A 43,656-nucleotide genomic window follows, 5' to 3' on the forward strand; every position below is an offset into this window, starting at 1 on the left:
TGCACTGCGTGCAGCTTCCCCAGGGAGGAGGCGGCGACGCAGTCGCCCCTCCAGGGGCGCGGGGAACTGCGCGAGAAGCCCCACCGGCCCGCAGACGAACACGCACGGTCGTGCCCCGATAGGGGCGCGGGGAACTGCGCAACCTGTGCTGCAAGCGGCCTCCGCCGGAGAACTCCCTACCCCGCGCCGGTCACATGTGGCTGCCGCCGTCGATACGAACCTCCGTACCGGTGATGAAGTAACCGTCGTGCGAAGCGAGCATGGCGACGACGGCGGCGACGGCGTCAGGACCGGCGAAGTTGAAGTCGCCCTGCCCGACCTGAAGCATCGGCGCGGTCTTCTGGAAGAGGGACATGTCGGCGTCGGCGGGCAGCCCGGGCCCCACGGACTGCTTGGCCTGGCCGGAGCCGTCGGTCATGCCGGAGGAGATGGAGCCGGGCTGCACGGCGGTGAACCGGATGCCGCGCTTGCTGAACTCCATGGCGAGGGCGTGGGTCATCGACTGGATGCCGCCCTTGGAGGCCGCGTAGGCCGCCATGTAGGGGTGGGCGAAGTTCTGGGCGGTGGAGGAGAAGTTGACCACGGCCGGCTCGTGGCCTTCGAGGAGCGCCGGGATCGACTCGCGGATCATCAGGAACGTGCCGGTGAGGTTGATCTGGATGACCTGGTTGAAGTCGGCCAGGGAGAACTCTTCGCTGTGGCCGGAGCGCAGGATGCCCGCCGCGTTGACGAGGACGTCGAGCCCGCCGAGCGTCTTGACGGCCTCGGCGACGCCCGCCTTGACGGAGTCCTCGTCGCCGATGTTGACGACGAGCGTGGTCAGCCGGTCGGCGGCGGCGCCCGCCTTGGTGACGGTGTCCTTGAGGCCGGCCTCGCTGACGTCGGCGGCGACGACGGTGCCGCCCTCTTCCAGCAGGCGCAGGACCGTGGCCTGGCCGATGCCGGAGCCCGCGCCGGTGATGAGTGCGCGGCGTCCTTCGTAGCGGTTCATGTCGTCTCCCTGAGTTGCTAGGTGCGGCGTTGCGGCTTCACCGTACGCCTGGATGGCACGTTTTGCCATAACGGCGTTACGTGCCAGTTTCTTCCCGCGCGGGCTACGCTTCCCCCGTGACCGAGCCCAGGACCACCCCCGCCGCCCCCACCGCCGCCGCCCCGCTGTCGCTGACCGAGCGCCGCAAGGCCGCGACGCAGCTGGACATCGCGCGCGCGGCGGTCGCGCTGTTCACCGAGAAGGGGCCCGACGCCACGACGGCCGAGGAGATCGCCGGCAGCGCGGGGGTGGCGCTGCGCACCTTCTACCGCTACTTCCGCAGCAAGCAGGACGCGGTCGGCCCGCTCCTCGCGGCGGGCGGCGACCGCTGGCGCGAGCTGCTGGCGGCGGCCGACCCGGCGACCGGCCTGGCCGCCGCCCTGGAGTCGGCGGCCGTCGAGGCGCTGACCCCGCGCGACGAGGAGGCCGAGCAGGGCCTGCGGCTCACCCGGGGCCTGCTGTGCGCGGCGCGGGAGGACGCGGCGCTGCGGGCCGTCTGGTACCGGGTCAACCAGGAGTCCGAGGAGAAGCTGCTGCCCGTGATCGCGCGGCTCGCCGGGCCCGGCGCGGACGAACTGGAACTCCGGCTGACCGCCGCCGCGGCCACCGACGCGATCCGCGTGGCGCTGGAGGTGTGGGCCGCCACGGACGCGCCCGCGACCGGCGCCGGCTCCCCCGCCGCGCTCGTGACCCGCGCGCTGCGTCACCTCCCTGCCACAGCCGGCGCCTGACCCTCCGCACCCTCGGGGGCGTGCGCCCCGGGGCGCATCGCCATGGCCCCGCGTGCCCCCGTGCCGCCCCGACGCGCGTCTGTGTTCGCCCGCCCCGCGCCCTACCCTCGATCCGGACCGCACGTAGAGGTATCCCGGGCAGCAGCAGGGGGCATCACGCCCCCAGCCGTCATCCGTCCAACCGCCGGAGGCACTGTGCACGCGGACGTCGTGATCGTCGGGGCCGGGGTCGCGGGACTCTCGGTCGCCCAGCACCTGACCAGGGCGGGCCTCAACTGCCTGGTCCTGGAAGCCGCTTCGGACATCGGCGGCCGCATGTCCACCGAGAAGGTCGACGGGTTCCGCCTCGACCGGACGGGCCGGCCGCTGTCCACCGCCTACCCCGAACTGCGCCGCACACCCGGGCTCGAAGGTCTCGTGCTGCGCCGGTTCGCCCCGGGCGTGCTCGTGCACAGCGAGGGCCGCCATCACCGCGCCGGGGAGCCCGCCCGTCCCCGGCGCACGAGGGGCGCACTCACCACCGCGCGCGCCCTGGCGAGCGCCCCGCGTCCGCAGCGCGGGGTACGGCCGCCGCTGGGCGGGCCCGTGGACCACGCCCGGCTCGGCGTGGCGCTCGCCCGGCTGGCCGCGACACCGCCGCGCAAGCTGCTCGCGCGGCCCGAACTCCCTCTGGACCGCGCCCTGTTGGCGCACGGCCTGCCGCCCAGGACGCTGCATGGTTTCGTACGTCCCCTGCTGTCGGCGCTGCTGTGCGACCCGGGCCTCGTCTCGTCCAGCCGGTGCGCGGATCTGGCGTTGCACGCGTACGCGGCCGGGCGGCTCGCGCTGCCGGAGGGCGGGGCGGAGACGGTGCCTCGGCTCCTCGCGGCGGGGCTGCCGGCCGGGACCGTACGGACCGGGGTGCGGGTCACCGGGGTCGCCGCGGACGCGGTCGGCACCGTCGGGCTCGGACGCGTCACGTGCCGGGGGGTCGTGCTGGCGACGGACGCGGTGGCGGCGGCGGAGTTGCTGCCGGGGCTGCGGGTGCCGGCGTTCCATCCGGTGACGGTGGTGCATCACGCGGTGGCCCGGCCGCCGCTCGCGGAACCGGCGTTGCTGCTCGATGCCGACCGGCTCGGGCCCGTCGCGCACACGGCCGTCGTCAGCCAGGTCGATCCCACGCGGGCGCCTGCGGGGCGGGCGCTCGTCTCGTCCACGGTGCTCGGGGCGCCGCCCGGGGAGCGGGAGTTGCGGGCGCAGCTCGCCGCGCTCTACGGCACGTCCACCGGGGACTGGGAGACCCTCTCCGTACGGCATGACGCTCACGCGGTGCCCGCGATGCCGGCGCCGCATGATCCTCGGCGGGCGGTTCGGGTGCTGCACGGGCTGTATGTGTGCGGGGGGCACCGGGAGGGCGGGTCCTTGCAGGGGGCGTTGCACTCTGCTCGGCGGGCGGCTCGGGAAGTTCTGGCGGATCTGGGGGTGCGGGGGGCTGCCGCGGTGGTGCCGGCGCCTTCGCCTCCGGCGCGCTTGCACTCCGCGGCGTGAACGGTCCCCTATTGACCGCGCCCGCTCCCGAGGACAGATCCGGGGGCGGGCGCCACCACCTCCGGTGCCCTGCACGCCTTCATCTGGGCCGGGGCAAAACCCCCTTCGCACAGTTCCCCGCGCCCCTGCGGTGAGTGGGCGGCACCGCCCGGCACAGATCCTCAACTCTCGCCGTGGCCACTCGCACAGTTCCCCGCGCCCCTAGGTAGGTGGGTGGCTCCGGCAGATGGGTTACCTCGACATCCGTCGTGGCTGATCGCGCAGTTCCTCGCGCCCCTGGGTGCGTGGGTGGCCCCGGCCGGTGGGGATCCTCGACTCTCGTCGTGGTTGCTCGCGCAGTTCCCCGCGCCCCTGGGTGCGTGGGTGGCTCCGGCCGGTGGGGATCCTCGACTTTCGTCGTGGTTGCTCGCGCAGTTCCCCGCGCCCCTGAGGGAGCGGGGCTTCGCCCCAGCTCCCCAGGGGAGGAGGTGGCGACGCAGTCGCCCCTCCAGGGGCGCGGGGAACTGCGCGACCAGCCACCACCCGCCGAAAGACGAACAACCACATCCAGGGGCAGCGCCCCGTCAGGGGCGCGGGGAACTGCGCGAGACGCCCCACCGGCCGGTAGACGACGAACCACGGGCAAGGCCACCCACCCAGGGGCGCGGGGAACTGCGCGGGCGGTGATTGCAGGCGGCCCGCGCCTATGGGCTCGCCGGCCCTCTACGTGAGCGCCGCGATCTTGTCGCGGTACGTACGAACCGGCCCCGCATCGCGATACGGCTCGAGCCGCCGCTCGAACTCCCGCACATACTCATGCGCCCGCACCGACCTCATATCCGCCGCGGCGACAGCCGCCTCCGCCCCCAGCGCACACGCCGAGTCCAACTCCCCCAGCGCCAGCCGCGCGGACGCCAGCACCACCCGGCAGAACAGCCGGCTCCGCGCGAACCCGGGCGCCCGCAGCCGCAACGACCGCTCCGCGTGCTGCGCGGCGGCCCGGTACTGCTGAAGATCCCGGTGGCAGTGCCCGAACTCGTCCGCGAGCTGCGCCTCGTCGAAGAACCGCGCCCAGGCCGGCACCTCGTCCCCCGCCCGCGCGCTCTCCAGCGCCCGTTCGGCCCGTACGAGCGACGCGGTGCAGGACCGTACCTCCCCGAGCACCCCGTGCCCGCGCGCCTCCACCGCGTGGAGCAGCGCCTGCACCGCCGGCGGCCCCGCCGCGCCCACCCCCTGCTGGGCGACGCGCGCGAGCTGGACGGCCTCGCGCCCGTGCCCGAGGTAGACGGCCTGGCGGCTCATGGTGACGAGGACGTAGGACCCGTACATGCGGTCCCCGGCGGCCTGCGACAGCCGCAGCGCCTGGACGAAGTAGCGCTGCGCGAGCCCGTGCGCGGCGATGTCGTACGAGGTCCAGCCGGCGAGCCGGGTGAGGTCGGCGACGGCGGCGAAGAGGCGGCGCCCGGCCTGCTCGCCGTAACTGCCGCGCAGCATGGGCTCGGCCTCGTGCTCCAGGTAGCGCACGAGGGCCTGGCGGGCGTGGCCGCCGCCGTAGGCGTGGTCGAGGGAGCGGAACAGTTCGCCGACCGAGCGCAGCGCGGCGATGTCCCCGCCGGACACCCGCAGCCCCGGCCCGCGCTCGCTCTGGGCGCGCTGGCGGGGCAGCCCGGCCCGGCTCTGGACGGGGATGCGGACCGGGATCTCGCCGCGGGCGACGCGCTCGTCGGGCCGCCCGATGAGCCAGTCGCGGCTGGGCACGACGAGCCCGGCCGGGGTGAAGGCGATCTTGCGGAGTTCCGCGTGGCTGCCGGAGTCCTTGCGCCACAGGCCACTGACGATGTCGATGGCCTCGTCGGGCGACGCGGCGAACTCCAGTCCCGCGTACACGGGCGCGCAGGCGTCGAGCCCGAGGTCCTGGGCGGAGAGCCGCCGGCCGAGGCGCCGCGTGAAGACCTCCGCGATGAGCGCGGGCGTGGTGCCGCGCGGCTGCTGGCCGCGCAGCCAGCGGGTCACGGAGGTCTTGTCGTAGCGCAGGTCGAGACCGTGCTCGACCCCCAGCTGGGCGACGCGGCGCGCCAGCCCGGCGTTGGAGAATCCCGCCTCCGCGATGAGCGCGGCGAGCTGGCGGTTCGGTGTGCGCTGCGGAGGTCGGTCCGTCATCAGCTCTGCGGTCTCCTGCCTTCCGGGCCGGGGTGCAGCCCTCATGGAACGGCGTGAATGTAGCGGCGCCGCCCGGGCAGGTCGCGGCCTTCGCCCCGCCTTCATCCGATCGTGTGACGAACGCCGGGCGCGGCTGGACATCACCCCCGGCCGGGGACTCAGGCGCGGCCCCGGAGGGGCCCCGGTCCGGAGGCTGCCTCCGGACCGGCCTACGATGCTTGTGCGCTACATCCGGAAGGTTCCTCACGTGCCGCACATCGCTCTCGACTACACCGACCGTCTCGCCGGCACCGTCGACGTACCCGCCCTCGTGGCCGAACTCCACCCGCTCGTCGTGGAGCGGGTCGCCTCGGTCGGCGTCGGCAAGACCTTCGCGCGCCCCTCGGTGACGTACGTGGACGGGCTGGCCGCGCCCTTCGTCCATGTGGAGGTCGCCCTGCTGCCGGGCCGCCCGCAGGAGGTGAAGGACGCGCTCGCCGAGGACGTCCTCGCCCTGCTCGACAAGCACGTCTCGGCGGTCCCGGGCGTGACCTGCTCGGTCGAGGTCCGCGACCTGGACCGCTCCTACCGCCTCTTCCCCACGCACGGCGGCCACTGAGCCGGCCCGTCCGGTACGGCCACTGAGCCGGCCCGTCCGGTACGGCCACTGAGCCGGCCCGTCCGGTACGGCCACTGAGCCGGCCCGTCCGGTACGGGGGCGCCGCTCGCCCCCTCGTCGGGGCCGGGCGGGGGCGCCGTACAGTGGGCGGGGCGCGACAGGTGAACGGAGCAGGGTGAGGGAGGCTTGCCGTGAGTGAGTTCCGGTTCGTCCGGATGGGGTTCGGCGCGGACATGGTGGAGTACCAGGCCGCCTGGGACGAGCAGCGCCGCGTGCACGCCGCCCGGTTCGCCGACGAGATCCCCGACACCTGTCTGCTCCTGGAGCACCCCCCGGTCTACACCGCAGGACGCCGTACGGCCCCGGAGGAGCGTCCGCTGGACGGCACCCCCGTGATCGACGTGGACCGCGGCGGCAAGATCACCTGGCACGGCCCGGGCCAGCTCGTCGGCTACCCGATCCAGAAGCTGCCGCGCCCCGTCGACGTCGTCGCCCACCTGCGGCGCCTGGAGGACGCCATGATCGCGGTCTGCGCCGACTTCGGCATCGAGGCCGCGCGCGTGGAGGGCCGGGCCGGGGTGTGGGTGCTGGGCGACCCGATCGAGCGCCGGGCGGACCTCGGGGGCCTGTCCCTCGACTTCGACCCGCGGCTGAGCAGCACGGACGAGGAGTTCGACCACCGTCTGGTGGGCCCGCAGTACGCGCCGTCCAACGCCGGGCAGCGGCACGAGGACCGCAAGATCTGCGCCATGGGCATCCGCGTCGCCAAGGGCGTCACGATGCACGGCTTCGCGCTGAACGTGAACCCGGACACCTCGAACTTCGACAAGATCATCCCGTGCGGCATCCGGGACGCGGGCGTCACCTCGCTCTCGTACGAGCTGGGGCGCGAGGTCACCATCGACGAGGTGCTGCCGGTCGCGGAGAAGCACCTGCGCGAGGTCCTGGGCAACGCGGAGCTGCGCCCGCGCGTCATCGAGAAGACCCCCGGGGCATCCGGGGCACCCGGCGCCGCGCCTGTGTCCGGGGAGCCGGCCGGGGCCGCGTCCGGAGAACCCGTCGGGTCCGCGTCCGCCTGACCGCCCCGCCGCGCGGACCGGCACCGGGAGCCGTCCGCCGGCCTTCCCCGCCGCCGGCCGCCGGAATAGCGCCCTCGGGCCAGAGGTTGGCCACGCGTGAGGGCCATGCATGTCACGGGCGTACCCTGAGGTACGCCGAGGAATCAAAGCTTTAGGGAGCCGGTCGTGTCCGCAGTCGCACCCGACGGACGCAAGATGCTGCGCCTGGAGGTCCGCAACGCTCAGACCCCCATCGAGCGCAAGCCCGAGTGGATCAAGACCCGGGCGAAAATGGGCCCCGAGTACACGAAGATGCAGAACCTCGTGAAGTCCGAGGGCCTGCACACGGTCTGCCAGGAGGCGGGCTGCCCCAACATCTACGAGTGCTGGGAGGACCGCGAGGCCACGTTCCTCATCGGCGGTGACCAGTGCACGCGCCGCTGCGACTTCTGCCAGATCGACACCGGCAAGCCCGAGGCGCTCGACCGCGACGAGCCGCGCCGCGTCGGCGAGTCCGTCGTCACGATGGACCTGAACTACGCCACGATCACCGGCGTCGCCCGCGACGACCTGGAGGACGGCGGCGCCTGGCTGTACGCGGAGACCGTCCGCCAGATCCACGCGCAGACCGCCGACCGCGCCGAGGGCCGCACCAAGGTCGAACTCCTCGCCCCCGACTTCAACGCGGTGCCCGAGCAGCTCGCCGAGGTCTTCTCCTCGCGCCCCGAGGTCTTCGCGCACAACGTCGAGACGGTTCCGCGCATCTTCAAGCGCATCCGCCCCGGCTTCCGCTACGAGCGCTCCCTCAAGGTCATCACCGAGGCGCGCGAGGTCGGCCTGGTCACCAAGTCGAACCTCATCCTCGGCATGGGCGAGACCCGCGAGGAGGTCTCCGAGGCGCTGCGCCAGCTGCACGACGCGGGCTGCGAGCTGATCACCATCACGCAGTACCTGCGCCCGTCCGTGCGGCACCACCCCGTCGAGCGCTGGGTCAAGCCGGACGAGTTCGTGGAGCTGAAGGACGAGGCCGAGCAGATCGGCTTCTCCGGCGTCATGTCGGGCCCGCTGGTCCGCTCCTCGTACCGGGCCGGTCGCCTGTACCAGATGGCGGTCGAGAAGCGCGGCTCGTACGTGGCTTCGCAGGCGGTCTGAGCGCGGGGCTCACCGCCCGCGCCGGCGGCCCGCTGCCGAGGGGCTCTCCTTGGGCGGCGGTTGTGTGCGGGCTGTGAACGTGTGAATTCACGCACAAGGAATTACCGGTCAGTAATGGCCGAAGGGGTGCGGCCCCGGACGTCCTCGCAGCTAGGCGGGGCGGCCGGGGCCGCGTCGTCGTCCGGCGGGGGCCGGGGGCCGCGCACCGAGGCTTCATGGGCGTTTGACCGTCCGGACACGGGCTGGTAACACCAATCAGTGACCCTGAAATCACGCCTCGTGCACACCGATCCACTTTCCTTGCCCGAGTCCGACGCCGTGTTCCGCTCCCGAGGGGGGACCTCCACGATGCAGGCCGCGCCCGTTCGCGCCACCGCCATACCGACGTTCACCGACGCGCTGCGCGCCGTCGAGTCGCTGCTCATGAGCGGCGGCCAGCGCACCGCCCGGCGCAACGCGTGGACCTCCGTCCTGGAGGACCGCCGCCGCGCCAAGGACCGCGTGGAGGCCGAGCGCGTCCTGGAGTCCGTCGCGTCCGAGGGCTGACCGCGCCCGCAGCCCGCGCCGCACCTCTGTCCCGCCCGCGCGCCCTCGTGTCGTACGACGGTGCTGCTGTACAGGCGACGCGCCCGGCCACGTAGACTCATGGGCATGGCGAGGAAGGAACCTGCAGCGGACGCTGCGAACTCCGGGCGACTCAAGCAGATCGCTCTGACCTACAAGATGACCCGCAAGGCCGATCCGAAGATCGGTCTTGTACTCGCGGCTGTGGGAATCGTCACCCTTGGTGTCTTCCTTGCGATCGGTTTTCTGCTCGGGCACCCCATCTATCTCGGCATCCTCGGCCTCCTGCTCGCCTTCCTGGCGATGGCGATCGTCTTCGGACGCCGGGCCGAGCGGGCCGCCTTCGGGCAGATGGAGGGCCAGCCGGGTGCGGCGGCGGCCGTCCTCGACAACGTCGGGCGCGGCTGGACCACGACCCCGGCGGTGGCGATGAACCGCAGCCAGGACGTCGTGCACCGCGCCGTCGGCAAGGCGGGCATCGTGCTCGTCGCCGAGGGCAACCCGAACCGGGTGAAGTCGCTGCTCGCGGCCGAGAAGAAGAAGATGGCGCGGATCGTGTCGGACGTGCCGGTGCACGACATCCTCGTGGGCAACGGTGAGGGGCAGACGCCGCTCAAGAAGCTCCGCACGACGATGTTGAAGCTGCCGCGCGTGCTCACGGGGCCGCAGGTGACCGCGACGAACGACCGGCTTCGGGCCATGGGGGACCTGATGTCGAACATGCCGTTGCCCAAGGGGCCCATGCCGAAGGGGATGCGGATGCCCAAGGGTGGCGGGGGGCGCATGCGCTGACGTTCCTCTGTACGGCCACCAAAAGGCGCCCTGGGCCTCGAGCCCCGGGGCGCCTTTTCCCGTTCGCGCGGGGGGGCGCCGGTTCCTCGTCCTCGACTCCGTCGTGGCTGCTCGCGCAGTTCCCCGCGCCCCTGGAGGGGCGACTACGTCGCCACCTCCCCCCTGGGGAAGCTGGGGCGAAGCCCCGCTTCTCAGGGGCGCGGGGAACTGCGCGAGAAGCCCCACGCACCCGCAGATGAGCACGCACGGTAGTGCCCCGATAGGGGCGCGGGGAACTGCGCGACCTCAGCTACAAGCAGCCTCCGCCGGAGAACTCCCCAGGGGCGCGGGGACTGCGCGAGGCGGCTCTCAGCGCCCGCGCGCAAGACGCCCGCCCCCACGGCGTCAGCCGTCAGAGCCGGACTTCCACCGACCGCGCAAGCCGATCGTGCAGCCCCCGCCCGTCCCGGTCCCAGACAAGCGCCGGCACCGCCAGACAGAGCAGCACCGTCCGCAGGAGGACCCGCCCGAACCCGAGCCTCCCGCCCCCTTCGGCAACCACCCGCAACCCGAACAGCCGCTTGCCCGGAGTGCACCCGATCGTCCCCACGGTGAGCACCCCGAGCACGAAGAAGATGAGCAGCGCCCAGTTGCTCGTAGCCTGGTTGTAGCCGTGCGTGACAAGCCCGTATGCGATCAGCAGACACAGCGCCCAGTCGACGGCGATCGCCAGCAGCCGGCGCCCCGGACGGGCGATGGAGCCGGGCCCCTGCTCGGGCAGCCCCAGCCGCTCACCGCGGTATCCGAAGTCCGCACCGGACTGCTCCAGCGCCTCGCGGGGCCCGGACAGCCACGACCCCATTGCTTCCCTGTTGTCCACGCATCCACGGTACTGCGCGCCCCGCGAACCGCCCCCGCGCCCCCCGCTCCGGTTAACTTCGGCGAAACAAATGGGTCATGCTGGAGAAATCCCGTCTGCCTATGGTCGGGTCCGAGCGTGTGCCACCGCACTGGCCGCACGACCGAGCTGCAAACCCCGCCCCTCCCCGGGTGGGAGGAGGAGGAGTTGGATGTTCCAGAACGCCGATGACGCCAAGAAGTTCATGGCGGACGAGGACGTCAAGTTCGTCGACGTACGGTTCTGCGACCTCCCGGGCGTGATGCAGCACTTCACGATCCCGGCGGCGGCGTTCGACCCGGACGAGGAGCTGGCCTTCGACGGCTCGTCCATCCGCGGCTTCCAGGCGATCCACGAGTCGGACATGTCGCTGCGCGCGGACCTGTCGACGGCCCGCGTCGACCCGTTCCGCCGGGACAAGACCGTCAACATCAACTTCTTCATCCACGACCCGATCACGGGCGAGCAGTACAGCCGTGACCCGCGCAACGTGGCGAAGAAGGCCGAGGCGTACCTCGCCTCCACCGGCATCGCCGACACCGCCTTCTTCGGCCCGGAGGCGGAGTTCTACGTCTTCGACTCGGTCCGCTTCGAGACCTCCGCGAACCGTTCGCTGTACGAGATCGACTCCGAGGCCGGCGCGTGGAACACGGGCGCCGTCGAGAACAACCGCGGCTACAAGGTCCGCTACAAGGGCGGCTACTTCCCGGCCCCGCCGGTCGACCACTTCGCCGACCTGCGCGCCGAGATCTCCCTGGAGCTGGACCGCCAGGGCCTCCAGGTCGAGCGCCAGCACCACGAGGTGGGCACCGCGGGCCAGGCCGAGATCAACTACAAGTTCAACACGCTGCTGGCCGCGGCCGACGACCTGATGCTCTTCAAGTACATCGTGAAGAACGTCGCCTGGCGCAACGGCAAGACCGCGACCTTCATGCCGAAGCCGATCTTCGGTGACAACGGCTCGGGCATGCACGTCCACCAGTCGCTGTGGTCGGGCGGCGAGCCCCTCTTCTACGACGAGCAGGGCTACGCGGGCCTCTCGGACACCGCCCGCTACTACATCGGCGGCATCCTCAAGCACGCCCCGTCGCTGCTGGCCTTCACGAACCCGACGGTGAACTCCTACCACCGCCTGGTCCCGGGCTTCGAGGCGCCGGTCAACCTCGTGTACTCGCAGCGCAACCGCTCCGCCGCGATGCGCATCCCGATCACGGGCTCGAACCCGAAGGCCAAGCGCGTCGAGTTCCGCGCCCCTGACCCGTCCTCGAACCCGTACCTGGCGTTCTCGGCGCTGCTCCTCGCGGGCCTCGACGGCGTCAAGAACAAGATCGAGCCGGCCGAGCCGATCGACAAGGACCTGTACGAGCTGGCTCCCGAGGAGCACGCGAACGTCGCCCAGGTCCCGACCTCCCTCCCGGCGGTCCTCGACGCCCTCGAGGCGGACAACGAGTACCTCCAGGCCGGCGGCGTCTTCACGTCCGACCTGATCGAGACGTGGATCGACTACAAGCGCACGAACGAGATCGCCCCCATCCAGCTCCGCCCCCACCCCCACGAGTTCGAGCTCTACTTCGACCTCTAAAGCGCGGGGTCGGGTGAGCTGGGGCTGATCCTCGGATACCCGCTGTGACCTGCTGAAATGCTGCTCAGCAGTCCTCACTGGTCCCAGCTGTTTTCCAGGGTGTTGTGCACCAGGTGTGCACCGGCCACTGCGATACGTGACCCGTCGTCAGGTTTACACGTGAGGCCGCCATCTCCAAAGAAGAGATGGCGGCCTCACGTGTACCTGGGGTCATTCGGAGAGCTTCTTGGTCTCCGAATAATGGGCCAGGTTGGTGACCTGCAGGGATGTTGCCCGCAGGGCGCTGACCTGGCCTTTGGGTGATTGGTGGCGATGGAGTGCGACAATCTCTAGCGGGTGTCTTGCGGACTGTGTGCGGACTGCTCAGCTGTCCTCGTGATCAGCTACTAGGAATCGCCATCGTCGGCGCGTACCGCCATGAGTACCCGCTGCAGTGTGATGACACGTCGATCCCCGTCGAGTCCGGCCTTCTGGGCAAGGTCCAGCAGCGCTTCGAGCTCATCCTGCGCAGCTCGCGGCTGCCCGGCTTCCCATAGCAATTGGGCCCGTCGGTAGCGCAGATCCCAGACTGAGTCGTGGTCCGCTCCGCGTGTATGTGCCCAGCCGTCTGCCACTTCCTTAAAATGCTCGGCGCTTTCCACTGGTTGGTTCACACGGCTTAGGCTCTCACCCAAGTTCTTGCGTGCCATTAGCGTATCTGCATGATCAGATCCCAGTATGCGCGCTCGCCGATTTACCACATCACGGAACCGTGTGATGGCCTCACTGATATTGCCCTTGTTTCCCAGCACCATCGCTAGATTGTGGTTCATCGTGAGGGTTTCCGGGTGGTCGTCTCCGAAGGTTGCGAGACATCCGTCCAGTGCATTGCGATATTCCTCCTCCGCTTCGCCAAACCGTTCTTGGCCAGCCAAGAGGAAGGCAAGGTTTCCCCATATGGACAATGTCTGAGGGTGATTGCAGCCCATAGCGCGAGTGCAACTCGACAGCAGGTCACGGTAAGCGACCTCAGCTTCTGCAGCGGCTCCTCTGTCATCCAGAATGCGAGCCAGTGAGAGCCGCGTGGCAAACGACTGCGGATGTTCGAGTCCAACCCTTCTTTCCTGAATCGCCAGGATCGCGGACTGCTCCTTCTCTGCTTCTTCGAGATTCCCCTGGATGCGCAGCACTACAGCGAGGTTGTGGCGTACCGTCAGCATCAGAGGCTCATCGCCCGAGTGTTTACTTGCTGCGCCTCTGAGGGCCTCGCGGTAGACCTCTTCCGCTTCTTCGAGTTTCCCGCAGTCCTTGAGGGCAACCCCGAGAGTATTGCGGGCAGAAACCGCGTCTGTATGGGCGGGACCAGAGCGACGGAGCTCTTCCCTCACGATCTCCCGCAGCTGATCGATAGCCTCCGGCGCCCTTCCGCGTGCGTGTAGCACAGCCAATAGATCGTGCTGGATGTCAAGGCGCTGTCCGTCGTTCTGCGGCAGCATGCTTAGTGCATGCTGTAGTTGTTTCTCGGCTTCGGAGAGGCTTCCCTGCTGCAGAAGGAGAGCGCCGAGAGAAGCACGGATACTGGCGACGTTCCGGTGCGACTCGCCGAGCACATGCTGCTGAAGATTGAGGACTTCACGCATCTCAGACACTGCGTCGTTCGTCCGACCGATGCGCCCCAGAGCCATAGCCCAGGCGAGGCGCGCATTGAGTGTGACTGGATGGCGAGTGCCGTGGCGTGCAGTAGCTGCCTCAAGAATCGATCTGTACTCCGATTCTGACTGGGTCAGCTCGCCCATGGATCGCAGTGCTGCGGCATGACTGTCACGGCCGATCAGCACATTGGGGTGGTCATCGATGAGTTGTCTTCTTTGTGCATCGGTGAGTTCAGCAAAGATTGCCGCAGCGCTCTTTGCATCGAGTTCCCCGTGTCGCATTTGAAGCACAGCCAGGATGTGGCGCGCATCGAGTGTTTCGGGGTGGTCCGGCCCCAAGATGCGGGTGCGCGCGTCCAGCACCGTCCGGATCTCGGCTTCCGCCTCGGCGAACTTCTGGCGCAGAACAAGAGCCGATGCCAGGTTCGCGCGGGTTATCAACGTGGATGGATGCTCGGCCCCGAGAGCCTCTTCTTCCAGCTGGAGCACTTGGCGAAAGACTTCCTCGGCACGCTTGACATCTCCTTGGTCACGCAGCGAGATCGCGAACTCGTGCTGAGCCTCAAGGACATCAGGGTGTTTCTCTCCTAGCTCTGCACGCAGCCCCTTCAGCACCACTCTTCCCTCGGCGGCTGCATCGTCAAGGCGACCCATACTCCGGATGCAAATTGCACGGGCATGTCGCGAGCGCAATGTCTTGTCAGCTTCCGCACCGAACAGTCGAGTTTCCTGACGGATCACCTCGTCGTACTCGTGCTCAGCCTCGGCTAGCTTCCCTCTCTGTGAAGCCACTCGCGCGCGTTCGTAACGTATGGAGAGAGTAGTCGGGTCAGCTTCCCCAAATCGCTTAATGCACTCCTTGGCGATGCGGTCCAACTCAAACTCGGCGGTTTTTAGATCGCCCATTTCTTTGACTGCGATCGCCCGATGCCGTTGAAGGTTCACTCCGATCCAGGGGTGGGCCGCTGCGAAAATGGAACGCTCCAACGCTTCGTCAGCGAATTTGCAGGCCGTTCCATATTCGCCTCGAAAATGTAGATAAGAAACGGCAACCCCGGCGCAGAGCAACACATCGGTGAGGCGATCGTCAGCGGGAGCATTTGATCGTGGCAAGCGGCTCAGCAGAACCAGCCAGTGCGGCACGAGATCCTGCCAGGCAGGCCACGACCTCGGATCGCGTGGATTCTCCGCATGTGGAGTAGCTGCCACCAGGAGGTCGGCGGCAGAGTCCCACACCTCTTGATAGCCCCGGGGTTCCGAAAGGAGGGGGGCTACCGACACCTCAGCGACCAGCCGATGGATCTGGTACGCGGGTTCCGCCGAGAGCGTGTCGACCCCGATGAGCCCGAACCTGCGTAAGCCGCCGAGAGTCTTCCTGATTGTCCGCGGCGCCAGTTCCTCTGGCCACATCCCTAGGCCAGCAACCGTAGACGGGTTGAGTAAGGAGTTGGGCAGGGGAACAGCTGAGGCGAAGCAAGACAGCAACTGGAGCAGGCCACGGGAGAGACCAGTGCCCTGCCGTTCGAGGAGAGCGAGGGATAGATCCCACGTACCAGCGATGGTTCGACGCGCCTGCTCCTCATCACTGCGTAGATCCCCGTACACACCCTCCGTCGCGTCGTCGAGGAACAGTGGGGAGTCGTCGAGGACACGGACATACTCGGTGAACGTCTGGGCTTCGGCCAACGGATCGCCGTGAGCCATCGCTAGGTAAGTGCCGGCCAGGTGCAGTGCGAGCGGTAGGGAGCCCAGCCGGTCAGCCAGAGACCAAGCGGAATCTGTACCCCCCGCTTGAGGGGCGAGTTCCTGGAGGACCTGGCCTGCGAATTTGGTCTCCAGGACATCAAGTTGGTGGAACCGGGCAATCTTGTCGCCCCACGACCGCTTGTCACCGTCACGCGTGGTAACCAGAACACCGTGTGACATGCCGAGCGGGGGTTTAACCCAGCCAGTACCGTCGCCCAAGGCGGCACCCGGGCAGGACAGAACGTCGAGATCATCGGCATCATCAAAGACCAGCAGCCACGGGCGGTCCATGTTCGCCAAGTGGCGCCACACCAGGTCTGCCGCTGGCCGTCCACCCTTTTCCCAGGCGTGAGCTACATGCTCGGCTGAGGCGCCCGCGAGGAGGGCCGCGTGCCGCATCCCGTCGGCAACAGCAGCTGAGGATCCGGCCTGGATCCAGAAGATCTCGGCGCCAGCTTGTTTGGCCCGCTCGGCCGCACTTAGGGCGACCGTAGTCTTTCCTACTCCGCCCATCCCGGAAAGTACTTGAATACGAGGATCTTCCATAGGCCGTGTGAGGGCTGTGAGCATACTGTCACGGCCCAGCACTGCCTCCGGGAGCCTGCCGAACGGAGCCTCTACCGAGCCAAGAGCGAGCATCTCTTGGGCAGAAGTGGGCTGTTTTTCTTTCTGAGACCCATCGTTGACGAAGATATTCCACACACCGCCGTGGAGGTTCCCATTTACAAAGGTTCCCTGACCTTCGTTGCGCTGTTCACGCGGTTGCCCCTCAGACACCGCTCATCACAACCTTCCCCGAGGGTTGGATTTCAGAGTTTCTACTGCGTCGAGGAGCCTCGGCAGTACCTTTTCGAGCTTGTTTGCTGCAGTCGAAAGTAACTGCGCGGAGTCCGGGAGGGTAATTCGTTCGAGGGTTGCTACTGCGCTCGCAAGTAGTTCCGCAGAGTCGGCGATGTTAAATCTATTCGCGGTGATAGCGATCGCCTCGGCAGCCTGCGAGTTCGACACGCTGTGGATCGCAGTGTCGGCAAGTAGTCGGGCCAGCGCGGGCGAAGTCTTGGCGATGACCTTCAGATGTTCCTTGGTCTCTTCGTTTAGCTGCTCGTAGTGGTTGTGAACTCCACCGTGGAGGTCATGCCCCACGAACGTCCCTGGCCCGGTGTTGTGCTGCGAGCGAGGATCGAACCCTGAAATTCCAGTTGTCGCGGTCACTGAGAGCCGCCGCCGTAGGTGTTGTGAATGCCCCCGATAACCGTTCCGTTGACGAACGTTCCTGACCCAGAGTTGTGCTGACTTCTGGTATTGGAAGTGGCTCCGACCTCGGCGATGGAATCAAGATCAGGGCGTGCTGCCTGGTATCTGTCTACATACTCGGCTAGACGCTGAGCCCACTCCCGCGTGAGCTGCCCTTGGGCACGTGCCAGATCGGCTACTGCCGAGGGGTCGGAGGCGGCCGCGCGAACCCACTCTGCAAGCGTCCGAGCATCGTTGTCGTGGGCATTGAGGGCCAGGGCCTGTTCGTCCTGTGTGCCCCTACGGAAGAGCTGCACGATCCTTGGGCGGATAGCTATCGCTCCACCTGTGAGCATGGACGCAACGATCGTTCCCGCTGCGCCGGTTGCCACCGAGACAAGTTCGGGATCGAGCATGTCTTTGATTCCCCCTGGCTGGATGGTTGTCGTGATCCTGGAGGCAACTTACCGTTGATAAAGGGGGCATGCGCTGTTTATGGACAGTCCACACCAGCTGTACGGAGGGTGGATGACGACTAGCCCCAACCATCGAGAGTGACTTGCTGTCCACCAACGAGGTAGCGGTGGAGTGCGCTCGCGGTGGTTTCCACGAACTCTTCGGGGATGACGTCGGCACCGATCCAGCGGACCTGGGCGTGCTTCCGCGGCTCCCGATTCTCCGGTTCGCCTGACCACTTGTGCGCCGCAAAGACGACGGTGAGGAAGCCATTCGGAGCCTCGACCCCCGAGGCCCCGTGGATGATGTGGGCGACGTTCAGGGCCTCTGGCTTCACGACCAGGCCAGTCTCCTCGTACAGCTCGCGCACCGCGGTCTGTGTGATCGGCTCTCCCGGTTCGCTCTTGCCGACAGGGAGATCCCACATGCCCTGCGCGAACTTGGCGTTCTCGCTGCGCTGCAGCAGCACTACGCGATTGGTGGCCTTGTCATGGACGATGACGGCCGCAACCAGCAGGGTCATCGAGTCAAGTGCGGGCTTGAGGGTTTGGGGGCGGGCGTCGGTCGTCGGCTCAGCCACGGAGTTCCCTTCGTCGGCCTGGTTGTTGGGCATGTTAGGCGAGCGCCTCACGGGCTCGGCGGGCAAGTTCGACGGTGCCGGGCACCTTTCGGCGCTGGTAGATCGCTAGGGGCGAACGTAGGGACGAGATGGCCTTGCGGGTGCGGTCGGACGTCATCCCCTCCATCAGGGTCAGGGATTGGGACCACGCGGCGATTGCCTCGTCGGCGCGGGCCTGGGCCGCGAGGCTGTCGCCCAAGTCGGCGCAGGTGAGGGCGTGGACCCGCTTGTACTGGACCGGGTCCCAGCGGGTGAGTGCGGATCGGTGCTGCACCTCCGTGCCGGGGTGGTCGGCGAGGTCGGTGAGGGTGCGGGCGGTGTGGCTGGCCACGGTGCCGGCAGCCGGGCCGCTGACGCGGGAGTAGCTGGGCTGCGGGCCGTCCTCGCGGAGCAGTGCGTCCTCGGCGGCGAGGAGAGCACGGGCGGCGGCGGGCTTCTCTCCTGTGGCGGCGTACGCGCGGGCGTGGGTGATGTGCCGTACGCCCAGTACGAGTCCCGCGTCCGTAACTACATCATCAAGTCGCTGGGCTCGCTCAAGCTGCGCCAGATCAAGGCGTCCACCGTGCAGACCTGGATCAAGCGTCGTCTCCAGGTGCTCGACGAGACGACTGTCGGCCTGGTGTTCACACACCTCGCATCGATCCTGGCCATGGCTGTGGACGACGACCTGATCGCCAAGAACCCCTGCGAGACCGGCTCAGTGAAGCGGGTGAAGCCCCGGCGATCAAAGAAGGCGGCGAAGGACGTACCACTCTCGTGGGAGCAGACAGACGCCCTGCGCCCCCACCTGCCCGAGCGCTACCAGGCCACGGTCGACTGCGGCCGGGGACTGGGCATGCGGCAGGGCGAGATCTTCGGGTTCAGCCCCGAAGACGTCAACTGGCTGCAGAAGGACAAGGTCGTCCACATCCGCCGCCAGATCACCCACGACCGCGGCACCCTGGTCTTCGCCCCACCGAAGGGTGGCACAGAGGACGACCCCAAGGACCGCTTCGTACCGGTCGGCGATGCACTGACCGCGCTGCTCACCGAGCACATGCGCAAGCACCCGCCGGTTGAGGTCACTTTGCCGTGGATGACCAAGGACGGTGAGCCGGTGTCCGTGCGCCTGGTGTTCACCACGCGCGAGCGCAAGCCGCTGAACAAGAACTACTTCAACTACCTCTGGAAGGCCGCCCTGGAGGCGATCGGCGCGATAACAGCCTTGAACGACAAACCTGTTGGCAAGGGCCGCAAGGGGGAGGAGTGCCGCGACAAGATGATGCACGCCCTACGGCACCTCTTTGCCTCCGAGGCGATCAACGAGGGCGTCGACGTCTACACCCTCGCCGATCTCCTCGGCCACGAGGATCCTGCGTTCACGCTCCGCCGGTACGTCCACAGGGTGACCGGAGCGGTCGAAAAGGCCCGCAAGGCGATCGGCCGACGATATCGAGTCGCTGCGTAGTCCAATCTGCGTCTCATTCACCTTCCCTCAGCGAGGTTCGGCGAAGACAGCCCCCAGCGCCCGCTCATCCCCGACCATGGTTAAGGCCGCCAAGACCCGGAGCACAGTAACAGGGGGATCACATGCGCGTTGAGGTTCGCGTCGAGCCGTCGAACGACGAACTCCGTTCACTGCTCGCCTGGCTTCGTCAGGATCCTGACATCCGTCGGACCGCGACCCTGGAGATGCGCGAGCAGCCACCGCGCAAGGGCGAGATGGGGGCAGTCGCCGACGTTCTGCAGTTGATCACCGAGAACGGGTGGAACGCCGCGAACTTCACTCTGGCGCTTGCTGCTTGGAAGCAGACACGGCCACGAGCCTCTCGCGTCACGGTCCGGCATAACGATCTCATCGACGCCTTGACGGACTGCAGCGATGAACAGATCGAGCGGATCACCCGGCTACTTCGGGAGGACCGGGGAGACGATCAGAGGGGCTCGGCAAGTTGAGCGTGTTTCCGGACGCCGGCGCTACAAAGGCGGTCCTGGTCGGGACGAGCACATACACCTTCCTCGAAGACCTGCCGGCCGTCTCCAACAACCTCAACTCCTTGGCCGAGGTACTCACTGGGCCCACGTCCTGGAATCTCAGCCGAGACGACTGCCACGTGCTCTCCGAACCGACGAATGCGATTGCCGTGATGGACACCCTGCGTGACGCCGGAGATGCAGCTAGGGACACGCTGCTTGTGTACTACGCGGGGCATGGGCTGGTCACACCAGAGGGCGAGCTCTATCTGGGGCTACCCCAATCCAGGCAGCAGCGGGTGGAGACGGGGCTTCAATACAGCTGGTTGCGGGGCGCGTTGTTGGAGGGAAGAGCGGAGCGGACTGTCGTCATACTCGACTGCTGCTACGCGGGCCTGGCCCTGGGAACAATGGGGCCCTCGGATCTGGCCGCCCAAGCCGATGTCGAGGGGACCTACCTTCTCGCCGCAGCCTCGGAGACCCGTCAGGCACTCGCCCCGCCCGGGGAGCCCCACACCGCATTCACTGGCGAGCTTCTCACGATCCTCACTACTGGTATTGCCGGAGGCCCCGAACAGCTCGACCTCGACAGCGTCTTCTTGCAGCTGAGGAAATCCCTCTCTGCGAAGGGGCATCCCGTCCCTCAAGGACGAGAACGTAACAGCAACGGCCAGCTCGCATTGGGCTGGAACCCTGCCTTCAGCCGAGCACCAGTGTCCACCAGCCACCGAGCGGGCTCCGTCGACCTCCGCGCGTGGCCAGATCCGGCAGCCATCCGCAGCGTTGAAGGGTTCATCAACGCATTGGGGCAAGTACGCGTCACCAGTGGCCTCACCCACTCAGCAATCAGCCACCGTTCCGGCGGCCAGATCTCGACCGGAACGGTCAGCACCCTCCTCAACCGCAAGGATCTGCCCAGAACATGGCGGACAACCAGTGTCTATCTGACCGCCTGCGGGCTGCCGGACGAGCAGCTAAACGACTGGCAACTGCGCTGGGAGCAGCTGCGATCGACTCTCGCCACTACAACAGCCCCTGATGCCGAGGAGAAGCAGGCACGGAGAGAGGACACCCGCACTCCGACTACTTGGGGACGAGCTCTCCGACAGCTAACGCGACGGCGACTCCGTGACTGACTGGACCGTCCTCTGAGGTTCCGGCTTCGCCTTGTCACCATCGTCGCCGAAGAGAGAATTCCAAGCAGCGATCAACAAAAGCACACCCACCACAACGACCCAGAATGCCGGCTTCTTAGCCCTTCTGGAGACCGTCGTCGGCTTCACGTAGTGCGCTGCCCGGTAGTAGCCCTTCCTTGTCTGCGCCATGGCGTGCATACCCCCGATTCGTTGCCCAGTACATCAGCTGTGGAGTGTGGCAGAGGTGCTGTTCCGGCAACCATCAGACCGGACACGACGGCCAGATCTAGTCGGCACCTGGCGCTCGTCCGCCCCTTGCCAGCATCCCAACGACCTGAAAGCCGCTGGCATCCCCGTACATCTCGTACGTACGCGCGAAAGGCCGAAGGGTCAACCGCCGCGCTATGCCTTCTTCACTGCTCAGTCGAGGCGTCACCGAGAGGGGCTGGCACTGCATGACCGCTCACCGAGTGCACCAGTGTGCATCTCACGCCCCAGATTCAAGGTATCTGCGCAGGTCAGGACGTATCCCATGCTCTATTCGACATTGAGGGACGCCGCAGGGCAGGGCGGATTTCCGCTCCCCTGGGCCGACGGCCGTGTTCCTTTCACTCTCGCAAGGTACAGCCCACGGCCCTTTCTGCAGGGGCTGTTCAGGCTGCCACCGGAGCCGCACCCTCACCTCGATGGCCCCCCCCGAGGCCGTGTCGAACGCGGCGTCGATGGCCTTGCGCGTGCGGTCCTAACTGTTAGGTATCTGGTGCGTGTCCGTGCGGAGCATGAAGCAGGGGTTCGAGTGCCCGAGGTATATTCGGCAGGGGCCTTGGTGTTCTCGTCGGCGTCCGAGAGCACGCAGCGGCTCACGCGAGGCTGCGTACAGCCGGGTTCGCCAGTCGAATCGTGCAAGGTGCACGAGCCTGGCACGTTCCTCGAATCATCACCACACGAGGCATGGAGCAACGCGAGCCTGCCCCCTGGAAGGTACAGGTCGGGCCAGAAGCCGGTGTGGCAGGCAAGGAGTTTCGAAAAGAGGGTCGCCTGTCGGCTCTTGAGTGGTTCTATTGATGCACGATGGCGTGGACGGAGACGGGCCCACTGTTCAGCTACGCGCCATGGACCTGCTGGGCCCCGTCCGATCCACTTCAGCGAGGCAGGGTCGCCTCATATCGAAGGTGACCCACGATTCTTCGGGGAAGCAGAGCGGGAACTATGGCATCAGTAGAACAGCAAGTGAAGAACGCCGACGCCGTAATCTGCCAGAATCTTGCCAACCCAGTAGGCGACCGAGGCTTCCTCTCGCAGAATGTATTGGGGCAACTTCGGAATCTTGTCGAAGGGCTCGCTGTCTGGGCGCACCTTAACGATGGCTCGTCCGAGTTTCACTACAATCAAGTCGGGCCAGCTCTCGACGCCGTTAAGGCACTCTCCAAGTTCCGCCTTCTGAGTAGATTCCATGGCCTACTCCAGGCCAGCGTCTCGCACTACACCCTGGATCGTGACCCCTCCGAGCGGCTCATGCTGAAGTACTACGAGTACCTACTCCGCACCCGCGACCTCGCAAAGAATCAGCTCGGAATATCTATCCTGCCCAACATCGAAAAGTTCCCGATCGATCTCGATCCCTCATTGCGGGATTACTACGAGAAGATTGCTGGCTGCATCGAACAGGGAAAATCGAAGCTGTCCTCTAGCCCACGTCGCGAGAGGTACTACATTCGCAGCTCGCGACCATTTTTCGTTGCCGGCCGCATCTACTACGAAGTTACGTTTCACCTCGCCCACAACCGGACGAGCAAATTTGATCGAATTATTGGGTTCACCGACATCGACGTCACCGACAAATATGCGGCTAGTCTGGAGCTGTCGAGCGACACGATCGAGGTACTTGGCAAGGAAATGCCGATCACGCTGATCCGCTCTTGGGAGGTGTCAATCCGGCCGTGTGAATTCGACAACTTCGCACGCCTCTTCGACACCTCGCACGGAAAAGTAAGCAGGTCGCATTCCGAGTACCGCAACCTGATGCGGTACCTCACATCAACTCGATCAAGTCTCCTCGATCTTATGGATATGACCGACGCTGCATACGGATCGCTTCGCTCCTGGGCGCTAGTCGGCACTCAGCGAGATGCGGCAATCTTTGCTGTTCTTGACCGCGCTCGGTCACTCATCCGCAACAATCGGCCTGGTTCCCGTCTGCTGCGGTATCTCATGCTGCGGATGAACAACATTGTCATCAAGGCACAGTTCCATGCCGAACAGTGTTCTGCACTCTCCGGGCTGCGCGTATCTTGGGGCTGCAAGCCGTTCGACACGATGCCCTTCTGCACATCACCACGCGGACACAACCCACGCTTTGGGGACCTTGCTGAAAGTCTGGACGCTAGGAATCGGGCTCACGAACTGCTTGCCAGGCGAGTCAGGAGCAATGTCGAGCAGCTCGGTGTGATCTATACGCCGGCAGCTGAGCTGGAAGATCTCGGCGACCTTGACGAGCTGATCGCACGCCACAATCGCATGCTTCCACCCACTGAACGACACGCGCGACGGAAGCTGGCTCAAGCAAATGGACACGTATTCATCGTTGGGTACGAGGACGATACTGTCTCGATCATCAAAAAACTCCAGGAAATCTCTGCTATTGGCGTCCCCCAACACGGCAGTGACGTGCAGACATGGATTGATGCTAACCCCGGCCTCATCGATGACCCTTTGAAGGTTGAGGCCTTGACGAAGTTGTTCGAGCACTCGAAGGTCGCTCTCGTCTACGGTGCGGCAGGTACGGGAAAATCGACAATGGTGAATCACATTGCGAACTACTTCGAAGACGCGAGAAAGCTCTTTCTAGCGCATACCAACCCGGCCGTCGACAATCTAAAGAGACGAGTACAGGCACCGAACACTGAGTTCAGTACGATCAGCAAGCATGTACGCAATGGTATGTCATTCGGAGCAGCGTGTGACGTATTGGTAATCGACGAGTGCAGCACCGTGAGCAACGCAAGCCTGCTCGGAGTGCTCGAGAATACATCCTTCGATCTGCTCGTGCTTGTCGGTGACGTCTACCAGATCGAGTCGATCGAGTTTGGCAACTGGTTCAGCATCATCCGATCGTACCTCCCGAGTGAGTCTGTATTCGAACTCACAGCGCCCTTCAGGACCACCGACCAGAGTCTGCTCACTCTGTGGAGCAGGGTGCGGAATCTGGACGACCACATCGAGGAGTCGCTCTCCAAGAACGGCTACTCGACGGTTCTGGGAGACTCTCTCTTTCAACATCGAAGCGACGACGAGATCGTGCTTTGCCTGAACTATGACGGCCTATATGGCATCAACAACGTTAATCGATTCCTGCAGGCGAGCAACCCGAATCCAGCCGAGACATGGAGCGAGTCCACGTACAAGGTTGGAGACCCAGTACTTTTCAACGAGTCCGATCGGTTCAGCCCAGTCATCTTTAACAACCTGAAGGGAAAGATCGTCAAGATTGATCGCGTGCCCGGACGTATCACTTTCGATGTGAATCTCGAACGGGATATCGCTGAAGACGATGTTCTTTTCACGGGTCTGCGCTGGGTGGAAGGCTCGACTGTCCAGTTCGACGTCTTCGAGCGCGGCGACAGTGACGATGATGACGACTCTGTCACCACCATGGTGCCGTTCCAGATCGCTTACGCCGTATCGATCCACAAGGCGCAGGGCGTTGAGTACGAGTCAGTGAAGGTTGTCATAACGGATGCTAATGAGGAGAGCATCTCCCACAGCATCTTCTACACCGCGATCACACGCGCTCGGGAGCGTCTTGAGGTGTTCTGGACCCCGGAAACACAGCATCGAATCCTGAGCCGTCTAGCCGTGCGCGAAAACACGAAGGACGAGCATCTGATGAAGATCCGCCGAGGTTTGATACCCGTCGAGAAGCGACCGAAGCGTCAAAAGACGCGCCAGCTACCGTAGACGGCGGCGAAGGGCCCATGGACGGCTGGCAGGACCAGCCGGAGGCAGCCGTGATCTGTTCGTTGCGGATCGAGGAACCCGGGCTCCGGGTCACCGCGGCGAGATCCGATAAGCAACGCTCGACGTCACCGCCCATGGGAAGTTCGGCAGGTTCGCTGCGAACCTGCGGTCAGCCGATCCAAGCACGCGGTCAAGATGCCGCGGCATCGAAATACTCGGATCCCACCACCGGTCGGCTGCCCCGGCTGGCCAAGCAGTCCAGACCGTGCTGGCTGCGGTGGGTACCAAGCCGTCACCCGAGGAGATTCCCGGCTTCACTCTGGCCCCGTCCTCGCGAAGTGCACCGCCTGTGCACCGACCTACTCACAGGACAAGCATCACCGCAGGTCAGGGCCGCTTCCCATCTCTACTTCGACCTCTAGGCAGCAGGGGTACGTATACGGCGAGGGCCGCTTTCCCGGGTTGGGGGAAGCGGCCCTCGCCGTGTCGTCGTGCGGGTCAGTGGCGGGCGGCTCGGGCCAGCTCGGGTTTCACCGTGCCGTCCAGGGAGCGGTTGGCTCGGGCCGTGGCCTGTTTCTCCTTGCCTGCGGGGACGTCGCGGACGGTGAGGACCGTGGTGTCGAGGAGGTTGCCGCCGGAGTCGCGGAAGTCGATCTGGATGAGGTACGTGCGGGTCTTCGCGGTCTTGTTGGTGACCGTCAGCGGGACCGCCGGGCGGTCGCCGTCCTTCGTGGCCTCTCCGAGGCGTACGTCGTCCTTGGCGTCGACGCCGCTCTTGAACTCGTCGAACTTCTTGCCCGCCTTCGACGTGGCCGACGCGGCGATGGACGCGGCCTTCGAGACCGTGTCGGAGGGGCTGTTCCCGTCGTCCGAGCAGGCCGCCGCGCCCAGGGCGAGGGCCGTCGTCAGTACCGCCGCGCCGGCCGCCCTCGCCGTGCGCTTCGTGCGCTTCGTGTGCGTGTCTCGTACCGCTGGCATCCCGGTCACCTTCGCTCTCCGCGTCACTGCGACGGCTTCAGTCAACGGTGTCGCCGTACGGGCCCGCATGCCAAGGGCGGCAAACAGGTGACGGCTCGGGCAGGATGGCCGGCATGGCGATGAGGCACATCGGGGACGAGGAGCGGCGGCTGCGGCTCGGGCGGGCGCATCTGCTGGCGCCGGGGCACCGGGTCGCCGGGCCGGAGGACGTGGCCCGGGGGCTCGTCGCGCTGCACGGGACGGATCCGGCGACCGTGTATCTGGCGATCGGCGCGCGGCTCGCCGACCCGGCCGGGACCGTCGCCGAGGTCGAGCGCGCGCTGTACGAGGACCGGACGCTGGTGCGGATGCACGGCATGCGGCACACGGTGTTCGTCTTCCCGACCGAACTGGCCGCGACCGTGCACGCCTCGACGGGCCTCGCCGTCGCCGCGAAGGCGCGGGCCGCGCTCGTGAAGGAGCTGGAGAGCGGCAGCGACGGGCGGCTCACCGCCGCGTGGCTGGCGGAGGTGGAGGAATCGGTACTGGCCGCGCTGGAGCGGCGCGGGCAGGCGACGGTCGCCGAACTGGCCCGGGACGAACCGCGGTTGAAGGAGCGGTTCACGTACGGGCGGGGGCGGAGTTACGAGGCCGAGCAGACGGTGTCCTCGCGGCTGATGCGGGTGCTGGGGGTGGAGGGGCGTGTGGTGCGGGGGCGTCCGCTGGGGTCGTGGACGTCGACGCAGTTCCGGTGGGCGGTCGCGCCGCCGCATGCCGAGCTGGATGTGGCGCGGGCGCAGGCGGAGTTGCTCGGGCGGTGGCTCGCGGTGTGCGGGCCCGCGACCGAGGCGGACCTGAAGTGGTGGACGGGGTGGGGCGTCCGGGAGGTGCGGCGGGCGCTGGGCGCGGTCGGTGCGGTGGAGGTGTCGTTGGACGGGGGCGGTACGGGGTTCGTCGTGCCGGAGGCGGCGGATGGGGGCGGGGCGGAGGAACGGGAGCCCTGGGCCGTGTTCCTGCCCGCGCTCGATCCGACCGCGATGGGGTGGCGGGAGCGGGACTGGTACTGCCCGCCCGAGCTGCGGGGGGCGTTGTTCGACCGGAGCGGGAACATCGGGCCGACGGTGTGGGTGGACGGGCGGATCGTCGGGGGGTGGGCCACCGGGGGTTCGGCGGGCGGGGATGTGGTGTGGCGGGTGCTGGCCGAGGGGGTCGGGGGGCGGGAGGTTCAGCTTGCGGTGGAGGGGGCTGCGGAGCGGGTCTCTTGTTGGGTGCGGGGGGTTCGGGTGACGCCGCGGTTTCGTACGCCGCTGGAGAAGGAGTTGGGCGGGGTTTGAACGTCCCCGACGTGTCCCTTCCCGGGGGGGGCGGGCTTGCGGTCGTGGGGGTCCTCGGCTTTCGTCGTGGCTGAGCGCGCAGTTCCCCGCGCCCCTGGGTGAGTGGGTGGCTCCGGCCGGTGGGGATCCTCGACTCTCGTCGTGGCTGAGCGCGCAGTTCCCCGCGCCCCTGGAGGGGCGACTGCGTCGCCACCTCCATAGGGGAAGCTGCACGGAGTGCATGCTTCAGGGGCGCGGGGAACTGCGCGAGACGCCCCACCGGCCGGAGGATGACCACGCACGGTCGTGCCCCGAAGGGGCGCGGGGAACTGCGCGGCCAGGCCCCACCCGCCCGCAGACAATCACGCACGGTAGGTCCCCGAAAGGGCGCCGGGCTCCAGGCAGCTCCGTAAGAGGAGCGTCAGCGGGCGTAGTGCATCAGGGTGCGGACCATCTGGCAGGTCGTGTCGGACGGCGGGTGGATACCGATCAGCTCGGCCGTGGAACGGATACGGCGGTTGTCGGCCTGGCGCGGCAGGTAGACGCCGGAGTCGAGCAGGGCGATGGCGAGCCGCATGGCCTTAAGGCGGCGGTTGTGGCTGATGTACCACTGGCGGGGCCGGCCCGCGGGCAACGGCTTCCGCGCGAGCGGCGCGTACGGCAGGTCGATGAGGGTGGGTGCTGCGGCAGCGGGCATGGATAATCCTCCTGACGCGGGTTCCGAGAGCCCCCGAAGCTCTCGAACACTGCTTCTATTCTACCGCCGCCCACTGACAAAAGCCCCTGGCCACAGGGCTCTTGGGGCCCCTGAGGTGACGTAGGACCAGAGGTTTCGCGGCGACGGAAAAGGGCGAGGGAGAGGCCCTAGGCTTGGCGCATGGAGATCTGGATCAACCCGGCCTGTTCGAAGTGCCGGAGCGCGCTCACGCTGCTGGACGCCGAGGGCGCCGACTACACCGTCCGCCGCTATCTGGAGGACGTGCCCACGCCCGACGAGATCCGGGCCGTGCTCGACCGGCTGGGGCTCGAACCGTGGGACATCACCCGCACCCAGGAGGACGCGGCGAAGGAGCTGGGGCTGAAGGACTGGGCGCGCGACGCCGGTTCGCGGGAGCGCTGGATCGAGGCGCTCGCCGCGCACCCGAAGCTGATCCAGCGCCCGATCATCACCGCCGACGACGGGACGGCCGTGGTGGGGCGCAGCGAGGAAGCCGTACGGGACGCGCTGGGCCGCAGCGCCGGGTAACACCGGGTTCACGTCCGGGCAACGGGCGGGAAACCGCCCGTTGACATGCTCCGGGATAGCGCAGGCACCCGTGAGACGAGGACGTGGACCGTGACCTTCAAAGCCGAGTACATCTGGATCGACGGCACCGAGCCGACGGCCAAGCTGCGGTCCAAGACGAAGATCATGGCCGGGGACTCGGCGGTCGAGGGGCGGCTGGAGACGCTGCCGCTGTGGGGCTTCGACGGGTCGTCCACGAACCAGGCCGAGGGCCACGCCTCCGACCTCGTGCTACGCCCGGTCGCCGTGTACCCGGACCCGATCCGCGGCGGTGACGACGTGCTCGTCCTGTGCGAGGTCCTGGAGACGGCCCTGACGCCGCACCGCTCGAACACGCGGACCGCGCTGGCCGAGGTCGCGGAGCGGTTCGCCGGGCAGGAGCCGGTGTTCGGCATCGAGCAGGAGTACACGTTCTTCCAGGGCGACCGCCCGCTCGGCTTCCCGGCGGGCGGCTTCCCCGCGCCGCAGGGCGGCTACTACTGCGGCGTCGGCGTGGACGAGATCCACGGCCGCGAGGTCGTCGAGGCGCACCTGGAGAACTGTCTGACGGCCGGCCTCGGCATCAGCGGTATCAACGCCGAGGTCATGCCGGGTCAGTGGGAGTTCCAGGTCGGCCCGCTACCCGCGCTCCAGGTCGCGGACGAGCTGTGGGTCGCGCGCTGGCTGCTGTACCGCACCGCCGAGGACTTCGGGATCTCCGCGACCCTCGACCCGAAGCCGGTCAAGGGCGACTGGAACGGCGCGGGCGCCCACACCAACTTCTCCACGAAGGTCATGCGCGAGGGCCCCGACGGCTACGCGGCGATCATCGCGGCCTGCGAGGCGCTGGGCGAGGGCTCGAAGCCGATGGACCACGTGAAGAACTACGGCGCCGGCATCGACACCCGGCTGACGGGCCTGCACGAGACGCAGTCCTGGGACACGTACTCGTACGAGGTCTCCGACCGGGGCGCATCGGTGCGCATCCCGTGGCAGGTGGAGCGGGACGGCAAGGGGTACATCGAGGACCGGCGGCCGAACGCCAACGTCGACCCGTACGTGGTCACGCGGCTGATGGTCGACACCTGCTGCGCGGCGCTGGAGAAGGCGGGACGGGTCTGAGCGGACCTGGCTGATTTCGGCCAACCGCCGTCCGCGGGGCGTCCGTGTGGTGCGGGCGCCCTCTCCTTCGGCCGGTTCATCTGCTTCAATATGGGCATGGCCAGCTTCCAGAACCTCACCGCGCGGGGTCGTCGTCACGACCTCGAGCCGTTCTGGCCGTCCCGTCAGCACCATGACTTCGACCGGGTGTGTTGCCGCGCGGCGAACGCGCAGGCCCTCTAAAACCGCTGCCGGACTCTCCGGGCACGGCCTTCGGTCGGCGCGCACGACGTACGTCCTTTCCCAGACGGCTCCTCGCGCGAAGGTTGACCCCCATGGCGAACACCCGCCCGCTCACCGCCCTGTCCACCGCCCCCTCCCCCGCCCGCACCCGGCTGCGGGCCGTCGAACGGGACGAGGTGGCGCCGCCCGTCCCGCAGGTCGACGTCAGTGAATTCCTGCCGCCGGGCGCCCAGTTGCTGCCCGCTCCCCCGCACACGCTGCCCGCGCTGCCGGGCCGCCCGCCGATGATCGGCTACCTGGTGCTCGTCCCCGCCGACCAGCAGCCGCTGCTGCCGGTGCCGGGACAGCAGGCCGGGGCCGCGGCCTCCGCCGCCGCGTCGGACGCGCTCGTCACCATCGACGCGGGGCAGCGCACGGCCTCCGTCGACGGGCGTCAACTCGACCTGACGTACCTGGAGTTCGAGCTGCTCGCCCATCTCGTCGCGCATCCGCACCGGGTGCACACGCGGGACGCGCTCGTGACCACGGTGTGGGGGTACGGGCATGTCGGCGACGGCCGCACGGTCGACGTCCACATCGCGCGGCTGCGCCGCAAGCTGGGCGCCGAGCACCGGGGCGCCATCCAGACGGTGCGCCGGGTCGGCTACAAGTACGCGCCGCCCGTGGCCCGTTGACCGCTTCCTGAGAAGCCGGCGCGGGTCCGTCGCCCTCGGCGCGGCGGCGGGCCCGCGCCTCGGTCCCCGGCGATCTCGAGCATGCCGAGGGTGCGGGCGCTGACGTCGGTGATGCTCTCGACGGAGGCCGCCGCGCCGCCCTCGGGGTCCGCCCGCGCCCAGTGTTCGACGGCGACGGTGACGGCCTCGATGAGGACCGCCGCCCGCAGCCGCCCCTCCAGGCTGTCGGCGGGCGGGCCGCCCCGCGCGGCGAGCACCGGTGCCAGCCGGTCCCGCATGGCGTGGGCCGCCGCCGTCCACCGCGTCCGGATCTCCGGTACGCCGTCCATGACGCACAGCAGTTGCCGGGTACGGGCGGGTCCGGCGGGGCGCCAGCCCTGCGCGGAGGCGAGGAACGCCCGCTGCACGGCGTCCGCCGGAGCGAGGTCCGGCGGCTGGGCCGCGACATGGTCGACGAGGCCCACGACACCGGCCGCGATCAGCGGGGTGAGGGCGTCCTCCTTGGCGGGGCAGTGGCGGTAGAAAGTGCGCAGGGAGACGCCTGCGGCGCGGGCGATGTCCTCGACGGTCGTCGCCGCGTAGCCCCGCTCGATGAACAGGTCGGCCGCCGCCTCGGCGATCTCCATGCGGGTGGCTTCCCTGCGCCGCTCGGTGAGCGAGGGCCGCCGCGCGCCCCCGCCGCCCCGGCCGGCCTGAACACCCTCGCTGCCCCGGCCGGCCCGTACTCCCCCGGCGCCCCGGCCGGCCCGAACACCTTCGCCGCCGTCGCCGCCCCGGACGCCCCCGCCGTCCCGGCCGGCCCGCACACCCTCGGCGCCCCGGCTGGCCCGTACTCCCCCGGCGCCCCGGCCGGCCTGAACACCCTCGCTGCCCCCGCCGACCCGGCCGCCCTCGTCCCCGTCCGTCGCCATCGCAGGCCCCTTTCGTCCCTGTTCGCCGCGTTTCACCACCCTCCAGCCTGGCACGCGCCCGCTACTTGGCACGTTGTGCCACATAGGCGTACGTTGGCATGGCCGACGGGGGCAGGAACAGCGAGGAGTACGACATGTCTCGTACGTATCTGGTCACCGGTGCCGCGTCCGGCATCGGGCGGGCCACCAGCGAGCGGCTGCGGGCCGCCGGGCACCGGGTCATCGGCGCCGACCTCAAGGGCGCCGACATCGCCGCCGACCTCTCCACCCCCGAGGGGCGCCGCCTGCTGGCGGAGCGCGCGGCCGAGGCGGGCGGCGGGCGGCTCGACGCGGTCGTGGCCTGCGCCGGGCTCGCCCTCTTCAACCCGCTGACGGTACGGGTCAACTGCTTCGGCGCGTTCGCCACCCTGGAGGAGCTGCGCCCGCTGCTCGCCGAGGGGCAGGACCCGCGCGCCGTCGTCGTCTCCTCCGTGGCGTCCGTCCACCCCGCCGACCCGGCGATCGTGGACGCGGTGCTCGCCGGGGACGAGGACGCGGCCGTCGCCGCAGCCGAGGCCGCCGTCGCACGCGGCGAGGGGCATCTGATCTACGGCTCGTCCAAGCAGGCCGTGGCCCGCTGGGTGCGCCGCACCGCCGTGACGGACGCCTGGGCGGGCGCCGGCATCCCGCTCAACGCCGTCGCGCCCGGCACCATCGTCACGCCCATGACGCAGCCGCTCCTGGACGACCCCGCCTCACGCGAACTCGTCGACGCGACGGTGCCGATGCCGCTGCACGGGCACGCCAGGCCCGAGCAGGTCGCCCCGCTGCTCGACTGGCTGACGTCCGCCGAGAACACGCACGTCACGGGCCAGGTCGTCTTCATCGACGGCGGCGCCGACGCCGTGCTGCGCGGGGACGGTGCCTGGTGAGCGCCGTGAGCCCGCGCGAGCTGCGCCGCACGACCGTCGTCCCCGCCTCCCCCGCCCGCGTATGGGCCCGGATCGGCGACTTCCACGGCCTCGCCGACTGGCATCCGGCCGTGCCGCCGTCCACCGCCGACGAGGACGGCGCGGTGCGCGTCTTCTCCGTGGACGGCAAGGTCGTCGCCCGTGAGCGGCTGCTCTCCCGCGACGACGAGGCCCGTACATACACGTACACCGTGCTCGACCCGATGCTGCCGATCAGCGAGTACGTGGCCACGCTCGCGGTGCTGCCGTACGGCGGCGGCGACAGCGCCGAGGTGGTGTGGTCGGCGCGCTACCTCGCGGACGACGCGACCGTGGCGCAGGTCGAGGCGGTCTTCGGCGACGGCACCTACGGCACCGGACTCGCCGCGCTGCGCGAGGAGTTCACCGCGTAGTTCTCGCGTTGCTCCCCGCGCAGGGCCCCTCTTCGGCCTCGTGCCGGGGTGTACTTGACGACACCCCGGCACGGGTGTCCCTCCCACTGACCCCGGCCGCCGTGACGGCGACACTGTGAGGTGTACGGGGCGGGCGCGGCGAGGGACGGAGAACGCGATGGCGGCGAGGATACGGGCGAGCCTGACGGCGGGGCTGCGCGGGCTGGTGCTCGCGCTGGCGGGGCTCACCGGCTCGATCACGCTGTTCGTGCTGGTCGTGGTCTCGCTGGTGCTGATCCCGCTGGGGCTCGGCGTGCTCACCACGCCGTGGGTGCTCACCCTCGTACGGCACTGGGCGAACTGGCGGCGCGTGGTGGCCGCCGAGTGGTGCGGGGTGCGCGTCCCGGCCGCGTACCGGCCCTTCCCCACCACCCTGCACGGCGGGATCATCGGGCAGGCCGAGCGGTGCGGGCTGATGCTGCGGGACCCGGCGACCTGGCGGGACCTGCGCTGGCTGCCCGTGGACATGACGGCGGGGACGGTGACGGCGCTGCTCCCGGCGGCGCTCACGTTCTACCCCGTGGAGGGGTTCGCCCTGGCCGCCGGGCTGTGGCGGGTGTTCACGGACGGCACGCACGTCGGCTACTGGTACGGGTTCGTGCCGATCTCGGGGCAGGGCAGCGCGCTGCTCGCCGGGCTCCTCGCGGCGGCGCTGCTCCCCGTGGGCCTGTACGCCTCGCCCGCGCTGGTTCGGGTCCACTTCCTGCTGACGCGCTCGGTGCTGGCCCGCGCCGAGGGTGAACTCGCCGCGCGCGTACGGGTCCTGACGGAGAGTCGGAAGGACGCGGTGGACACGTCGGCGGCGGAGCTGCGGCGCATCGAGCGGGATCTGCACGACGGGGCGCAGGCCCGGCTGGTGGCGATGGGCATGGACCTCGGCACGATCGAGGCGCTGATCGAGAAGGACCCCGAGCAGGCCAGGAAGCTGCTGGCGCGGGCCCGTCAGTCCTCCGCGCAGGCGCTGACCGAGCTGCGCGACCTGGTACGCGGCATCCATCCGCCGGTGCTCGCGGAGCGCGGACTGGGCGACGCCGTACGGGCGTTGGCGCTGCGGCTGCCGGTGGCCACCGAGGTGGAGGTGGAGCTGGCGGGGCGGGCGGACGCGCCGGTGGAGTCGGCGGCGTACTTCGCAGTGAGCGAGGCCCTGACGAACGCGGTCAAGCACGCGGACGCCGACCGGATCTGGGTCGACATCGCCTACGCGGACGGCCGGTTGAAGGTGTCGGTGACCGACGACGGCAAGGGCGGCGCGGACATCTCGGCGGGCGGCGGGCTGGGCGGGATCGAGCGGCGGCTCGGTACATTCGACGGTGTTCTCGCCGTCAGCTCCCCCGCGGGCGGTCCGACCATGGTGACGATGGAGATCCCTTGCGTGTTGTCCTAGCCGAAGACCTGTTCCTGCTGCGGGACGGTCTGGTGCGCATGCTGGAGGCCTACGACTTCGAGATCGCCGCCGCCGTGGAGAGCGGGCCCGAACTCACCAAGGCGCTGGCCGAGTTGGACCCGGACGTCGCCGTCGTGGACGTACGTCTGCCGCCTTCGCACACCGACGAGGGGTTGCAGTGCGCGCTGGCGGCGCGGCGGGCCCGGCCGGGGCTCCCGGTGCTCGTGCTCTCGCAGCACGTGGAGCAGTTGTACGCGCGGGAGCTGCTGGCCGACGGCAACGGCGGGATCGGGTATCTGCTCAAGGACCGGGTGTTCGACGCGGAGCAGTTCGTGGACGCGGTGCGACGGGTCGCGGCGGGCGGCACGGCGATGGACCCGCAGGTCATCCAGCAGTTGCTGTCGCGGCGCGCGGCCGACGCGCCGCTGGGCGGGCTGACCCCGCGCGAGCTCGAGGTCCTGGAGCTGATGGCGCAGGGCCGGTCCAACGCGGCGATCGCCGCGCAGCTCGTCGTCACCGAGCGGGCCATCGCCAAGCACACCTCCAACATCTTCCTGAAGCTGGACCTGACCGTCTCCGACGACGACAACCGCCGTGTCCTCGCGGTCCTCGCCTATCTCGACCGGGGCGGCCGCTGACCGGCCACCCCGATCGCGGGGCGCGGGCGGCGGTGAACGCGCGGGGCGCGCGGCACGTACGTAGGGCCATGCATCGCACCTCACGCAGAAGGCGCACGGCGCTGAGCACCCGGATGACCCTCGCGGCGGCCGCGCTGCTGCTGGGCGCGGGCGGGCTCGCCACGGTCACGGTGTACGCGTCGGCCCATGAAGAAGGCCCCCCGGCCGCCGGGGACGCGCGGGAGTCCGGGCGGCAGGTGATGACGATCGACTGCCCGGACGTGGGCACCGCCCTCACGGACGTGCCGGCCGCCGCCCGCGCCCAGGTGGACGGCGAACTGGCCGCCCTGGACAGCCAGATCACCGCCGCCTACCAGGCGCTGGCCGCCGGGCGGGACGCCGCCGCGCGGGACCCGGGGTTCGTGGACAACACGGTGCTCGGGCCGTTGACGGCACGGCGGACGGCGGCGCTCGACCGGGTGCGCCAGGACATCGAGCGGGCCGGGGGCCGGGCGCCGGCCGGGCTGGACGCGATGGCCGCGTGCACCGGGCGGGCGTTCGACCGGACGCCACCGGCACCCGCGTCCGGCACACCCTCGACGCCTGCGGGGACCGCGCCCGGGGCGCCTTCGGGGTCGCCGTCCGCGTCGGCCGGGGGCGGCGCCGGACCGGCGGCGAGCGAGCCTGCGGGGAACGAGCCCGTGGGGAACGGGCCCGAGGCCGCCGACTTCGCCGACATCCGCTCGGTGCGGCCGAACGTCCGGCTCCCCAGCGAGCGGCGCGGCGCCTCCCGGGGCAGCTTCACCACGGCGTGCGGGCGCAACGCGGGCGGCAAGTTCAACCCGGACAACGTGATCGTCGCGCCCGGTGTCGCCAACGGCGCCCACCACATGCACGACTACGTCGGCAACCAGGCCACGGACGCCTTCGCGAGCGACGCCGACCTCGCCGCCGGGGCGACGAGCTGCCGCGACCAGGGCGACCGATCGACGTACTACTGGCCGGTGCTGCGGCTGCGCGACGGCAAGGACGCGCCGGACGCCGGGGCCGACGGCGGCGGCAAGGACCAGAACACGGGCACGATCCAGACGCCCGCCTCGGTCACCCTGCGCTTCGTGGGCAGCCCGGTCGGCAAGGTCGTACCGATGCCGAGGTTCCTGCGGATCATCACCGGTGACGCGAAGGCGTTCACCAACGGCGACGCGAACGCCAACGCGTCCTGGAGCTGCACCGGGTTCGAGGACCGGCAACTGCGCGACAAGTACCCGATCTGCCCGAGCGGCGCGAAGGTCGTGCGCACGTTCCGCTTCCAGAGCTGCTGGGACGGCGCCCACACCGACAGCGCCAACCACCGGACGCACGTCGCGTTCGCCGACCCGCGCACGGGCGCCTGCCCGGCGGGCTTCCGGGCGATCCCGCAGCTCGTGCAGCGGATCGTGTACGCGGTGCCGCCGGGGCCCGGCTTCGCCGTCGACTCGTTCCCCGAGCAACTGCACAAGCCGGTGACCGACCACGGCGACTTCATCAACGTCTTCGACGAGAAGCTGATGCTGCGCGTCACGTCCTGCGTCAACCGGGGCGAACGCTGCTCGTAGGGCGGGTACGTGAAGTCCCCCGCCCCCCTGACCGCTGCGCGGTCGTCTCAGTGGTGCCCCGTGTGCCCGGAGCCGGTCCCCTTCGCGCCTCCCCCCTGACCGCTCGCCCCCGAGCGGTGCGCGAGGGACCGCTCCACGGTCCCGCCGAGACGGCCGCGCAGCCGTGCGACGACGGAGTCGGGGCCGGTGGCGGCCCAGCGGCGGCCCAGGAGGTAGGTGCCGCCGTAGTCGTCGGCGGCGTCCAGCCATTCGGCGCGGTCCCGGTCGGTGGTGAAGGTGACGAGAACCCAACGGGAGGCGCCGCTGCCGCAGTTGGTCTGGCGCAGCCCCTCGGTCGCCGGGCGGGGGTGCGCGCGGCAGCCCGCGGTGTGGGCCAGTTGCTCCAGCGAGCCGGTCGCCGTTCGGGGGATCTTGGGTGCGGCGGGCGCGGACGCGTGTGCGGTGCACCCGGTCGCGGCGAGGGCGAGCAGAGCCCCCGCCACCAGCGTTTTCCTCATCGTGTGCTCCTGTCCGGTTATGTGATCCGTGCGGCGACACGTTCCCGCCAGTCCCGTTCGTACCGTTGAGCCCGGGCCTGCGCCCGGTTACCGTGCGCCGCACCATCCGCGACGCAGGGGGGTTACACGCATGTCCGCGACGCCAACGCGACGCACGGTCCTCGGCACGGCGGGCGCCATCGGCCTGGGCACGGCCCTCGGTGGGCTCGGCGTGCCGCAGGCGAGTGCCGCTCCGGCTCTTGATACGTCCGCGGCCCGCGCCGTGCTCACCAGACGGCTGCCGCATCACGCGGACCAGTTCCGGCTCAGACTCGTACCCGCGCGCGGCGGCGAGGACCGCTTCCGGGTGACCGGGACGCGCGGCCGGATCGAGGTGGAAGGGACGACCCCGGCCGTGCTGGCGGCCGGGGTCCACTGGTATCTGAAGTACACGTGCGGCGCGCACATCACGTGGAACGGCGACCAGCTCGGCCTGCCGCGCACGCTGCCCGCCCCGGCCCGCCCGATCGAGCGCTCCTCGCCGCTGCCGCACCGGTTCGTCCTCAACGACACCAACGACGGCTACACCGCGCCCTTCGCCGACTGGCCGTACTGGGAACGCGAGCTGGACATCCTCGCGCTGCACGGCTGCAACGAGGTGCTGGTCATCGCCGGCATGGAGGCCGTCTACCACCGCGTCCTGCTCGACCTCGGCTACACCGACGAGGAGTCGCGCGCGTGGCTGCCCGCGCCCTCGCACCAGCCGTGGTGGCTGCTCCAGAACCTCTCCGGGTACGGGGGCCCGCTCTCGCCCGCGCTGCTGGCGAAGCGGGCCCGCCTCGGGCGGCGGATCGTGGACCGGCTGCGCGAGCTGGGCATGCGTCCGGTGATGCCGGGCTACTACGGGCATGTGCCGCACGGCTTCGAGCAGCGCGCCGGCGGTGACGCGCACGTCGTGCCGCAGGGCACCTGGCACGGCTTCGACCGGCCCGACTGGCTGGATCCGCGCACACGGGCGTTCGAGCGGGTCGCGGAGTCGTTCTACCGGCACCAGGGCGAACTGTTCGGGCCGCTCGACGCGTTCAAGATGGATCTGCTGCACGAGGGCGGCGAGGCCGGGGACGTACCGGTCGCGGACGCGGCCCGCGGAGTGCAGGCGGCGCTTGAGCAGAATCGTCCCGGCGCGACCTGGGTCATCCTCGGCTGGGAGGCCAATCCGCTGCCCGAGCTGATCGGCGCCGTCGACAAGGAGCGGATGCTGATCGTCGACGGGGTCTCGGACCGGTTCACGTCCGTGACCGACCGCGAGAAGGACTGGGCGGGCACCCCGTACGCGTTCGGCACGATCCCCAACTTCGGCGGGCGCACCACGATCGGCGCGCGCACCCACATCTGGGAGGAGAAGTTCTTCGCCTGGCGCGACAAGCCGGGCAGCGCGCTCGCAGGGACCGCGTTCATGCCGGAGGGCGCCGACCGCGACCCGGCCGCCTTCGAGCTCTGGTCCGAGCTGGCGTGGACCCGCGACAAGCCCGACCGCGCGGCCTGGTTCGCCGGGTACGCCGACTTCCGCTACGGGCGCCGGGACGCGAGCGCCCGCGCCGCCTGGCGGGCGCTGCACGACACGGCGTACCAGCACAAGGCGGTCGAGCGCTCCGACCCGCACGACTCCCTGTTCGCCGCCCGCCCCGACCTGTCCGCCGACCGCGCCGCCACGTACGCGCCCCGCGCCCTCGCCTACGACCCGGCGCGCTTCGACGCGGCGCTGTCCGGGCTGCTCGGGGTGGCCGGTCCGCTGCGCGGCAGCCAGGCGTACGCGTACGACCTGGTGGACGTGGCGCGGCAGGCGCTCGCGCACCGCAGCCGGCAGTTGCTGCCGCAGCTCAAGGCGGCGTACGCGGCCAGGGACGCGGCCCGCTTCCGGTCGCTGGCCACGCTGTGGCTGCGGCTGATGCGGCTGTCCGACGACGTGACGGGCACGCACCGGGCGTTCCTGCTCGGGCCGTGGATCCAGGACGCGCGGAACCTGGCGACGAACGCGGAGGAGAGCGCCGAGTTCGAGCGCTGCGCGAAGGTCCTCATCACGGTGTGGGGCGACCGGGACACCTCGGACCCGGGCAATCTGCACGAGTACGCGAACCGCGACTGGCACGGCCTGATCGGCGACTTCTACCTCCCGCGCTGGCAGAAGTGGCTGGACACGCTCCAGGACGCGCTGGCGAGCGGGCGCGATCCGCAGAAGGTGGACTGGTTCGCGTTCGAGGAGCCGTGGACGCGCGAGCGCAAGGACTATCCGCTGCGCCCGTACGGCGACGCGTACCGCACGGCGTCCCGGGTGCGGGACGTGCTGGCCCGCGCCCCCTACCAGGGTTCGGTCACGGTGACGGTCGACCCGCCGGTGTTCCCGCCGGGCGGGCACGCGCGCGTGGCGGCACGCTTCCGCAACGTCAACGGGCTGCGCGCCACGGGCCGCGTCACCTTCGCCCTCAAGGGCCTCGACGCGCGGGCCGAGGGCCCGCTCTCGCTGCCGTCGGTGCCGGCGGCGGGCGAGGGCGCGGTGGCGTGGACGGCGAGCGCGCCGGGCACGCCGCTGGACCGGCCGCTGCGCCCGCTGCCGTACACGCTCGACGTGCGGTACGGGCCGAAGGGTGAGACGCCGGTGACGTCCGAGCACCGGGGCACGCTGTTCGAGGCGGGGCCGCTCGCGGCGGGCTGGCACACCTACAGCTCCAACAAGGCCGTGTTCGGGCAGTTGGGCGACCGGTTCGCCATCGACGGCGGCGGCACGGACCTGTGGAAGGGCACGGCGGAGTTCGGCACGGCGTACCGGCGCGGCGCGTTCGGCGACGGCTCCACGGTGTGGCTGCGGGTGGACGCGCAGGCGGCGACGGGCGGCTGGGCGCGGGCCGGTATCGTCGTGCGCGACGCGCTGGACGCGCCCGGCGCGCCGGGTTTCGTGAACCTCTCGGTGACCCCGGCACAGGGGGTCGTCCTGTCCTACGACTCCAACGGCGACGGCACCCTCGACACGTACAAGCGCGTGACGGGGGTGAAGGCGCCGGTGCTGCTGCGGCTGACCCGGTCGGGTTCGACGTACACCGGGGCGTGCTCCACGGACGACGGGGCGAGCTGGCGGACCGTGGCGAGCGTGAGCGTGCCGGGGGCCGGGGAGCGCCAGGACGCGGGGCTGTTCATGACCGCGACGAACGGCGGGAACGGGACGCGCGGGACGGTCGAGTTCAGCGGCTGGCGCCTGGAGTGAGGCGGGGGCGGGGGGCGGGCCTGAGGCGCGGGCGAGCACGGGCCCGGGGCGCTGCGGGGACCCGCGTGAAGCGCGTTGCGGGACCCGCGTGAAGGCCGGTGCGGGACCCGCATGAAGCGCGGCGCGGGGATGAGCCACACTGTTCGGGACAAAGCACGCGAAAGCACCGAACCCCTGTGGGAGCCCGTCCATGGCCGAAGCCGTCCCCGCCACCACCGTCATCAACCTCCGCGACCTCGGCGGCACCCCGCTCGCGGGCGGCCGGCGGGTGCGGCCCGGGCTCGTGCTGCGCTCGGGCCAGCTCGACCGGCTCGACGCCGACGCCGACCCGGCGGTCGCCGCGCTCGGCCTGCGCACGGTCCTCGACCTGCGCACCGACGCCGAGCGCGCCGCCCGCCCCGACCGGGTGCCGGCCGGGGCGCGGCACCTCGTGCGGGACGCGCTCGGCGACATGCTGGCGACGGCCGGGGTGGCGCCCGCCGCCGCCCAGCTCAAGGAGGTCCTCTCCGACCCGGTCACCGCCGAGCGGCTGCTGGGCGGCGGGCGCGCGGTCGAGCTGTTCTCCGACACCTACCGGGCGCTCGTCTCCACGGACTCCGCGCGCGCCGCCTACCGCACGCTGCTGCTCGAACTGGCCGAGCCCGACGCGGGCCCGCTGCTGTTCCACTGCACGGCGGGCAAGGACCGCACCGGCTGGGGCGCGTACGTCGTGCTCACGCTGCTCGGCGCGGACGCGGCGACGACGGAGGCGGAGTATCTGTCGGTCAACACGGCGGTACGGACCGCGTTCGCGCCGCTCGTCGAGGGGTTCACCGCGCAGGGCGGCGACCCGGACCTCGCGCTCGCCGTCATCGGCGTGGACCCGGGCTACCTCGCGGCGGCGCGGGACGAGGTGGAGCGCGTGCACGGCTCGTTCGAGGCGTACGTGCGCGACGGGCTCGGGGTGGACGACGAGACGGTCGCCGCGCTCCGCAAGCGGTTGACGGCCGGGGGCTGATCTTCCAGGGTGGCCCGATGAGCATCGAGAACTCCGTCTGGGAGCAACGCCTTTCGGCCCTGTGGGACCGCTTCGACTCCTACGGGCCCGACGAGGAGGCGGGCGCCGCCACGTTCCGTTCCGAGGTCGACGCGCTGGTCGCCGAACTGCCCCCGGACAGCCCGGTGGTGCCCTTCGAGCGGGCCTGCGCCTTCGACTCCACCGGCCACTCCGACCGTGCGGTGCCGCTGTACGAGGAGGCCCTGCGCCGGGGCCTCGACGGGTACCGGGCGCGCCGGACGCGCATCCAACTGGCCAGCTCCCTGCGGAACATCGGGCGGGCGGCGGAGGGCGTCGCGCTCCTCGAACCGGAACTGACGGCGCCCTCCGACGAGTTGGACGACGCGGTGCGGGGCTGTCTCGCCCTGTGCCTGTCGTCCCTCGGGCGGGACCGGGAGGGTCTGTCGCTGGTCCTGGAGGCGCTGGCCGCCCATCTGCCGCGCTACCAGCGGTCGATGACGAACTACGCGCGGGCGCTGCGGCCCGCCCCCTGACGCCCAGGCGGGGCCCAGGCGGGGCCGCGCTGTGACCATCGCACGATTCGCTCGTTCTGCTGAACGTGCAGTCAAAGGTGCAACTCCCCGCAGCCCCGCCCCCGCAGGCCCCGGCGCGGGACGTGCTCGACGTCGAGCGGGTCGAGGCGTCCCTCGTGGAGCACTACCCGCGCCTGGCCCGGCTCGCCTATCTGGTGCTGCCGCCGACGCTCGGCCGCAACCGGCGGGTCCTGACGGCCCACTGGCTCACCCAGCGCGCCCTGCCGCGCGGCCGGACCGCGACCGCCCCGCCGCCGCTGCCCGCCCAGCGCGGCACGGCCCCGCGCGCGGGCGACCCCGGCTACGACTACGTCCGCGTACGGGTGCTGCGCGGCGCGCTCGACGCCGGACGGCCGCTGCGGCTCACGGCGTGGCCCCGGCGGGCCCAGTTCCCGCCGCTGCTCCCCCACGTACGCGGCCTGCGCCTGTTCCCGAAGTCGGGCGGCGCCGACGAACTGGCCCTGGACCAGGCCCTGTCGGCGCTGCCGGGCCCGGCCCGCGCCGCGTACGTGCTGCGCGGGCTCGAACGGCTGGACGACGCCGGTGCCGAGGCCGTGCTCACCGAGGCGGGCTGCCCGCCCGAGCAGGCGCGGGAGGCGCTGGAGGCCGCGCGGCAGGTCGAACCCCGCTACGCGCTGCTCGCCTCCCCCGAGTTCGACCCGTGCTCGCTGCACGCCCGGCCCACCGACCTGATGCGCCGCCGCCAGCACGGGAAGGCGGTCGTCGCGGGCGCCGCCGCGCTCCTCGTGTGCGGGGCGCTGCTCGGGCTGCCCGGCGAGGGCTGGGCCCCGGACGGCGCGGCGGCACCCCCCTACGCCCGCAACCCCGCGGCGCAGGCGGCCCTCGACCCCGGCAAGCTCGTGCGCGTGCCGAAGGACGCGTGGCGGATCTCGGCGCGGGCCGACTTCTCGGTGTGGCCCGCGCGGGGCGTGCTCACCGGCGACCGGCCGCTGCTGCGGCGGGCCCTCGCGGTGTGGGCGCGGCCCGGCCCCGGCGTCCAGGTCTCGGCGACCCCCGGCACCCCGTCCGGCGCCCCGCCGGGACCGCCGCAGCTCCTGTACGCGGGCGTCGTCGACGAGGCCCGCGTCGTCCTGCTCTACGACGGGCTGCGCATCGCCCGCTACGCCGAACCGGAGCGCGGCACGCGGGGCGCGGCGCTGGACTTCGCGCGGGTCGACGGGGCGAGCGCCGAGCAGTCGGGCGCGGTCGTCCTGGACCGCTCCGACGGCAACGTCCGCTATCTGACGGCGCCCTGGGTGACCCGGGCCGCCGTCCGCGACCTGCTGAAACCGGCGGCGCGGCCGGTGCGGCTCGCGCGGACGCGGGAGGGGGTGACAGCGCCCTTCCCGAGCCCCGCGCTCGCCTCGTCCTGTACGTCGTGGAACGCGCTGGCGCTGACTGACGCGGGCGGCACGCGGCTCACGAGTGACCTGGGCGAACTGGTGCCGGCGCATCTCACCTCGGGGCGGCCGGACGCGCCCCGCGAGTCGGCGCCGGCGGACTGGGCGGCGACGGCGTGCTCCCTGACGGCGGTGCGGTCGGCCGGGGTGCGGGCGGTCAACTCGTGGGCGTACGCGGCTCAGGCGCTGCCCGAGGGGAACGGGGTGGCGCGGTGGGTGTGCACGCGGGCGGAGACCTGGCGGGGCGGCGGGTTCCGGACACTGGTGCTGTTCCGGGCGCCGGGGGCGGGGCGGGCGGTGGTCGCCGCGCGGTCGGTGACGGCTCCCTCGTGCGGGGGGCGGGAGCCGGTGGTGCTCGCGGGGGTTCGGTGGAAGTCGCGGGCGGGGCGGTGGTACGTCGTGGCGGCGGCCAGTTCTGGGGTGACGTCCGTGTCAGGGGCGGGGGTCACCCGGGCGGGGCCGGTGTTCTCGGCGCCGGCACGCAGATCCGTCCGGATCACCTTGACAGCCCACGTGCCCGACGGCCCCACCCTCACCCCCCTCCACTGACCCGGCACGGCTCCATCGTGGCCGGCCGCGCAGTTCCCCGCGCCCCTAGGCAGGTGGCTGGCTCCGGCCGGTGGGGATCCTCGACTTCGTCGTGGCTGGTCGCGCAGTTCCCCGCGCCCCTGAAGCATGCACTGCGTGCAGCTTCCCCAGGGAGGAGGCGGCGACGCAGTCGCCCCTCCAGG

Annotated in this window: 38 protein-coding genes and 1 pseudogene; 26 read left to right on the forward strand and 13 right to left on the reverse strand. The window is 69.9% G+C overall.

The genetic code is table 11. The annotated features are described in order from the left end of the window. Nucleotides 1-190: 190 nt before the first annotated feature. Complete coding sequence (locus ACZ7LY_RS31795) at nucleotides 191-991, reverse strand: SDR family NAD(P)-dependent oxidoreductase (protein ID WP_471628222.1); 801 nt, start codon at nucleotides 989-991, stop codon at nucleotides 191-193. Between the two features lie 116 nt (nucleotides 992-1,107). Here ACZ7LY_RS31795 and ACZ7LY_RS31800 point away from each other — a divergent pair, with 116 nt between their 5' ends. Then, complete coding sequence (locus ACZ7LY_RS31800; RefSeq protein WP_471628223.1) at nucleotides 1,108-1,761, forward strand: TetR family transcriptional regulator; 654 nt, start codon at nucleotides 1,108-1,110, stop codon at nucleotides 1,759-1,761. Nucleotides 1,762-1,956: 195 nt separating this feature from the next. Further along, on the forward strand, nucleotides 1,957-3,288 hold the full coding sequence (locus ACZ7LY_RS31805) for an NAD(P)/FAD-dependent oxidoreductase (protein ID WP_471628224.1): 1,332 nt from the start codon (nucleotides 1,957-1,959) through the stop codon (nucleotides 3,286-3,288). A gap of 702 nt (nucleotides 3,289-3,990) precedes the next feature. Here the strand turns inward: ACZ7LY_RS31805 and ACZ7LY_RS31810 are convergent. After that, a complete protein-coding gene (locus ACZ7LY_RS31810; RefSeq protein ID WP_471628225.1) occupies nucleotides 3,991-5,427 on the reverse strand; it encodes a regulator in 1,437 nt (478 codons plus the stop codon). Nucleotides 5,428-5,674: 247 nt separating this feature from the next. On the opposite strand from ACZ7LY_RS31810, the gene ACZ7LY_RS31815 reads away from it, so the two are divergent. The 5 genes from ACZ7LY_RS31815 to ACZ7LY_RS31835 all read left to right on the forward strand — a co-directional run bounded on the left by ACZ7LY_RS31815 (nucleotide 5,675) and on the right by ACZ7LY_RS31835 (nucleotide 9,591). Further along, a complete protein-coding gene (locus tag ACZ7LY_RS31815; RefSeq protein ID WP_471628226.1) occupies nucleotides 5,675-6,025 on the forward strand; it encodes a 5-carboxymethyl-2-hydroxymuconate Delta-isomerase in 351 nt (116 codons plus the stop codon). A gap of 191 nt (nucleotides 6,026-6,216) precedes the next feature. Further along, nucleotides 6,217-7,104 carry a lipoyl(octanoyl) transferase LipB gene (gene lipB, locus ACZ7LY_RS31820; protein WP_471628227.1) on the forward strand — a complete coding sequence of 296 codons (888 nt, stop codon included), beginning with the start codon at nucleotides 6,217-6,219 and terminating at the stop codon, nucleotides 7,102-7,104. A 165-nt stretch (nucleotides 7,105-7,269) separates the two neighbouring features. Continuing rightward, complete coding sequence (gene lipA, locus ACZ7LY_RS31825; protein ID WP_471628228.1) at nucleotides 7,270-8,235, forward strand: lipoyl synthase; 966 nt, start codon at nucleotides 7,270-7,272, stop codon at nucleotides 8,233-8,235. A 348-nt stretch (nucleotides 8,236-8,583) separates the two neighbouring features. Then, nucleotides 8,584-8,781 carry an SCO2195 family GlnR-regulated protein gene (locus tag ACZ7LY_RS31830; protein WP_471628257.1) on the forward strand — a complete coding sequence of 66 codons (198 nt, stop codon included), beginning with the start codon at nucleotides 8,584-8,586 and terminating at the stop codon, nucleotides 8,779-8,781. A 105-nt stretch (nucleotides 8,782-8,886) separates the two neighbouring features. Continuing rightward, nucleotides 8,887-9,591 carry a DUF4191 domain-containing protein gene (locus tag ACZ7LY_RS31835; RefSeq protein ID WP_471628229.1) on the forward strand — a complete coding sequence of 235 codons (705 nt, stop codon included), beginning with the start codon at nucleotides 8,887-8,889 and terminating at the stop codon, nucleotides 9,589-9,591. A 391-nt stretch (nucleotides 9,592-9,982) separates the two neighbouring features. On the opposite strand, the gene ACZ7LY_RS31840 is transcribed toward ACZ7LY_RS31835, so the two are convergent. Beyond that, nucleotides 9,983-10,450 (reverse strand): RDD family protein, encoded by a 468-nt coding sequence (locus tag ACZ7LY_RS31840; RefSeq protein ID WP_471628230.1) that lies wholly within the window; start codon nucleotides 10,448-10,450, stop codon nucleotides 9,983-9,985. A gap of 190 nt (nucleotides 10,451-10,640) precedes the next feature. Here ACZ7LY_RS31840 and glnA point away from each other — a divergent pair, with 190 nt between their 5' ends. Next, complete coding sequence (gene glnA, locus ACZ7LY_RS31845) at nucleotides 10,641-12,050, forward strand: type I glutamate--ammonia ligase (protein WP_471628231.1); 1,410 nt, start codon at nucleotides 10,641-10,643, stop codon at nucleotides 12,048-12,050. A gap of 386 nt (nucleotides 12,051-12,436) precedes the next feature. Here the strand turns inward: glnA and fxsT are convergent, their stop codons facing one another. The 5 genes and pseudogenes from fxsT to ACZ7LY_RS31870 form a co-directional block, all read right to left on the reverse strand. Further along, nucleotides 12,437-16,204 (reverse strand): FxSxx-COOH system tetratricopeptide repeat protein, encoded by a 3,768-nt coding sequence (fxsT, locus tag ACZ7LY_RS31850; protein ID WP_471628232.1) that lies wholly within the window; start codon nucleotides 16,202-16,204, stop codon nucleotides 12,437-12,439. Between the two features lie 6 nt (nucleotides 16,205-16,210). After that, the gene (locus ACZ7LY_RS31855; protein ID WP_471628233.1) at nucleotides 16,211-16,570 is read right to left on the reverse strand and encodes a hypothetical protein; all 360 of its coding nucleotides are present in this window, start codon (nucleotides 16,568-16,570) and stop codon (nucleotides 16,211-16,213) included. A gap of 65 nt (nucleotides 16,571-16,635) precedes the next feature. Continuing rightward, nucleotides 16,636-17,076, reverse strand: coding sequence for a hypothetical protein (locus ACZ7LY_RS31860; protein WP_471628234.1), 441 nt, complete (start codon nucleotides 17,074-17,076; stop codon nucleotides 16,636-16,638). Nucleotides 17,077-17,195: 119 nt separating this feature from the next. Further along, the gene (locus ACZ7LY_RS31865) at nucleotides 17,196-17,729 is read right to left on the reverse strand and encodes an NUDIX domain-containing protein (protein ID WP_471628235.1); all 534 of its coding nucleotides are present in this window, start codon (nucleotides 17,727-17,729) and stop codon (nucleotides 17,196-17,198) included. Between the two features lies 1 nt (nucleotide 17,730). Then, nucleotides 17,731-18,210: pseudogene (locus ACZ7LY_RS31870) on the reverse strand (tetratricopeptide repeat protein); the annotation flags it as partial. Between ACZ7LY_RS31870 and ACZ7LY_RS31875 the strand changes: the two are divergent. From ACZ7LY_RS31875 to ACZ7LY_RS31885, 3 genes are all read left to right on the forward strand, one after another. Further along, a complete protein-coding gene (locus tag ACZ7LY_RS31875; RefSeq protein ID WP_471628258.1) occupies nucleotides 18,106-19,182 on the forward strand; it encodes a tyrosine-type recombinase/integrase in 1,077 nt (358 codons plus the stop codon). The pseudogene ACZ7LY_RS31870 and the gene ACZ7LY_RS31875 overlap by 105 nt on opposite strands. A 122-nt stretch (nucleotides 19,183-19,304) precedes the next feature. Continuing rightward, on the forward strand, nucleotides 19,305-19,670 hold the full coding sequence (locus ACZ7LY_RS31880; RefSeq protein ID WP_471628236.1) for an effector-associated constant component EACC1: 366 nt from the start codon (nucleotides 19,305-19,307) through the stop codon (nucleotides 19,668-19,670). A gap of 2 nt (nucleotides 19,671-19,672) precedes the next feature. Then, complete coding sequence (locus ACZ7LY_RS31885) at nucleotides 19,673-20,824, forward strand: caspase family protein (protein WP_471628259.1); 1,152 nt, start codon at nucleotides 19,673-19,675, stop codon at nucleotides 20,822-20,824. A 1,215-nt stretch (nucleotides 20,825-22,039) separates the two neighbouring features. Here the strand turns inward: ACZ7LY_RS31885 and ACZ7LY_RS31890 are convergent. After that, nucleotides 22,040-22,279 (reverse strand): hypothetical protein, encoded by a 240-nt coding sequence (locus ACZ7LY_RS31890; RefSeq protein WP_471628237.1) that lies wholly within the window; start codon nucleotides 22,277-22,279, stop codon nucleotides 22,040-22,042. 60 nt (nucleotides 22,280-22,339) lie between these two features. Here ACZ7LY_RS31890 and ACZ7LY_RS31895 point away from each other — a divergent pair, with 60 nt between their 5' ends. Continuing rightward, nucleotides 22,340-24,781: an ATP-dependent DNA helicase gene (locus tag ACZ7LY_RS31895; RefSeq protein WP_471628238.1), complete on the forward strand. Its 2,442-nt coding sequence runs from the start codon at nucleotides 22,340-22,342 to the stop codon at nucleotides 24,779-24,781. 498 nt (nucleotides 24,782-25,279) lie between these two features. On the opposite strand, the gene ACZ7LY_RS31900 is transcribed toward ACZ7LY_RS31895, so the two are convergent. Then, entirely contained in the window at nucleotides 25,280-25,759 is a 480-nt protein-coding gene (locus ACZ7LY_RS31900) for a hypothetical protein (protein ID WP_471628239.1), read from the reverse strand. Between the two features lie 104 nt (nucleotides 25,760-25,863). Between ACZ7LY_RS31900 and ACZ7LY_RS31905 the strand changes: the two genes are divergently transcribed. Continuing rightward, nucleotides 25,864-27,072 carry a winged helix DNA-binding domain-containing protein gene (locus ACZ7LY_RS31905; RefSeq protein WP_471628240.1) on the forward strand — a complete coding sequence of 403 codons (1,209 nt, stop codon included), beginning with the start codon at nucleotides 25,864-25,866 and terminating at the stop codon, nucleotides 27,070-27,072. Nucleotides 27,073-27,472: 400 nt separating this feature from the next. On the opposite strand, the gene ACZ7LY_RS31910 is transcribed toward ACZ7LY_RS31905, so the two are convergent. Then, complete coding sequence (locus ACZ7LY_RS31910) at nucleotides 27,473-27,748, reverse strand: hypothetical protein (protein WP_471628241.1); 276 nt, start codon at nucleotides 27,746-27,748, stop codon at nucleotides 27,473-27,475. 180 nt (nucleotides 27,749-27,928) lie between these two features. Between ACZ7LY_RS31910 and ACZ7LY_RS31915 the strand changes: the two genes are divergently transcribed. The 4 genes from ACZ7LY_RS31915 (at nucleotide 27,929) to ACZ7LY_RS31930 (ending at nucleotide 30,333) form a co-directional block, all read left to right on the forward strand. After that, the gene (locus tag ACZ7LY_RS31915) at nucleotides 27,929-28,297 is read left to right on the forward strand and encodes an arsenate reductase family protein (RefSeq protein ID WP_471628242.1); all 369 of its coding nucleotides are present in this window, start codon (nucleotides 27,929-27,931) and stop codon (nucleotides 28,295-28,297) included. Nucleotides 28,298-28,387: 90 nt separating this feature from the next. Further along, a complete protein-coding gene (gene glnII / locus ACZ7LY_RS31920) occupies nucleotides 28,388-29,437 on the forward strand; it encodes a glutamine synthetase (RefSeq protein WP_471628243.1) in 1,050 nt (349 codons plus the stop codon). A 96-nt stretch (nucleotides 29,438-29,533) separates the two neighbouring features. Next, nucleotides 29,534-29,659: a hypothetical protein gene (locus tag ACZ7LY_RS31925; protein ID WP_471628244.1), complete on the forward strand. Its 126-nt coding sequence runs from the start codon at nucleotides 29,534-29,536 to the stop codon at nucleotides 29,657-29,659. Nucleotides 29,660-29,751: 92 nt separating this feature from the next. Next, nucleotides 29,752-30,333: a winged helix-turn-helix domain-containing protein gene (locus tag ACZ7LY_RS31930; RefSeq protein WP_471628245.1), complete on the forward strand. Its 582-nt coding sequence runs from the start codon at nucleotides 29,752-29,754 to the stop codon at nucleotides 30,331-30,333. On the opposite strand, the gene ACZ7LY_RS31935 is transcribed toward ACZ7LY_RS31930, so the two are convergent. Then, on the reverse strand, nucleotides 30,303-31,244 hold the full coding sequence (locus ACZ7LY_RS31935; protein ID WP_471628246.1) for a TetR/AcrR family transcriptional regulator: 942 nt from the start codon (nucleotides 31,242-31,244) through the stop codon (nucleotides 30,303-30,305). The genes ACZ7LY_RS31930 and ACZ7LY_RS31935 overlap by 31 nt on opposite strands. Nucleotides 31,245-31,378: 134 nt before the next feature. Between ACZ7LY_RS31935 and ACZ7LY_RS31940 the strand changes: the two genes are divergently transcribed. From ACZ7LY_RS31940 to ACZ7LY_RS31960, 5 genes are all read left to right on the forward strand, one after another. Next, complete coding sequence (locus ACZ7LY_RS31940) at nucleotides 31,379-32,155, forward strand: SDR family oxidoreductase (protein WP_471628247.1); 777 nt, start codon at nucleotides 31,379-31,381, stop codon at nucleotides 32,153-32,155. Then, nucleotides 32,152-32,586 carry an SRPBCC family protein gene (locus ACZ7LY_RS31945; protein ID WP_471628248.1) on the forward strand — a complete coding sequence of 145 codons (435 nt, stop codon included), beginning with the start codon at nucleotides 32,152-32,154 and terminating at the stop codon, nucleotides 32,584-32,586. Before ACZ7LY_RS31940 ends, ACZ7LY_RS31945 begins: the two co-directional genes overlap by 4 nt. 157 nt (nucleotides 32,587-32,743) lie before the next feature. Then, a complete protein-coding gene (locus ACZ7LY_RS31950) occupies nucleotides 32,744-34,009 on the forward strand; it encodes a sensor histidine kinase (RefSeq protein WP_471628249.1) in 1,266 nt (421 codons plus the stop codon). Next, nucleotides 33,994-34,647, forward strand: coding sequence for a response regulator transcription factor (locus tag ACZ7LY_RS31955; protein WP_471628250.1), 654 nt, complete (start codon nucleotides 33,994-33,996; stop codon nucleotides 34,645-34,647). Before ACZ7LY_RS31950 ends, ACZ7LY_RS31955 begins: the two co-directional genes overlap by 16 nt. A gap of 68 nt (nucleotides 34,648-34,715) precedes the next feature. After that, nucleotides 34,716-36,221: a DUF1996 domain-containing protein gene (locus ACZ7LY_RS31960; RefSeq protein ID WP_471628251.1), complete on the forward strand. Its 1,506-nt coding sequence runs from the start codon at nucleotides 34,716-34,718 to the stop codon at nucleotides 36,219-36,221. A gap of 47 nt (nucleotides 36,222-36,268) precedes the next feature. Here the strand turns inward: ACZ7LY_RS31960 and ACZ7LY_RS31965 are convergent, their stop codons facing one another. Next, nucleotides 36,269-36,718 (reverse strand): hypothetical protein, encoded by a 450-nt coding sequence (locus ACZ7LY_RS31965; RefSeq protein ID WP_471628252.1) that lies wholly within the window; start codon nucleotides 36,716-36,718, stop codon nucleotides 36,269-36,271. A 130-nt stretch (nucleotides 36,719-36,848) separates the two neighbouring features. Between ACZ7LY_RS31965 and ACZ7LY_RS31970 the strand changes: the two genes are divergently transcribed. The 4 genes from ACZ7LY_RS31970 (at nucleotide 36,849) to ACZ7LY_RS31985 (ending at nucleotide 43,474) form a co-directional block, all read left to right on the forward strand. Continuing rightward, nucleotides 36,849-39,956 (forward strand): alpha-N-acetylglucosaminidase, encoded by a 3,108-nt coding sequence (locus tag ACZ7LY_RS31970; protein WP_471628253.1) that lies wholly within the window; start codon nucleotides 36,849-36,851, stop codon nucleotides 39,954-39,956. Nucleotides 39,957-40,146: 190 nt separating this feature from the next. After that, on the forward strand, nucleotides 40,147-40,953 hold the full coding sequence (locus ACZ7LY_RS31975) for a tyrosine-protein phosphatase (RefSeq protein WP_471628254.1): 807 nt from the start codon (nucleotides 40,147-40,149) through the stop codon (nucleotides 40,951-40,953). 17 nt (nucleotides 40,954-40,970) lie between these two features. Beyond that, complete coding sequence (locus ACZ7LY_RS31980) at nucleotides 40,971-41,486, forward strand: tetratricopeptide repeat protein (protein WP_471628255.1); 516 nt, start codon at nucleotides 40,971-40,973, stop codon at nucleotides 41,484-41,486. A gap of 65 nt (nucleotides 41,487-41,551) precedes the next feature. After that, nucleotides 41,552-43,474 (forward strand): hypothetical protein, encoded by a 1,923-nt coding sequence (locus ACZ7LY_RS31985; protein ID WP_471628256.1) that lies wholly within the window; start codon nucleotides 41,552-41,554, stop codon nucleotides 43,472-43,474. Nucleotides 43,475-43,656 lie beyond the last annotated feature (182 nt).

The sequence above is a fragment of the Streptomyces sp. NPDC107550 genome (genome assembly GCF_055639095.1).

Coding starts and splice junctions, on each gene's coding strand:
- ACZ7LY_RS31795 (WP_471628222.1), bottom strand. CDS start 991: ATGAACCGCTACGAAGGACGCCGCGCACTCATCACCGGCGCGGGCTCC.
- ACZ7LY_RS31810 (WP_471628225.1), bottom strand. CDS start 5,427: ATGACGGACCGACCTCCGCAGCGCACACCGAACCGCCAGCTCGCCGCG.
- ACZ7LY_RS31830 (WP_471628257.1), top strand. CDS start 8,584: ATGCAGGCCGCGCCCGTTCGCGCCACCGCCATACCGACGTTCACCGAC.
- ACZ7LY_RS31835 (WP_471628229.1), top strand. CDS start 8,887: ATGGCGAGGAAGGAACCTGCAGCGGACGCTGCGAACTCCGGGCGACTC.
- glnA (WP_471628231.1), top strand. CDS start 10,641: ATGTTCCAGAACGCCGATGACGCCAAGAAGTTCATGGCGGACGAGGAC.
- ACZ7LY_RS31860 (WP_471628234.1), bottom strand. CDS start 17,076: ATGCTCGATCCCGAACTTGTCTCGGTGGCAACCGGCGCAGCGGGAACG.
- ACZ7LY_RS31865 (WP_471628235.1), bottom strand. CDS start 17,729: ATGCCCAACAACCAGGCCGACGAAGGGAACTCCGTGGCTGAGCCGACG.
- ACZ7LY_RS31880 (WP_471628236.1), top strand. CDS start 19,305: ATGCGCGTTGAGGTTCGCGTCGAGCCGTCGAACGACGAACTCCGTTCA.
- ACZ7LY_RS31890 (WP_471628237.1), bottom strand. CDS start 22,279: ATGGAATCTACTCAGAAGGCGGAACTTGGAGAGTGCCTTAACGGCGTC.
- ACZ7LY_RS31895 (WP_471628238.1), top strand. CDS start 22,340: ATGCTGAAGTACTACGAGTACCTACTCCGCACCCGCGACCTCGCAAAG.
- ACZ7LY_RS31900 (WP_471628239.1), bottom strand. CDS start 25,759: ATGCCAGCGGTACGAGACACGCACACGAAGCGCACGAAGCGCACGGCG.
- ACZ7LY_RS31905 (WP_471628240.1), top strand. CDS start 25,864: ATGGCCGGCATGGCGATGAGGCACATCGGGGACGAGGAGCGGCGGCTG.
- ACZ7LY_RS31910 (WP_471628241.1), bottom strand. CDS start 27,748: ATGCCCGCTGCCGCAGCACCCACCCTCATCGACCTGCCGTACGCGCCG.
- ACZ7LY_RS31915 (WP_471628242.1), top strand. CDS start 27,929: ATGGAGATCTGGATCAACCCGGCCTGTTCGAAGTGCCGGAGCGCGCTC.
- ACZ7LY_RS31925 (WP_471628244.1), top strand. CDS start 29,534: ATGGCCAGCTTCCAGAACCTCACCGCGCGGGGTCGTCGTCACGACCTC.
- ACZ7LY_RS31930 (WP_471628245.1), top strand. CDS start 29,752: ATGGCGAACACCCGCCCGCTCACCGCCCTGTCCACCGCCCCCTCCCCC.
- ACZ7LY_RS31935 (WP_471628246.1), bottom strand. CDS start 31,244: ATGGCGACGGACGGGGACGAGGGCGGCCGGGTCGGCGGGGGCAGCGAG.
- ACZ7LY_RS31940 (WP_471628247.1), top strand. CDS start 31,379: ATGTCTCGTACGTATCTGGTCACCGGTGCCGCGTCCGGCATCGGGCGG.
- ACZ7LY_RS31950 (WP_471628249.1), top strand. CDS start 32,744: ATGGCGGCGAGGATACGGGCGAGCCTGACGGCGGGGCTGCGCGGGCTG.
- ACZ7LY_RS31960 (WP_471628251.1), top strand. CDS start 34,716: ATGCATCGCACCTCACGCAGAAGGCGCACGGCGCTGAGCACCCGGATG.
- ACZ7LY_RS31965 (WP_471628252.1), bottom strand. CDS start 36,718: ATGAGGAAAACGCTGGTGGCGGGGGCTCTGCTCGCCCTCGCCGCGACC.
- ACZ7LY_RS31970 (WP_471628253.1), top strand. CDS start 36,849: ATGTCCGCGACGCCAACGCGACGCACGGTCCTCGGCACGGCGGGCGCC.
- ACZ7LY_RS31975 (WP_471628254.1), top strand. CDS start 40,147: ATGGCCGAAGCCGTCCCCGCCACCACCGTCATCAACCTCCGCGACCTC.
- ACZ7LY_RS31980 (WP_471628255.1), top strand. CDS start 40,971: ATGAGCATCGAGAACTCCGTCTGGGAGCAACGCCTTTCGGCCCTGTGG.